Annotated in this window: 56 protein-coding genes and 1 pseudogene (1 of these 57 only partly in view); 38 read left to right on the top strand and 19 right to left on the bottom strand. The window is 67.3% G+C overall.

What is annotated here, in order from left to right; all coding sequences use genetic code 11:
* From J4H91_RS12835 to J4H91_RS12780, 12 genes and pseudogenes are all read left to right on the top strand, one after another.
* A protein-coding gene (locus J4H91_RS12835) for a 3-hydroxyacyl-CoA dehydrogenase (protein WP_208046652.1) crosses the window boundary here: on the top strand, positions 1–671 show its 3' portion. Its footprint begins 178 nt before the window's first position; only the last 671 of its 849 coding nucleotides appear in the window; its start codon lies off the left edge, out of view; its stop codon occupies positions 669–671.
* A 112-nt stretch (positions 672–783) separates the two neighbouring features.
* Positions 784–2346, top strand: coding sequence for a signal recognition particle protein (ffh, locus tag J4H91_RS12830; protein WP_208046651.1), 1563 nt, complete (start codon positions 784–786; stop codon positions 2344–2346).
* Positions 2347–2395: 49 nt separating this feature from the next.
* Entirely contained in the window at positions 2396–3220 is an 825-nt protein-coding gene (locus J4H91_RS12825) for an isocitrate lyase/PEP mutase family protein (RefSeq protein WP_208046650.1), read from the top strand.
* Positions 3220–4398, top strand: coding sequence for a hypothetical protein (locus J4H91_RS12820; protein ID WP_208046649.1), 1179 nt, complete (start codon positions 3220–3222; stop codon positions 4396–4398). The genes J4H91_RS12825 and J4H91_RS12820 overlap by 1 nt, the downstream gene beginning before the upstream one ends.
* A 76-nt stretch (positions 4399–4474) precedes the next feature.
* Positions 4475–5941 (top strand): annotated as a pseudogene (locus J4H91_RS12815) (lipase maturation factor family protein).
* A gap of 196 nt (positions 5942–6137) precedes the next feature.
* A complete protein-coding gene (rpsP, locus tag J4H91_RS12810; protein ID WP_208046647.1) occupies positions 6138–6542 on the top strand; it encodes a 30S ribosomal protein S16 in 405 nt (134 codons plus the stop codon).
* Between the two features lie 5 nt (positions 6543–6547).
* A complete protein-coding gene (locus tag J4H91_RS12805; protein ID WP_208046646.1) occupies positions 6548–6868 on the top strand; it encodes an RNA-binding protein in 321 nt (106 codons plus the stop codon).
* Positions 6868–7545: a ribosome maturation factor RimM gene (gene rimM / locus J4H91_RS12800; protein WP_208046645.1), complete on the top strand. Its 678-nt coding sequence runs from the start codon at positions 6868–6870 to the stop codon at positions 7543–7545. Before J4H91_RS12805 ends, rimM begins: the two co-directional genes overlap by 1 nt.
* A complete protein-coding gene (trmD, locus tag J4H91_RS12795) occupies positions 7542–8276 on the top strand; it encodes a tRNA (guanosine(37)-N1)-methyltransferase TrmD (protein ID WP_208046644.1) in 735 nt (244 codons plus the stop codon). Before rimM ends, trmD begins: the two co-directional genes overlap by 4 nt.
* A gap of 26 nt (positions 8277–8302) precedes the next feature.
* Positions 8303–9667, top strand: coding sequence for a Mur ligase family protein (locus J4H91_RS12790; RefSeq protein ID WP_208046643.1), 1365 nt, complete (start codon positions 8303–8305; stop codon positions 9665–9667).
* Entirely contained in the window at positions 9664–10419 is a 756-nt protein-coding gene (locus tag J4H91_RS12785) for a type 1 glutamine amidotransferase (protein ID WP_341783546.1), read from the top strand. Before J4H91_RS12790 ends, J4H91_RS12785 begins: the two co-directional genes overlap by 4 nt.
* Positions 10420–10526: 107 nt before the next feature.
* The gene (locus J4H91_RS12780) at positions 10527–11090 is read left to right on the top strand and encodes a YceI family protein (protein ID WP_208046642.1); all 564 of its coding nucleotides are present in this window, start codon (positions 10527–10529) and stop codon (positions 11088–11090) included.
* A gap of 167 nt (positions 11091–11257) precedes the next feature.
* Here the strand turns inward: J4H91_RS12780 and J4H91_RS12775 are convergent, their stop codons facing one another.
* From J4H91_RS12775 to J4H91_RS12765, 3 genes are read right to left on the bottom strand one after another with little or no spacing between them, the layout of a single operon-like run.
* Complete coding sequence (locus J4H91_RS12775) at positions 11258–12331, bottom strand: FUSC family protein (RefSeq protein WP_341783545.1); 1074 nt, start codon at positions 12329–12331, stop codon at positions 11258–11260.
* 10 nt (positions 12332–12341) lie between these two features.
* On the bottom strand, positions 12342–13391 hold the full coding sequence (locus J4H91_RS12770; RefSeq protein WP_341783544.1) for an App1 family protein: 1050 nt from the start codon (positions 13389–13391) through the stop codon (positions 12342–12344).
* A 9-nt stretch (positions 13392–13400) separates the two neighbouring features.
* Positions 13401–14078 (bottom strand): DedA family protein, encoded by a 678-nt coding sequence (locus J4H91_RS12765; RefSeq protein WP_341783543.1) that lies wholly within the window; start codon positions 14076–14078, stop codon positions 13401–13403.
* 312 nt (positions 14079–14390) lie between these two features.
* Between J4H91_RS12765 and J4H91_RS12760 the strand changes: the two genes are divergently transcribed.
* From J4H91_RS12760 to cydC, 4 genes are all read left to right on the top strand, one after another.
* Positions 14391–15860, top strand: a complete 1470-nt coding sequence (locus J4H91_RS12760; RefSeq protein WP_208046641.1) for a cytochrome ubiquinol oxidase subunit I — start codon at positions 14391–14393, stop codon at positions 15858–15860.
* A 12-nt stretch (positions 15861–15872) separates the two neighbouring features.
* Positions 15873–16901 carry a cytochrome d ubiquinol oxidase subunit II gene (cydB, locus tag J4H91_RS12755; protein ID WP_208046640.1) on the top strand — a complete coding sequence of 343 codons (1029 nt, stop codon included), beginning with the start codon at positions 15873–15875 and terminating at the stop codon, positions 16899–16901.
* A gap of 118 nt (positions 16902–17019) precedes the next feature.
* Positions 17020–18741 carry a thiol reductant ABC exporter subunit CydD gene (gene cydD / locus J4H91_RS12750; RefSeq protein ID WP_208046639.1) on the top strand — a complete coding sequence of 574 codons (1722 nt, stop codon included), beginning with the start codon at positions 17020–17022 and terminating at the stop codon, positions 18739–18741.
* Positions 18738–20459 carry a thiol reductant ABC exporter subunit CydC gene (gene cydC / locus J4H91_RS12745; protein ID WP_208046638.1) on the top strand — a complete coding sequence of 574 codons (1722 nt, stop codon included), beginning with the start codon at positions 18738–18740 and terminating at the stop codon, positions 20457–20459. The genes cydD and cydC overlap by 4 nt, the downstream gene beginning before the upstream one ends.
* A gap of 32 nt (positions 20460–20491) precedes the next feature.
* On the opposite strand, the gene J4H91_RS12740 is transcribed toward cydC, so the two are convergent.
* The gene (locus tag J4H91_RS12740; protein WP_208046637.1) at positions 20492–21265 is read right to left on the bottom strand and encodes an aminotransferase class IV; all 774 of its coding nucleotides are present in this window, start codon (positions 21263–21265) and stop codon (positions 20492–20494) included.
* A 19-nt stretch (positions 21266–21284) separates the two neighbouring features.
* Between J4H91_RS12740 and J4H91_RS12735 the strand changes: the two genes are divergently transcribed.
* The 7 genes from J4H91_RS12735 to J4H91_RS12705 all read left to right on the top strand — a co-directional run bounded on the left by J4H91_RS12735 (position 21285) and on the right by J4H91_RS12705 (position 30261).
* Entirely contained in the window at positions 21285–22730 is a 1446-nt protein-coding gene (locus tag J4H91_RS12735) for an anthranilate synthase component I family protein (RefSeq protein WP_208046636.1), read from the top strand.
* Positions 22731–22782: 52 nt separating this feature from the next.
* Entirely contained in the window at positions 22783–25320 is a 2538-nt protein-coding gene (gene leuS / locus J4H91_RS12730; protein WP_208046635.1) for a leucine--tRNA ligase, read from the top strand.
* 381 nt (positions 25321–25701) lie between these two features.
* Positions 25702–26364 carry a ComEA family DNA-binding protein gene (locus J4H91_RS12725; protein ID WP_208046660.1) on the top strand — a complete coding sequence of 221 codons (663 nt, stop codon included), beginning with the start codon at positions 25702–25704 and terminating at the stop codon, positions 26362–26364.
* A complete protein-coding gene (locus tag J4H91_RS12720; protein ID WP_208046634.1) occupies positions 26364–27215 on the top strand; it encodes a hypothetical protein in 852 nt (283 codons plus the stop codon). The genes J4H91_RS12725 and J4H91_RS12720 overlap by 1 nt, the downstream gene beginning before the upstream one ends.
* A 96-nt stretch (positions 27216–27311) precedes the next feature.
* Positions 27312–28748, top strand: coding sequence for a hypothetical protein (locus J4H91_RS12715; RefSeq protein WP_208046633.1), 1437 nt, complete (start codon positions 27312–27314; stop codon positions 28746–28748).
* Between the two features lie 61 nt (positions 28749–28809).
* Positions 28810–29343 carry a hypothetical protein gene (locus tag J4H91_RS12710; RefSeq protein ID WP_208046632.1) on the top strand — a complete coding sequence of 178 codons (534 nt, stop codon included), beginning with the start codon at positions 28810–28812 and terminating at the stop codon, positions 29341–29343.
* Between the two features lie 93 nt (positions 29344–29436).
* Positions 29437–30261, top strand: coding sequence for an abortive infection family protein (locus tag J4H91_RS12705; RefSeq protein WP_208046631.1), 825 nt, complete (start codon positions 29437–29439; stop codon positions 30259–30261).
* 301 nt (positions 30262–30562) lie between these two features.
* Here J4H91_RS12705 and J4H91_RS12700 read toward each other — a convergent pair whose 3' ends face one another.
* Positions 30563–30775 (bottom strand): hypothetical protein, encoded by a 213-nt coding sequence (locus J4H91_RS12700; protein ID WP_208046630.1) that lies wholly within the window; start codon positions 30773–30775, stop codon positions 30563–30565.
* A gap of 233 nt (positions 30776–31008) precedes the next feature.
* Between J4H91_RS12700 and J4H91_RS12695 the strand changes: the two genes are divergently transcribed.
* Genes J4H91_RS12695 through J4H91_RS12670 form a run of 6 tightly spaced genes read left to right on the top strand, consistent with a single transcriptional unit; the run spans position 31009 to position 33862 of the window.
* The gene (locus J4H91_RS12695; RefSeq protein ID WP_208046629.1) at positions 31009–31407 is read left to right on the top strand and encodes a single-stranded DNA-binding protein; all 399 of its coding nucleotides are present in this window, start codon (positions 31009–31011) and stop codon (positions 31405–31407) included.
* Positions 31404–31775: a hypothetical protein gene (locus J4H91_RS12690; RefSeq protein ID WP_208046628.1), complete on the top strand. Its 372-nt coding sequence runs from the start codon at positions 31404–31406 to the stop codon at positions 31773–31775. Before J4H91_RS12695 ends, J4H91_RS12690 begins: the two co-directional genes overlap by 4 nt.
* The gene (locus J4H91_RS12685) at positions 31772–32359 is read left to right on the top strand and encodes a DUF4192 family protein (protein ID WP_208046627.1); all 588 of its coding nucleotides are present in this window, start codon (positions 31772–31774) and stop codon (positions 32357–32359) included. Before J4H91_RS12690 ends, J4H91_RS12685 begins: the two co-directional genes overlap by 4 nt.
* On the top strand, positions 32356–33306 hold the full coding sequence (gene dprA / locus J4H91_RS12680) for a DNA-processing protein DprA (protein WP_208046626.1): 951 nt from the start codon (positions 32356–32358) through the stop codon (positions 33304–33306). Before J4H91_RS12685 ends, dprA begins: the two co-directional genes overlap by 4 nt.
* Positions 33303–33548, top strand: a complete 246-nt coding sequence (locus tag J4H91_RS12675; RefSeq protein WP_141886156.1) for a hypothetical protein — start codon at positions 33303–33305, stop codon at positions 33546–33548. The genes dprA and J4H91_RS12675 overlap by 4 nt, the downstream gene beginning before the upstream one ends.
* Entirely contained in the window at positions 33545–33862 is a 318-nt protein-coding gene (locus J4H91_RS12670) for a hypothetical protein (protein WP_141886155.1), read from the top strand. Before J4H91_RS12675 ends, J4H91_RS12670 begins: the two co-directional genes overlap by 4 nt.
* A 69-nt stretch (positions 33863–33931) precedes the next feature.
* On the opposite strand, the gene J4H91_RS12665 is transcribed toward J4H91_RS12670, so the two are convergent.
* Together J4H91_RS12665 and J4H91_RS12660 are read right to left on the bottom strand one after the other, a co-directional pair.
* A complete protein-coding gene (locus J4H91_RS12665; RefSeq protein ID WP_208046625.1) occupies positions 33932–34252 on the bottom strand; it encodes a hypothetical protein in 321 nt (106 codons plus the stop codon).
* Between the two features lie 72 nt (positions 34253–34324).
* Positions 34325–34504 (bottom strand): hypothetical protein, encoded by a 180-nt coding sequence (locus J4H91_RS12660; protein ID WP_208046624.1) that lies wholly within the window; start codon positions 34502–34504, stop codon positions 34325–34327.
* An 86-nt stretch (positions 34505–34590) separates the two neighbouring features.
* Between J4H91_RS12660 and J4H91_RS12655 the strand changes: the two genes are divergently transcribed.
* Positions 34591–35505, top strand: coding sequence for a hypothetical protein (locus J4H91_RS12655; protein WP_208046623.1), 915 nt, complete (start codon positions 34591–34593; stop codon positions 35503–35505).
* Positions 35506–35573: 68 nt separating this feature from the next.
* On the opposite strand, the gene J4H91_RS12650 is transcribed toward J4H91_RS12655, so the two are convergent.
* The 3 genes from J4H91_RS12650 to J4H91_RS12640 are packed head-to-tail and all read right to left on the bottom strand — an operon-like array spanning position 35574 to position 37443.
* The gene (locus tag J4H91_RS12650; protein WP_208046622.1) at positions 35574–36317 is read right to left on the bottom strand and encodes a DUF6508 domain-containing protein; all 744 of its coding nucleotides are present in this window, start codon (positions 36315–36317) and stop codon (positions 35574–35576) included.
* Positions 36314–36850 (bottom strand): DUF1643 domain-containing protein, encoded by a 537-nt coding sequence (locus J4H91_RS12645; protein WP_208046621.1) that lies wholly within the window; start codon positions 36848–36850, stop codon positions 36314–36316. Before J4H91_RS12645 ends, J4H91_RS12650 begins: the two co-directional genes overlap by 4 nt.
* Positions 36847–37443 (bottom strand): recombinase family protein, encoded by a 597-nt coding sequence (locus J4H91_RS12640; protein ID WP_208046620.1) that lies wholly within the window; start codon positions 37441–37443, stop codon positions 36847–36849. Before J4H91_RS12640 ends, J4H91_RS12645 begins: the two co-directional genes overlap by 4 nt.
* A 232-nt stretch (positions 37444–37675) precedes the next feature.
* Between J4H91_RS12640 and J4H91_RS12635 the strand changes: the two genes are divergently transcribed.
* From J4H91_RS12635 to J4H91_RS12625, 3 genes are all read left to right on the top strand, one after another.
* Entirely contained in the window at positions 37676–37819 is a 144-nt protein-coding gene (locus J4H91_RS12635) for a hypothetical protein (RefSeq protein ID WP_208046619.1), read from the top strand.
* A 119-nt stretch (positions 37820–37938) separates the two neighbouring features.
* Entirely contained in the window at positions 37939–38127 is a 189-nt protein-coding gene (locus J4H91_RS12630) for a hypothetical protein (protein WP_208046618.1), read from the top strand.
* Positions 38128–38321: 194 nt separating this feature from the next.
* Positions 38322–39239 carry a restriction endonuclease gene (locus tag J4H91_RS12625; protein ID WP_208046617.1) on the top strand — a complete coding sequence of 306 codons (918 nt, stop codon included), beginning with the start codon at positions 38322–38324 and terminating at the stop codon, positions 39237–39239.
* Positions 39240–39790: 551 nt separating this feature from the next.
* On the opposite strand, the gene J4H91_RS12620 is transcribed toward J4H91_RS12625, so the two are convergent.
* Entirely contained in the window at positions 39791–40330 is a 540-nt protein-coding gene (locus J4H91_RS12620) for a nitroreductase family protein (RefSeq protein ID WP_042542697.1), read from the bottom strand.
* Positions 40331–40461: 131 nt separating this feature from the next.
* Here J4H91_RS12620 and J4H91_RS12615 point away from each other — a divergent pair, with 131 nt between their 5' ends.
* The gene (locus J4H91_RS12615; protein WP_042542561.1) at positions 40462–40872 is read left to right on the top strand and encodes a cupin domain-containing protein; all 411 of its coding nucleotides are present in this window, start codon (positions 40462–40464) and stop codon (positions 40870–40872) included.
* A gap of 35 nt (positions 40873–40907) precedes the next feature.
* Entirely contained in the window at positions 40908–42266 is a 1359-nt protein-coding gene (locus J4H91_RS12610; protein WP_341783542.1) for an MFS transporter, read from the top strand.
* Between the two features lie 280 nt (positions 42267–42546).
* On the opposite strand, the gene J4H91_RS12605 is transcribed toward J4H91_RS12610, so the two are convergent.
* The 6 genes from J4H91_RS12605 to J4H91_RS12580 form a co-directional block, all read right to left on the bottom strand.
* The gene (locus tag J4H91_RS12605; RefSeq protein ID WP_042542559.1) at positions 42547–43134 is read right to left on the bottom strand and encodes a hypothetical protein; all 588 of its coding nucleotides are present in this window, start codon (positions 43132–43134) and stop codon (positions 42547–42549) included.
* Between the two features lie 65 nt (positions 43135–43199).
* Positions 43200–46355 carry a type I restriction endonuclease subunit R gene (locus J4H91_RS12600; protein WP_208046616.1) on the bottom strand — a complete coding sequence of 1052 codons (3156 nt, stop codon included), beginning with the start codon at positions 46353–46355 and terminating at the stop codon, positions 43200–43202.
* Positions 46355–47539 carry a restriction endonuclease subunit S gene (locus J4H91_RS12595; RefSeq protein ID WP_208046615.1) on the bottom strand — a complete coding sequence of 395 codons (1185 nt, stop codon included), beginning with the start codon at positions 47537–47539 and terminating at the stop codon, positions 46355–46357. Before J4H91_RS12595 ends, J4H91_RS12600 begins: the two co-directional genes overlap by 1 nt.
* Positions 47540–47544: 5 nt before the next feature.
* Positions 47545–49116 (bottom strand): class I SAM-dependent DNA methyltransferase, encoded by a 1572-nt coding sequence (locus J4H91_RS12590; protein WP_208046614.1) that lies wholly within the window; start codon positions 49114–49116, stop codon positions 47545–47547.
* Positions 49117–49332: 216 nt separating this feature from the next.
* Positions 49333–50043, bottom strand: a complete 711-nt coding sequence (locus J4H91_RS12585; protein ID WP_208046613.1) for a hypothetical protein — start codon at positions 50041–50043, stop codon at positions 49333–49335.
* Between the two features lie 127 nt (positions 50044–50170).
* Positions 50171–50527 carry a hypothetical protein gene (locus J4H91_RS12580; RefSeq protein ID WP_208046612.1) on the bottom strand — a complete coding sequence of 119 codons (357 nt, stop codon included), beginning with the start codon at positions 50525–50527 and terminating at the stop codon, positions 50171–50173.
* A gap of 840 nt (positions 50528–51367) precedes the next feature.
* Between J4H91_RS12580 and J4H91_RS12575 the strand changes: the two genes are divergently transcribed.
* From J4H91_RS12575 to J4H91_RS12565, 3 genes are read left to right on the top strand one after another with little or no spacing between them, the layout of a single operon-like run.
* The gene (locus tag J4H91_RS12575) at positions 51368–51964 is read left to right on the top strand and encodes an antirestriction protein ArdA (protein WP_279544078.1); all 597 of its coding nucleotides are present in this window, start codon (positions 51368–51370) and stop codon (positions 51962–51964) included.
* 3 nt (positions 51965–51967) lie between these two features.
* On the top strand, positions 51968–52156 hold the full coding sequence (locus J4H91_RS12570; RefSeq protein WP_208046610.1) for a hypothetical protein: 189 nt from the start codon (positions 51968–51970) through the stop codon (positions 52154–52156).
* A complete protein-coding gene (locus J4H91_RS12565; protein ID WP_208046609.1) occupies positions 52153–52437 on the top strand; it encodes a hypothetical protein in 285 nt (94 codons plus the stop codon). The genes J4H91_RS12570 and J4H91_RS12565 overlap by 4 nt, the downstream gene beginning before the upstream one ends.
* A gap of 59 nt (positions 52438–52496) precedes the next feature.
* On the opposite strand, the gene J4H91_RS12560 is transcribed toward J4H91_RS12565, so the two are convergent.
* A complete protein-coding gene (locus J4H91_RS12560; protein ID WP_208046608.1) occupies positions 52497–53951 on the bottom strand; it encodes a M23 family metallopeptidase in 1455 nt (484 codons plus the stop codon).
* Between the two features lie 147 nt (positions 53952–54098).
* Positions 54099–55805 carry an Ig-like domain-containing protein gene (locus J4H91_RS12555; protein ID WP_208046607.1) on the bottom strand — a complete coding sequence of 569 codons (1707 nt, stop codon included), beginning with the start codon at positions 55803–55805 and terminating at the stop codon, positions 54099–54101.
* Positions 55806–55956 lie beyond the last annotated feature (151 nt).

Here is a 55956-nt window from a genome sequence, read left to right as displayed (position 1 = left end):
CCGAGAAGCTCGACGCCGCCGTCGCCCGCATCCGCACCTCCTCCGATCTCGCCGACGCCGTGAAGGACGCCGACATCATCATCGAGGCGGTTCCCGAGCGCCTCGACATCAAGCAGCAGACCTGGGAGAAGGTCGCGGCGGTCGCACCCGAGCAGACGATCTTCTGCACCAACTCCTCGACGCTCCTGCCGAGCGACATCGCACCGTTCACCGGGCGCCCCGAGAAGTTCCTCGCCCTCCATTTCGCGAACGAGGTGTGGGCGAAGAACACGGGCGAGGTCATGGGTCACCCGGGCACCGACCCCGAGGTCTTCGAGAAGGTCGCGCAGTTCGCCGAGGAGATCGGCATGGTGCCGATCCGCATCCACAAGGAGCAGCCGGGCTACGTGCTGAACTCGCTGCTCGTGCCGTTCCTGAACGCGGCGTCGGCGCTGTTCGTGAAGGGCGTCGCGAGCCCCGAGGACATCGACCGCACCTGGAAGATCGCGACGGGATCCCCGACGGGCCCCTTCGAGATCTACGACGTCGTCGGCATGATGACCCCGTACAACCTCGGCAAGGACAGTGCGGACCCGGTGCAGCGCGAGTTCGCCGAGATCCTGAAGCGGGACTACATCGACAAGGGCTACCTCGGCAAGGGATCCGGGCGGGGCTTCTACACCTACGAGTAGACGGGCGGGCACGGGGCGCTCGTCGGTCGGGAGAGGGATCCACGCGGTCGCGCGGATCCCTCTCCCTGTCAATGAGGGCAGCGATCGGATTACGCCCTAGAATCGAAGCACTATGGCAACTTTCGGAAACCTCTCCGCTCGGCTCACCGACACCTTCAAGAACCTTCGCTCGAAGGGCAAGCTGTCTGCGGCCGACGTCGACGGCACGGTTCGCGAGATCCGCCGTGCCCTGCTCGAGGCCGACGTCGCGCTCGAGGTGGTCAAGGAGTTCACCGCGAAGGTGCGCGAGCGCGCCCTCGGTGACGAGGTCAATCAGGCGCTCAACCCCGCCCAGCAGGTCGTGCAGATCGTCAACGAGGAGCTCGTGGGCATCCTCGGCGGCGAGCAGCGCCGGCTGCAGTTCGCGAAGAACCCGCCGACGGTCATCATGCTCGCCGGCCTGCAGGGCGCGGGTAAGACGACGCTCGCGGGCAAGCTCGCGAAGTGGCTGAAGGGGCAGGGGCACACCCCGCTGCTCGTGGCCTGCGACCTGCAGCGTCCCAACGCCGTCACCCAGCTGGGCGTCGTCGCCGAGCAGGCCGGGGTCGCGATCTACGCCCCTGAGCCGGGCAACGGAGTCGGCGATCCAGTGAAGGTCGCGAAGAACGGCGTCGCGGAGGCGCGCTCGAAGCAGTACGACTTCGTGATCATCGACACCGCGGGCCGCCTCGGCGTCGACCAGGAGCTCATGCAGCAGGCTGCGAACATCCGCAAGGCCGTCGACCCCGACGAGGTGCTCTTCGTCATCGACGCCCTGATCGGCCAGGACGCGGTTGCGACCGCCAAGGCCTTCCAGGAGGGCGTCGACTTCACCGGTGTCGTGCTCACGAAGCTCGACGGCGACCAGCGCGGCGGCGCCGCGCTCTCCGTGCGCGGAACGACGGGCAAGCCGATCCTCTTCGCCTCGACGGGCGAGGGCCTCGGCGACTTCGAGCCGTTCCACCCCGACCGCATGGCGAGCCGCATCCTCGACCTCGGCGACATCCTCACCCTCATCGAGCAGGCTCAGCAGGCCTTCGACGAGGAGGAGGCTCGCAAGGTCGCCGAGAAGATCGCGAAGGACGCGTTCACGCTCGATGACTTCCTCGGCCAGATGCAGCAGCTGCGCAAGGCCGGATCCCTGAAGAAGATGATGGGGATGCTGCCCGGCATGGGCAAGATGAAGGACCAGCTCGAGAACTTCGACGAGCGCGAGATCGTGCGCACCGAGGCGATCATCCAGTCGATGACGCGTGAGGAGCGGGAGAATCCGAAGATCCTCAACGGCTCGCGGCGCCTGCGCATCGCGAAGGGATCCGGTGCGACCGTCACCGACGTCAACCAGCTCGTGCAGCGCTTCGAGCAGGCCGCCAAGATGATGAAGACCGTCGCCCGCGGCGGCGTGCCGCAGATCCCGGGTATGGGGCCGATGCCCGGCATGGGCCACGGCGGCAAGAAGAAGCAGCAGGCCAAGGGCAAGGGGCGCAAACAGTCGGGCAATCCGGCGAAGCGCGCGCAGGAGGCCGCCGGCCTCGCCGCCAAGCAGTCCGCAGCCCCGAGCGGATCGGGCTTCGGCCTCGGCCAGGGCGGGGCCGCCGCGCCTTCCGAGGAGGACATGGCGAAGCTGCAGCAGATGCTCGGCAAGGGCCTGCGCTAGGGTCCGAGCTCCGCTTCCCGTCGGTTCCCGCTGCTGCTAGCCTGCGAGCATGTCCGATTCGCAGCGGGAGAAGTTCGAGCGTTTCCGTGCGATGCACTTCGACGAGCGACCGCTGCTCGTCGGCAACGCCTGGGACGCGGGTACGGCTCGGCTGCTCGCGAGCGCGGGATTCCCTGCGCTCGCGACGACCAGCGCCGGTTACGCGTTCGCCCACGGTCGCCTGGACTCGGCGGGCGCTCTCACCCGCGACGAGGTGATCGCGAACGCCGCTGAGATTGCAGACGCGACGCCGTTGCCGGTGACCGCGGACCTCGAGAACGGGTTCGGGCACTCGCCCGAAGCCTGCGCCGAGACGGTGCGGGCCGCGTGCGAGGCCGGGCTCGTGGGAGGTTCCATCGAGGACGCGACCGGTGACGCGAGGGATCCCGTCTACGACCTCGACGTGGCGACGGATCGGATCGCGGCCTCGGCCGAGGCGATTCGCGGACGGGGCTTCCTGCTGACGGCGCGGGCCGAGAACTACCTCTGCGACCGACCCTCGCTCGACGATACGATCAGGAGGCTGCAGGCCTACTCGGCGGCGGGTGCGGACGTGCTCTACGCCCCGGGGCTTCCCGACCTCGACGCGGTGCGGCAGGTCTGCGCGTCGCTCGACAAGCCCGTGAACGTCGTGCTGGGGATCGGAGCCGTGCGTTTCACCGTCAGCGCGCTCGCCGAGGCGGGTGTCGCCAGGGTGAGCGTCGGCGGATCCCTCGCCAGAGCCGCATACGGCGCCGTGCGTCGTGCGGCGGAGGAGCTGTTGGGCCCGGGCACGGCGGACTACCTGAGCGAGGCGATGCCGGGCTCCGAGATCGCCGCTCTGATGGAGCGGTGATGTCGGAGGTCTCCGGGCCGGCCGGTCGGGACGGAGAGGTCGGTACCGAGACGCGCCCCTCCGGTCCCGGGGCGCGCCTCGCGCTGTTCCGGTCCGAGTGGCCGCATCGAGTGAGCTGGCGAGAGGTGCGGGACGAGGACCCGTCGGCGTTCCGCTCCGCCGCCAGGGGTGCCCTCCTGGTGGTGGCGGCCGTGCCCGTCGTCCTGCTCTGCTCCAGCCTCACGGTGGAGAAGCCGGTGGCGGTCCCGCTGCCCGACTGGCTCGACTGGGGGCGCGGGCTGTTCATGATGGTGCTGCTCTGGTTCGCGATCGGGCTCTGGATCTGGGGCGCCGTGCTGCTCTCCATGCCGGCCGACACGCGGCGCGCGATCGCGTTTCAGCGGTTCGCACGGCAGCGCGGGCTGCAGTACCGGCGGTACGGTATTCTGCCGCGCCGCTGGGGTATCTTCTTCGGCGAGGGGCGGGCGGGTGCACCGCCCCGCATGCCCGCGCGGCTCGCCCACCGGGAGGATCCTGCCCGGGCACCGCTCTACCAATCCCAGTTCGCACTCGCCGAGGAGGGCGCCGATCACGGCGAGCTGATGGATCCGCCGCTGCAGATCGCCGTCGCCACCTACACCGGCGGGAAGAGCGATCCCAAGGGGCCGTTCCCGGCGTTCCGCTACCTGTCGATGAAACTGCCGCGCGCGCTGCCGCACCTCATGATCGACGCGCGCCGCAACGGCAGCCTGCGCGCCGTGCTGCCCGGCTCGCAGCGGCTCTCGCTGGAGGGCGACTTCGACCGCCACTTCACCGCGTACGCACCGGCCGGATACCAGCGCGACGCGCTCGAACTGCTCACCCCCGACGTGATGGTCTGCCTCATCGACCACGGCCGGCGCTGGGACATCGAGGTGATCGAGGATCGGCTCGTCGTGGCCTCGCGCCGCTTCCGCGCGGGCTCGGATCGCTCGGAGGTCACCGCGATGCTGCTCTTCTCGGAACTCGTCGCGCAGGAGCTCGGGCACCAGGCCCGTCACTACACCGACCCGCGGGCCGCCCGGCCGCGCTCGCAGGTGGCCGACGCTGGGAGGCGGCTCCGCCTGCGCTCGGCGGCCTGGGCGACGGCCGCCTTCGTGCTCGCGGTGGGCGCGATGCTCGCCTTCCCCCACGTGCTCGGATGGTTCCTCGACCGGTGAGCATGCCGAGGCGCGGTCGTGCCGGGGCGATGGCCCCACCGTGCACGCGCAGGGCACCCGGCGTACCCTGGGACGCATGGACGGGTTCGCCGCTGTCGACTTCTTCTTCGCGCGCGAGGTGCTCCAGCGGGGGATCGCGGCGCTCTATCTCGTCGCGTTCGTCTCGACGCTGGCCCAGTTCCCGGCGCTGCTCGGGGAGCGCGGGCTGCTGCCGGCTCCGCGGCTACTCGCCTGGGCGGCGGAGTCGCCGTCGCGGGCGAAGCTGCTGCGCCCGACGCTCTTCCGCCGGGTCCGCTACACCGATCGACGCCTGCGGGCGCTCTGCTGGGCGGCCATCGCGGTCGCGGCGCTGCTGGTCGCCGGGGTGCCGCAGCTCGCACCCCCGTGGGTGCCGATGCTGTGCTTCCTCGCCCTCTGGCTGGCGTACATGTCGGTCTCCAGCATCGGGCAGACCTTCTACGGTTTCGGATGGGAGATGCTGCTGCTCGAGGCGGGCTTCCTCGCCGCGTTTCTCGGGTCGAGGGATCAGCCGCCGCCGGTGGCGGTGATCGTGCTGTTCTGGTGGCTCGTGTTCCGCCTCGAGTTCGGCGCCGGGATGATCAAGATCCGCGGCGGTCGCGAGTGGCGCGACCTCACCGCGCTCATGTATCACCACGAGACGCAGCCCATGCCGGGGCCGCTCAGCAGGCAGGCGCATCTGCTGCCGCGGTGGTTCCACCGGCTCGAGGTGCTCGGCAATCACTTCGCCCAGCTGGTGGTGCCCTTCTTCGTCTTCGCGCCGATCATCGGGCTCTGGGTGTCCGGGCCCGTACCTGCGATCGTCGGGGCGGTCGCCGCGGGCGTCGTCGTCGCGACTCAGCTGTGGCTCGTGCTCACTGGCAACTTCGCCTGGCTGAACTGGGCGACGATCGTGCTGGCCTTCTCGGCGGTCTCGGCGCCGTCGCCCGTCGACGCCAGCCCGCCGAGCGGGGGAGGGATCGACGGGCTGCCCTGGTACTGGTTCGCGATCACCTCGGCCGTCGCGCTCCTGTACGTCGCCCTCAGCCTGCCCGCCCTCCGCAACCTGTTCGCGCGCCGCCAGCTGATGAACGCGAGCTTCAACCGCTGGCAGCTCGCGAACGCCTACGGCGCCTTCGGCACGGTCACGAAGGAGCGCACCGAATACGTCGTGGAGGGCACGAGCGAAGAGGATCCGGACGCCGCCGATTGGTGCGAGTACGAGTTCAGGGGCAAGCCCGGCGACGTGCGGCGCGTGCCGCGCCAGTTCGCCCCCTATCACCTGCGGCTCGACTGGCTGATGTGGTTCCTGCCGCTCGGCCGATCCCTCGACGACTGGTTCACGACGTTGCTGGTGCGCCTGCTGGAGGCCGATGCGCCGACGCTGGCGCTGCTGCGGAGGGACCCCTTCGCGGGGGAGCGGCCCCGATGACTGCGCGTGGTGTCGTACCGCTACCGCTTCGCGACGCGCGAGGAGAAGCGGGCCGAGGACGTGGTCTGGGTCAGGGACCGCCGCCGAGTGCTCGTGGGCCCGGTGGGGTTGTGACGACGACCGTGCGGCGAGTGCGTGGCAGGCGAGCGAACCCCGATAGGACCCCCGCTCTCGATAAAACCCCTGGTCCTGACAAAAATTGATTTTCGGGCGTGGATGTGGAAGGATTGACGGGTTCGCGCGATCACGCGCGCCCAGGCTTCCGCACTGGCTTTCGGTGCGGCATTCGTTCAGATTCAAGGAGTCACCCATGGCTGTCAAGATTCGCCTCAAGCGCCTCGGCAAGATCCGCGCGCCCTACTACCGCATCGTCGTCGCCGACTCGCGCACCAAGCGCGACGGCCGCGTCATCGAGGAGATCGGCAAGTACCACCCGACCGAGCACCCCTCCTTCATCGAGGTCGACAGCGACCGCGCGCAGTACTGGCTGAGCGTCGGCGCGCAGCCGACCGAGCAGGTCGCGGCCATCCTCAAGCTGAGCGGCGACTGGGCCAAGTTCAAGGGCGAGGGCGACACCGAGTCGAAGATCCTCGCTCCCGAGCCGAAGGCCGTCTTCGAGGCCGACGCCTCGAAGAAGACCGTGCTGCGCCCGAAGGCCGAGAAGCCCGCCGAGGCTCCGGCCGAAGAGGCCGCCGAGGCCGAGAGCGCCGAGTAACCCTCTTGGCTGATCAGGCTCTGGCAGCAGCGCTCGACCACCTCGTCAGGGGGATCGTCGACCACCCCGGCCGGGTGCGCGTCGAGCTGCGCGAGACCTCGCGAGGCGGGGTGCTCGAGGTGCGCGTGCACCCGAGCGACCTCGGCCGCGTGATCGGTCGCGGCGGGCGTACCGCCCAGTCGCTGCGTACGGTCGTCGCCTCGCTCGCCCGGGGCGAGCGCATCCGAGTGGACGTCGTCGACACCGACGAGATCGATGACGTCGAGGTCGATGACACCGACGGCGCAGAGCCCGAATCCGACGAGCGCCTGGAGGGGGTCGCCTGATGGGCGAGCCCTCAGGGCGTGCGCGTGCTCCCCGTCCCGCTTGCGGGGCGGGGAGTTTGCGCGTCGGTCGCCTCACGAAGCCGCACGGGCTGAAGGGCGGCATCAAGCTCGAGCTCTACACCGACAACCCCGAGCTGCGCTTCGTGCCCGATGCGGTGTTCCACCTGCAGGTCCCCGAGGATTCGCAGTGGTTCGGGCGCACGATCACCATGCGCGAGCTGCGCTGGTTCAACGGCTCGCCCGTGGGCTTCTTCGACGAGGTCCCCGATCGCACCGCCGCCGAGAGCATCGTGCGCGCGATCCTGTGGATCGACGAGGAGGCCGTCGCCGCGGGCGAGGAGGAGGACGCCTGGTACGATCACCAGCTCGTCGGCCTCGACGTCGTTCGCGAGTCCGAGGACGGCGCGGTCGTGAAACTCGGAACGGTCGCCGAGGTGCAGCACTTCCCGGCCCAGGATCTGCTGGCGGTGTCGACCGAAAGCGGCACGGTGCTCGTGCCATTCGTCGAGGCGATCGTGCCCGCGGTCGACCTCGAGGCCGGCGTGGTGCGCGTGACACCGCCGACCGGGCTCTTCGAGGAAGGGCCGGACGAGGGGTCCGGAGACGGCGCCGAGGGCCCCGACGGCATCGACTACACGGACGAAGCCCAGGGCTCCGAGGGCGGCCCGCGCGAATGAGGATCGACGTCGTCACGATCTTCCCGGGCTACTTCGATGCGCTCGAGCTCTCTCTGCTCGGCAAGGCGAAGCAGCGGGGCCTGATCGACGTACGCGTGCACGACCTGCGCGACGCGACCCACGACCGGCACCGCACCGTCGATGACACCCCCGCGGGCGGCGGCGCGGGCATGGTGATGAAGCCCGAGCCGTGGGGCGAGGCTCTCGACGGCATCCTCGATGAGGGCGAGGGATCCGATCCGCTCATCATCTTCCCGTCTCCCGCGGGCGAGGTGTTCACCCAGGGGATGGCTCGCGAGCTGGCGCACGAGGAGCATCTCGTCTTCGGCTGCGGCCGCTACGAGGGCATCGACCAGCGCGTCTTCGACGAGTACGCCGAGCGGGGCCGCGTGCGGCTCGTCAGCATCGGCGACTACGTGCTGAACGGGGGAGAGGTCGCGACGATCGCCATGATCGAGGCGATCGGGCGCCTGCTGCCCGGTGTCGTGGGCAACCCCGAGAGTCTGGTCGAGGAGTCGCACGAGGAGGACGGGCTGCTCGAGTACCCGAGCTACACGAAGCCCTCGGAGTGGCGCGGACGCCCCGTGCCGCCCGTGCTGCTGAGCGGCAACCACGCCGCGGTCGAGGCTTGGAGGCGCGAGCAGCGCATCGAGCGCACCCGCCGCGTGCGCCCCGAACTGCTGCCGCGCGAGCTGCGCGGCGAGTCCCGCGGCCGGCACGCGGCGGACTGACGGGCGCACGGCGCTAGTCTTGATCCATGCGCGATTTTCTCTCCGCGGTCACCGGTAAGACGGTGCGTCAGCTCGCCAAGCTCCGCGGCGGTGGCGGATCCGCACTCCCCGGCCTCGTCGTCGAGAAGCTCGACCCCGGCTTCATGGGCCGGGTGCTCGGGCGTCTGCCCTATGGTGTGGTCGCGGTGAGCGGCACGAACGGCAAGACCACCACGACCAAGATGGTCGTCGAGATGCTCGAGGCCCAGGGGCTTCGGGTATTCACGAACCGCACCGGATCTAACTTCTCGCGCGGCGTCGTGGCCGCCGCGATCCAGGAGTGCTCGCTCACCGGCCGGCTCGACGCCGACATCGCCGTGCTCGAGCTCGACGAGGCCCACGCGATGTACTTCATCGATCGGGTGCAGCCGCGGTTCACCCTGCTGCTCAACGTGCTGCGCGATCAGCTCGATCGCTTCGGCGAGATCGACACGACCGCGAAGCTGCTGCAGCGCATCGCGGATGCGACGACCGACGGCCTCGTCGTGAACCGCGAGGACCGGCTGGTCGCGGCGATCGGCGAGGCGACGAGGGCGCGCGGCGGCGAGGGATCGGGGGCCGCGCGCGGCCCCGAGGTGCGCGAGTTCGGGCTCTCGGACTCGCTGCTGTCGACGTTCCCGAGCGACGATGACTTCCACGCCTCGGCTCCTGCGGGGGAGGCGACGGCGAAGCGTCCGGCCGACGTCGTGCTCGTCGGCCTCGGCGACCACGAGGCCGAGTTCGAGATCGACGGAACCGTGCACCGCACGGGGCTGAAGCTCGAGGGGCTGTACAACACCTTCAACGCCGCAGCGGCGCTCGCGACGGTGCGCATGATCCTGCAGGCGGGGCCGCGCACGGGAACCGCGGCGCGGAGGGAGGGCGACGCCTCGACGCCGGCGATCCTCGCCTCGCTCGCCGAGGTGCGGCCCGCCTTCGGCCGCGGTGAGCAGCTCGAACTCGACGGCCGGCCACTCGAGCTCGTGCTCGTCAAGAACCCCGCCGGATTCAGGCTCGGCCTCGCGTCCTTCGACGCGGCGGGGGTCGCCGCGATGATCGCGATCAACGATCAGTACGCCGACGGCCGCGACATGTCGTGGCTATGGGACGTCGACTTCGGATCCCTCGCCGAGAGCGGCGTCGACACCGTCTCGGGCACCCGGGCCTGGGACATGGCGCTGCGCCTCGAGCACGACGACGTGCCAGTCGGCCACGTCGAGGAGGATCTGCGCCGCGCCCTCGCCGGGTTCCGCGAGCGCACCATGTCCGCGGACGGGGAGGCCCGCCCGCGACGCATCTACTGCACCTATACGGCCATGCTCGAGCTGCGCCGCGCGCTCGCGGAGGTCACGGACGTGGAGGACATCTGGTGAGCGACAACGACACCCGGATCGATCAGGGCGGCGCCGCGCGGGAGCTCGTCATCGTATCGCTGTACCCGCGCGACATGAACATCTACGGCGACCGCGGCAACGTGCTCTCGCTCACGCGTCGCGCCCGCGCACACGGCTTCGCGCCGCGCGTCGTGGAGGTGAACCCCGGCGATCCGCTGCCGGATCGGGTCGATATCGTCATCGGCGGGGGAGGGCAGGACTCCGGTCAGGGGCGAGTGGCGCTCGACCTCGCACTGCGCGCCGATGAGATGCGATCCCTCGCGGATTCGGGCACCCCGATGCTCATGATCTGCGGCCTCTACCAGCTCTTCGGCCACCGCTTCGTAACGCACGACGGGGAGGAGCTGACCGGCATCGGCGTGCTCGACGTCGAGACGCACGGCGGCTCGAAACGCATGATCGGCAACGTCGTGCTCGACACCGAGGACTTCGGCGAGGTCATCGGCTACGAGAACCACAGCGGCAACACGCGCCTCGGCGAGGGATCCCGGCCGTTCGGCCGCGTGGTGCAGGGGGCGGGCAACAACCCGGATGACGGCCTCGAGGGCGCGCGCACCGGCAACGTGATCGGCAGCTACCTGCACGGTTCGCTGCTGCCGAAGAACCCGGCGGTCAGCGATTTCCTGATCGGCGAGGCGGCGCGCAGGCGCTACGGCTCCTTCGAACCGGTCGCGGGCGTCGATGAGACAGTGCTGCGAGCCCGTGAGAGCGCCAAGCGGCGCCCCCGCTGAGGGATCCCTCTTCCGGCACCTGCAAAAAATTTTCAGAACCCGGGAATATGCACGTGCATGTATCGGTTGTGCTCTCCAGGCCCAACAAACCAACGAAAGGCACACACATGAGCATCACCGCTGATCAGATCCCCGGTTACCGCGTCGGCACCTGGACGGTCGACCCCACGCACTCCGAGGTCGGCTTCTCCGTTCGCCACCTCGCCATCAGCAAGGTCAAGGGCAAGTTCGAGCAGTTCGACGCCACCTTCGTCACCGCCGAGAACCCGCTCGACTCGAGTGTCGAGGCCACCGCCGAGGTCGCCTCCATCAACACCAACGAGAAGAACCGCGACGGCCACCTGCGCACCGGCGACTTCTTCGCAGCCGAGGAGTACCCGCAGCTCACCTTCGTCTCGACCGGCGTGCGCGAGGAGAACGGCGAGTTCAAGGTCGACGGCGATCTCACGATGCGCGGTGTGACGAAGCCCGTCACCTTCGACTTCGAGTTCGGCGGCTTCGGCGAGGACGCCTACGGCAACTACAAGGCGGGCTTCACGGCCACCACCGTCGTCAAGCGCGAGGACTTCGGCCTCACCTGGAACGCGCCCCTCGAGAAGGGCGGTCTGCTGCTCGGCTCCGACGTCACGATCACCCTGGACATCCAGGCAGCTCTGCAGTCGGGCGAGTAAGCCCCGCTCGCGCCGCTGGTTGAGCGAGCGAAGCGAGTCGAAACCTGAGACGCATCGGTGATTTCGACTCGGCTTCGCTCGCTCAATCAGCGGATAGAGTTCGCCTCGCTCAATCAGCGGGGAGGGCCGCTCGCGCGGGCACCGGGCGAAGCTCGACCGGCGCCTGTCTATTCCAGTTCGCCGGTGATGCGGCCGCGAACGCGGCGCAGATCTTCCATGAGCGAGCCGATGAGCACCCAGTGCTCCGGGTGCGGGCGAGGGATCGTGTAGGGGGCTGTGAGCGCGGGTGGTTCCGTCGGGATCTCCCGCTCCCCGCCATCGTGCACGAGCAGCTCGAGATCGTGGGCGGCGCGCCTGATCTCCTCGACCATGCCCACGACCTGCGGATCGGTCACGAGGTCGGGCTCGTAGAGGTCGTAGACGGCGCGCGACATGCCGCCGATCTGGGTGATGATCGGCTGCAGCCGATCGAAGAGCGCGTCGTCGGCCGCGAGCCCGCGGCGGTGGCGCCGGCTGCGCGGGTTCAGCCGCAGGCTGTCGCGGGCCTGGCGCAGCAGGGCATGCACGCGCGTGCGCTGCACCTGCAGCGTGCGCGCGTCCTCGTGCATCTGCTCGAGCCAGTCGTCGTCTCGCGGGCGGTCGAGCGCGTCGGCGATGCGGCGCAGCGCCGCGGCCGCGTTCTCGGTCAGCGACACGAGGGCCTCGTGCACCGGCACCGTGCGCACGGGCGCCGCGACGAGCGCATTGATGCCGACGCCGATGAGCGCGCCGATGAGGGTCTCGACGAGGCGTTCGATGCCGTAGTCGAGGCTGAGGCCCCCGAGCGCGATCATGAGCAGTGCGCTCACCACGATCTGGTTCGCAGCGCTCGGCGTCATCCTGAGCGCCCAGCCGAGTGCGAGACCGGCGACGAGCGCGGCGATGAAGAGCCAGGAGTGCTGGCCGAGGAACGTGCCGGTGGCGAGCGCGACGGAGACGCCGAGCAGCACGCCGATGACGCGCTCCATCCCCTTGCTCAGAGATTGGTCGACGTTGTCCTGCACCACGAGCAGGGCGGCGATCGCGCCGAAGATCGGAAGCTGCTCGGGGAAGATCAGCAGGCAGGTGAACCACGCCAGGATCATCGCCGCGAGCGTCTTGGCCACCTGGATCAACGGCACCCGCTTCTCCGCGGTGACCCGCGAGGTCAGCGAGTGCGGTGCACGGCGCAACCGCGAGAGGCGCGAACCGTCGGCGGTCACGGCGAGTCCCTCACAGCAGGCCCAGCTTGCGGAGCTCTTCCCGCAGAGTTGCGCCATCGGGGCCGTAGACCCACGGTACGCCGCTCGTCGTGCGGTGCAGGCGGGCCTTGGAGCGGCCGCCCGCGAGCACGGCCTCGCCGACGGAGAGCTGTCTGATGGCGACGGCGGCGACGCGGTCGGGGTGGGCGGTGGCGAACTCGTGGTAGAGCGCCTCGTCGTGCTGGCCGTCGTCGCCGAAGAGCACCCAGCGGATGCGGGGGAACTCCTCGGCGAGTCGCTTCAGCTCGCGGCGCTTGTGCTCTTGGCCGCTGCGGAACCAGCGGTCGTGCGTGGGACCCCAATCGGTCAGCAGCAGCGGGCCCATGGGGTAGAGGTTGCGCGCGAGGAAGCGGCTGAGCGCGGGCGCCGCGTTCCAGGCTCCCGTGGAGAGGTAGATCACGGGTGAGCCGGGGTGCTCGGAGACGAGGTGGTCGAGCATCACGGCCATGCCGGGCGTCGCTGCGCGCGCGTGCTCGTCGAGCACGAAGCTGTTCCAGGCGGCGACGAAGGGCTTCGGGAGTGCGGTGATGAGGATCGTGTCGTCGACGTCGGAGATGATGCCGAGTTCGGCGTCGGGTTCGGCGATCGAGACGGGAGCCTCGGTGGCCTCGCCGTCGCCGGCCTGGAGTGCGACCGTGTGCCAGCCCGGGGTGAGCGCGGCAGGCACGAGCGCGTCGATCACGCCGCCGCGGTCGGCGATGACCTCTCCGACCGGTTCGCCGTCGACGAGCACGCGCACCGGCTGGTGGGGCACGTAGACGCTCGTGAAGGTGCGCCACCCGCGCACGCGGGAGACCGCGGCGACGTCGGGACGCAGCCGGGTGTGCTCACGCGTGGAGGGCTTGAGATAGAGCACTCGGCCGAGCACCCGGAACCGCTCGGTCGTGCCGTAGCCGATGTAGGGGATGACGACCGGGGTCTTGCCCCGAGCGACCGCCCGCTTCGCCCTGCGGGAGTGCATCCAGTCCTCGAGCCGCGCCGCGATCCGTGGACGGGAGTCGAACTGGTCAGCTGAGGTCACTCAGCCAGTCTAGGGCTTCGCGCCCGGCGCCGACTCGGATCCGTCGCCCTCGAGCCGCATGTGGGCCTGCTCGCGCTTCAGGAAGGCGCGCTTGACCAACCAGAGCGCGAGCACGGCGAGCACGGCTGCGCCGACGAAGACGTAGCCCGCGCCCTTCACTCGGCCCGCGAGCTGTTCGTAGCCGGTCGCCGCTCCGGCCCCGATGCCGACGACGAGCACCGCCCACACGACGCTGGCCGACGCTGTCCAGGCGAGGAAACGGCCGTAGCGCATACCCGCCATGCCCGCCGTGAGCGGGATGAGGGAGTGGAGCACTGGGAGGAAGCGGGAGAGGAACACGGCGAATCCGCCGCGCTCGCCCAGGTAGTGCTCGGCGACGCGCCAGTTGCGCTCTCCGAGCCGGCGGCCGGCGCGGCTCGCCCGCAGCCGCGGGCCCGCCCATCTGCCGAGTGCGAAGCCGATGCTCTCGCCCGAGACGGCTCCGAGAACGAGGGCCACGACGAGCCAGGCGAACTGCGCGGGGCCCACCACGCCGACCGAGGCGACGAGGGCGATCGTGTCGCCGGGCACGACCAGGCCGACGAAGACGGAGGTCTCGAGCAGCATGCCGAAGCCCGCGATCAGCGTGCGGAGCACGGGGTCGAGATCCCTGATCGCGTCGATGAGATTCTGGAGCAGCTCGGTCACGCCCCGAGTGTAGACGAGGGGGCTGCGGATCCCTGTCCTCGGTATCGGGAGGAGGTCGCCGCTGCCCCGGGGGTCCGTTTGTCTCGGCCTCGAGAGATCGCTCTTTCGGCGTCGAGAGAAACTTGTCTCGACGTCGAGATGAATGTCTCTCGACGTCGAGAGGAACTTGCAGGAAACTCACAGAAAAGGTAAAATCGAAGCAGCCGATCGCCGATCGGCGACTCGGGCGGAGGCTCGGCCCCCGCCCCGGATCTCACTACGGGAGTGCGGTTCCCGAGTGGTTCCGCGCTGCCTGTCGTCCTGGAGACTCAGGTGAACGAAATCCTCTCTCCGGCGTCGATCGACGCCCTGACCCTGGCCCGCTGGCAGTTCGGGCTGACCACGCTCTACCACTTCATCTTCGTGCCGCTCACGATCGGCATGGCGCTGCTCGTCGCCATCCTGCAGACGGCGTGGGTGCGCACCGGCAAACTGAAGTACCTGCGGCTCACGAAGCTGTTCGGCAAGATCTTCCTCATCAACTTCGCGATGGGCGTCGTCACCGGCATCGTGCAGGAGTTCCAGTTCGGCATGAACTGGTCGGACTACTCCCGATTCGTCGGCGACATCTTCGGCGCTCCTCTCGCCATGGAGGGTCTGTTCGCCTTCTTCTTCGAGGCGACCTTCATCGGCCTGTGGATCTTCGGCTGGGACAAGCTGCCGAAGAAGGTGCACGTGCTCACGATCTGGTTCGTCTGGATCGGCACGGTGCTGTCGGCCTACTTCATCCTCGCCGCCAACGCGTTCATGCAGAACCCGGTGGGCTTCGAGATCAACGAGGAGCGCGGCCGCGCCGAGCTCACCGACATCGGCGCCGTGCTGCTCAACCCCGTCGCGGTGACGCAGTTCCCGCACACGATCTTCGCCGCGGTGATGTTCGCGGGCGTCGTGATGGTGGCCGTCGCCGCGTGGCATCTGCAGCGCAATCAGTTCGTGGACGAGATGCGCACCGCGCTCCGCTTCGGCGCGTGGACGAACATCATCGCCTTCCTCGGCGTCGGCCTCACCGGCCACTCGCTCGGCATGGTCATGACCGAGACCCAGCCGATGAAGATGGCGGCGGCGGAGGCGCTCTACAACAACGCGAGCGGTGCCGACGCGTCGTTCTCGATCTTCAGCTGGGGCACCCCCGACGGCGCCCACGAGATCTTCTCGATCCGCATCCCCTACCTGCTGTCCTTCCTGTCGAACGGCACCTTCGACGGCAGCGTCGAGGGCATCCGCGACCTGCAGGCCGAGTACGAGGCGCTCTACTGCGGGGCGGACTCCGCGCTCACCTGTCCGAGCAGCGGCAGCTTCGTGCCGATCGTCTGGGTCACGTACTGGGCGTTCCGCTGGATGATCGGGCTCGGGGCCCTCGCCGCGCTGGTCTCCGCAGTGGGGCTGTGGATCACGCGCAAGAACGCCGAGCTGCCGAAGTGGGTGTGGAAGGTCGCGATCTGGTCCGCACCGCTCCCGATGCTCGCCTCGCTCGTGGGCTGGGTCTTCACCGAGATGGGCCGCCAGCCTTGGATCGTCTTCGGCGTGATGACGACCGAGCAGGGCGTGTCGCCCGGCGTGCCGGGCTGGGCGGTGCTCGTCTCCCTGATCGTCTTCACCCTGGTCTACGGGGCGCTGGCCGTCGTCGAGTTCAGGCTCATCACGAAGGCCGCCAAAGACGGGCCTCCCGAGATCGAGCAGCCGGAGGGCGCCGACGGAACCCCGGGCGAACCCGATCAGCAGCAACTCGCGACGGTCTACTAGGAGGGCGCGCACATGGAACTCACCACCATCTGGTTCTTGATCGTCGGGGTCATGCTCATCGGCTACTTCGTGCTCGACGGCTTCGACTTCGGCGTGGGCATCTCGCTGCCGATCCTGGGCAGGGATGACACGGATCGCCGTGTCATCATCAACACGATCGGCCCGGTCTGGGATCTCAACGAGACCTGGCTCATCGTCGCGGGCGCCTCCCTCTTCGCGGCGTTCCCCGAGTGGTACGCGACGATGTTCTCCGGTTTCTATCTCGCCCTGCTGCTGATCCTCGTCGCCCTGATCCTGCGAGGCGTCTCCTTCGAGTACCGCCATCTCGGCAGGGGTCGGGAGTGGACGCGCTGGTTCGATCAGTTCATCTTCTGGGGCTCGGTGCTGCCCCCGCTGCTCTGGGGCGTCGCGTTCGCGAATCTCGCGCAGGGATTGCCCATCAGGCCGATGGAGGGCGGCGGCTGGATCTACGAGGGCACCCTGCTGACGCTGCTCAACCCGTACGCTCTGCTCGGCGGCGTGACGATGCTGCTGATCGTGTGGGTGCACGGTCTGGTGTTCATCTCGCTCAAGACGGTGGGGGAGATGAGGGATCGCGCTCGATCCCTCGCGAAGAAGGTCGGCACCGCGGCGATCGCGGCCGGAGCGGCCTTTCTGCTCTGGACCGTTCTGCAGCACCTCGACAGCGAAGCGCTGTGGGTGATCGTGCTGTGCGCCGTCATGGCCGCGCTCGGGCTCATCGGTGCCTGGGCTGCGAACGCGGTCGGCCGGGAGGGCTGGGCGTTCACCGGGAACGCGGCCGCGATCGTCTTCGCGCTGCTGGCCGTGTTCATGTCGATGTTCCCGAACCTGATGCACTCCAGCATCGACCCGAGCTATTCGATGTCGATCGCGGGCGCGGCGAGTTCGCAGAAGACGCTCGAACTCATGACCTGGGTCGCCGTCTTCATGATGCCGCTCGTCATCGCCTATCAGGCGTGGACCTACTGGGTCTTCCGCAAACGGCTGAGCCGGGATCTGATCCCTGCCGCGGCGCACTAGCGGATGCGGGCCGGTCGAGCCCCTGAATCGGGGCTCGGCCGACCCGCCTCGCGGGCGCCGCCCGGCGATCCCGCCCGCCCCGCCGTCCGTTCCACCGCCGCACCCTAGGATTGTTCCGATGAAACCACTCGACCCGCGTCTGCTGCGCCATGCCCGCGCGGCGCGAGGGATCCTGATCCTGGGCGCCGGTCTCGGCCTCGCGCGGACGCTCGCGATCATCGCCTGGTGCTGGTGCCTCTCGCAGGCACTCACGAGCGCCGTGCTGCCCGTGCTCGGGGGTGCGGGCGCGGGGCGCGTCGCCGAGGCCTCTGCCCCGTACGGGTCGCTGCCGTGGTACGCGCTCGGTGGCCTCGTCGCGGTCGTGGTGCGCTCGGCAGCGACCTGGGGCATGGACGCGGTGGCCGCGCGGGGCGCTGTTCGGGTGAAGACCCAGCTGCGTGAGGCGGCGCTCGACGCGCTCGACGGGCGGTCGCCGCTCCGCGAGGACGGTCGTTCCGAGGCCGAGCTCGTCACCGCTCTGGGGCGCGGCCTCGACGCGCTCGACGGTTACTTCTCCGGCTATGTGCCGCAGCTCATCCTGACGGCCGTCGCCACACCGCTGCTGATCCTCTCGGTGCTGCTCGCCGATCCGCTGAGCGGGATCATCGTGCTGGTGGTATTCCCGATCATCCCGATCTTCATGATCCTCATCGGCCTGGCCACGCAGGCGGTGCAGGATCGGCAGTGGGCGCAGTTGCAGCGCCTCTCGACGTCGTTCATGGACGCCGTATCGGGCCTCGCGACGCTCAAGATCTTCGGCCGCGAGGGCAGGCAGTCCGCGCGCATCGCCCGCGAGACCGAGGAGTACCGCACGCGCACCATGAAGGTGCTGCGGATCACCTTCCTGTCGGGCTTCGTGCTCGATCTGGCCGGCACGTTCTCGATCGCGCTCGTCGCGGTCACCGTCGGCACGCGGCTGGTCGACGGCGCCTTCCCGCTGGCACTCGGGCTGTTCGTGCTGCTGCTGCTGCCCGAGGTGTTCATCCCCATCCGCCAGGTCGGCGCGGCGTTCCACGCATCGACCGAGGGGCTTTCCGCGTCTGCCGAGGTGTTCGACATCATCGACGGCGTGCCCGTCGTCGGTGGCGTCCCGGCGCCGGCTCCCTCCCGTCGGGAGCCGGCTCCCTTCCGTCGAGGAGGGGGCGCGAACGGGGGTTTCGAGGGGAAGATAAGCCCCATTCGCGACCCCTTGAAGCACGTTATCGAGCTCGAGCGGGTGCGCATCGAGCGGAGCGGGCGCACCGTCGGGGGGCCGGTCTCCTTCTCGGTCGCCCCCGGGGAGGTTGTCGCGCTGGCCGGCCCCTCCGGATCCGGTAAGTCATCCCTCATCGCCGCGCTGCTCGGATTCCTCGAGCCCGTCTCGGGGCGCATCGAGCTGCCTGGCGAGCTCGCGTGGGTGGGGCAGCGGCCGGGGCTGCTGCAGGGCAGCGTGCGCGAGAACGTCGCGCTCGGCGACGATGAGGCCGACAGCTCGCTCGTGCGCCGTGCGCTCGACGCCGCGGGCCTCGCCGATTTCTCGCCCGACATGCGCCTGGGCGCCTCCGGCGCGGGCGTCTCGGGCGGCCAGGCGCAGCGGATCGCGATCGCCAGGGGGCTGTACCGCGCCTGGCGCCACGACGTCGCAGCGCTGCTGCTCGACGAGCCGAGCTCTGCGCTCGATGCCGCGAACGAGGAGCTCGTGTGCCGGGCGATGCGCGCGGAGGCCGAGAGCGGTCGCGCGGTGCTCGTCGTCAGCCACCGCCCGGCGGTTCTCGCGGCCGCCGACCGGGTCGTGCGCATCGGCGCGGAGGTGCCCGCATGAGCGCGGCAGCCCAGGGACGGGCCGCCGTGATCGCCCGCGCCATGCCGCCGCGCTCGCGCCGGGCGCCGGGCCTGCTGCTCGGCGTGCTCGCCGACCTCTGCGTCGTCGGACTGCTCGGACTCAGCATGTGGCTCATCGTGCGCGCGGGCGAGCAACCCCCGATCCTTCACCTGACCTTCGCGATCGTAGGGGTGCGGGCGTTCGCCGTCGGGCGCGCAGGCTTCCGTTACGCCGAACGCCTCTTCAGCCACGACGCGGCGCTCGCGCAGCTGTCGGCGCTGCGCGCGGGCACCTTCGACGCGCTCGTGCCGCGCGTGCCCGGCGCCATCGAATCGCATCGCCGGGGGGAGGTGCTCTCCGCGTTCGTCGACGACGTCGATCAACTGCAGGACGAACCGCTGCGCGTGCGCCAGCCGCTGCTCGTCAGCGCGATAGTGGTCGTGCTGAGTCTCGCGGTCGTCGCCCTTATCTCTCCGATCGCAGCTGCTGTCATCTCGACGGTGCTCCTGGTGAGCGGAGGGGCCGCGATCCTGCTCGCCAGGCGCATGTCGGGGTCCTACGACCGCGAGCTGAGCGAGGCACGCGGAGCGCTCGTCGACGCGCTGCTCGAGCGCGTCGCCGCGGCCGAGGTGCTGAGCGCCTTCGGGGCTCTGCCGCAGCAGCGCGCACGACTCGCCGCCGTCGAGGCCCACCTGTCGGAGGTGCAGCTGCGGCGAGCACGCTCGGCCGGGCTGACGGGTGCGCTGCTCGTGCTCGGCTCGGGAGCAGCGTCGCTGCTCGCGCTGGTCCTGCTGCTGCCGGGGTTGGGGGTGCAGCTCTCGGCTCCGCTCTTCGCTGCGGTCGTCGTGGTACCCGCCGCAGTGTTCGAGGTGTTCGCGCAGGTTCCGGCCGCAATCGTTGCGCGCCGGGGCGTCGAGGCGAGCGCCGACCGCGTCGCCGCCCTCACCGAGACGGAGCTGCCGCCGGAGGTCGTCGTGGAACGTAGCGGGGACGGGGCGGGCGGCCCGGAGCTCCGCGGCTCGGAGCTCGGCGCCCCTGCGTCCGCGGACTCGGTCGGGGGCGAGGGATCCCTCGCCCCCCTCATCGAGGTCGCCGACCTCGCTGTGCGCTACCCGGGTGGTGCCGCCGACGCGGTCTCGGGCGTGAGCTTCGCGCTGCGAGCGGGAGAGACCCTCGTCGTCTCGGGCGAGAGCGGCGCGGGCAAGAGCACGCTCGCGCTCGCGCTCGCGCGATTCCTCGAGTATCGCGGATCGTATCGGCTGCGCGGGCTGGAGACCGGGGCGCTGCCCGTCTCCGAGGTGCGCCGCACGGTCGGCCTGTGCGAGCAGCAGCCCCACCTCTTCGACGCCGACCTGCGTCAGAACCTCAAGTTCGCGCGCGATACGGCAGGCGATGACGAGCTGATGGCGGCGCTCGACCGGGTGGGCCTCGGCGAGTGGGCGCGCGATCGCGGCGGCCTCGACTCGCCGGTCGGCGAGCACGGCGCGCTCGTGTCGGGCGGGCAGGCGCAGCGCATCGCGCTCGCGCGCGTGCTGCTCGCCGATTTCCCCGTCGTGGTGCTCGACGAGCCCACCGCGGGCGTCGATCGGGAGCTCGCGGACCGCCTGCTCGCGGAGTTGCTGGGCGCAGTTCCGGCCGACCGCGCGGTCGTTCTGATCACTCACACGGAGCTGCCGGCCTCGCTCCCCGTCGCGGGGCGGTTGCACCTGGGCGCATAGCGGGCCCGCTGGTCGAGCGAGCGGGAAGATCCCTATTCCGGAAGCGTCTGCCAGGTCCCGTCGAGCGCTTCGCGGAACCGACGCAGTCGATGCTCGTCCGGCGTGGGCGGGGAGACGCCGTCGACGTTCGTGACGACGCGGATCCCGTGGAGCGCGTTCACCGCCCACACCTCGTGCAGCGCGAGCTCGGCGGGCTCGATCGCCGCCTCCCGCACCTCGACGCCCGAGCGCTCTGCGAGCTCGCGCAGCAGCGCCTCGCAGACCGAAGGAACCCGCTCGCGCGAGGCGGCACGGCGCAGCGCATCGCCCGTCCACCACACGATCGCCGTCGTCGCCCCCTCGAGCACCGAGCCGTCGCCGTCGAGCAGCAGCGCCTCGGCTCCGAGCTCGCGGTTCAGCTCGGCGAGCCGTGCGATGTTCGGGCCCTTGCGATCGGCGTGCGGCAGGGCGAGGGATCCCGCCGTGCGCAGCTCGAGTGCTTCGCCGAGCGCGGGCGATGGTCGCAGCGCGAGGTCGAACCGTGGGCCTCGATCCCTCGCGGATCCCCCCCGCAGCTCGAGCCGCGGGAAGCCCGCGCCGTACGCCGCGATGCGGGGCAGCGCGTCTGCGAGGAACGCGTCGACGCACCGCTCGGAATCATCGTCGTCTGTATTCTCCGCCAGGGCGGAATGCGCGGCGTCGGCGAATCGTGCGAGGTGCAGCTCGAGTCCGCGCACCTGCGCCGCGCCCGTCGCCTCATCGACGCGCACCCGGAACGAGTCGGCGACGAGGAGTGCCCCGCTCTGCCGCTCGTCCGTCGTCGTCACGACCCTCACCCTATACGCTATGACGGTGGTGAGAACCGAGCAGCGCGGGGCCGTGAGGCTGCCGTTCCGCGTCGACGCGATCGCCGCCGCGCGATCCCTCGCGGCCGGCGGTCGGCCGTGGTTGTGGTTCGACGGCGCCGCCGCCCCGGCGGGCGAGCCCCGCGTCAGCTACCTCGCTGCGGGCGACGAGGTGCGCGTGTGCGAGCCCGGGGGAGAACGCGAGTTCCTCGCGGGGCTCGGCGGAGAGGCCGCGGCGGGTACCGCCGATGCCACCGGCCTGGAGCGGAACGGCGGCTTCCGCGGTGGCTGGGCCGTCGCGCTCGGCTACGAGTTCGGCGTCGCACTGCTCGGGCTCGAACCCGCGAGCGATCCCGGCGCGGCCCCGGCGTTCGCGATCCGGGCCGAGGCGGTGCTCGCGATTGACCACGACACGGGCGTCGCGGAGGTGCGCGGGCCGCTCGGCGCGGTCGCGGCATGGCTCGCGGAGCACGGCGAGGTGCTGCGACCGGCGCACCCTCACTCGGATCAGGACGCTCATTCGGACGGAGACGGGCCGAAGCATCCGAACGAGCGTCAGAATCCGCGCGAAGAAGAGAGTTTCCCGACGCAGACCCCGCGCTGGCGGCGCGACGACGAGCGCTACGCCTCCGACGTCGAGGCCTGCCGCGAGGCCATCCGGGACGGCGACGCCTACGTGCTCTGCCTGACCGACACCGCCGAGGCCCGAGGCGACTTCGACCCGCTCGAGATCTACCTGCGCCTGCGGAAGGCCGGCCCCGCGGTGCGCGGCGGCGTCATCGCGACGGGGGAGCGGGCGCTCATCAGCGCGAGCCCCGAGCGCTTCCTCAGCCTCCACGGCCGTCGCATCGCGACGCACCCGATCAAGGGCACCCGCCCGCGCGGGCGCACCGAGGCCGATGACCGGACCCTCGCGGAGGAGCTCGGAGCCGATCCCAAGGAGCGCGCCGAGAACCTCATGATCGTCGACCTCATGCGCAACGACCTCAGCCGCGTGTGCGTGCCGGGCACGGTCGCAGTCGACGGCTTCCTGCGCGTCGAGACCCACGCTCACGTGCATCAACTCGTCAGCACTGTCACAGGAGAGCTCCGCGAGGGATCGGGCGTCGCCGACGCGGTCGTCGCCTGCTTCCCGGGCGGGTCGATGACCGGGGCGCCCAAGCGGAGGGCGGTCGAGATCCTGCACGGGCTCGAGCGGCAGCCCCGCGGGCTGTACTCCGGCTGCTTCGGCTGGATCGACGACGGGGGCGACACCGAGCTCGCCATGACCATCCGCGGCATCGAGCTGCGGGAACGCGTCGGAGAGCGCTCAGGCGGGCCGCGCGGGGGGTTCCTGAGGGCGCTGCTCGGTGCGGGCGGCGGGGTGACGGCGGATTCGGATCCCTCGCGGGAAGTGGAGGAGAAGCACCTGAAGGCGAACTCCCTCATCGCGGCGCTGTATCCTTGAACGATGTGTGCGTTCGCGGTCGCGAACGCGGTTCCGACGTGTCGAGGTGTGTATGAGTGAGCCGCAGGCGAACGGCCGGCAGGGCCGTGCCGAGCAGCAGGGTGAGGGTTACGACTTCCGGGCGATCCAGGAGCGCTGGCTCCCGGTCTGGGACGAACTGAAGCCGTTCGAGGCCGACGACGCCTCGCAGAAGCCGCGCAAGTACGTGCTCGACATGTTCCCCTACCCCTCGGGCGACCTGCACATGGGGCACGCCGAGGCGTTCTGCTTCGGCGACGTGCTCGCCCGCTACTGGCGCGGGCGCGGCTACGACGTGCTGCACCCGATCGGCTGGGATTCCTTCGGTCTGCCCGCCGAGAACGCGGCCATCAAGCGCGGCGTCGACCCCCGCGAGTGGACCTACGCGAACATCGACCAGCAGAAGGCATCGTTCCGCACCTACGCGCCGTCGTTCGACTGGAGTCGCGTGCTGCACACGAGCGACCCCGAGTACTACAGATGGAACCAGTGGCTGTTCCTCAAGATGTACGAGAAGGGGCTCGCCTACCGCAAGGCGAGCTGGGTCAACTGGGATCCGGTGGATCAGACCGTGCTCGCCAACGAGCAGGTGCTCGCCGACGGCACCTCCGAGCGCTCGGGCGCCGTGGTCGTCAAGAAGAAGCTCACGCAGTGGTACTTCCGCATCACCGACTATGCGGACCGCCTGCTCGACGACCTCGATCAACTCGAGGGCAAGTGGCCGACCAAGGTGCTCAACATGCAGCGCAACTGGATCGGCCGTTCGCGCGGCGCGGAGGTCGAGTTCGAGATCGAGGGGCGTGCCGAGAAGGTGCCGGTGTTCACCACCCGCCCCGACACGCTGCACGGCGCGACCTTCATGGTGGTCGCTCCCGACTCCGATCTCGCGGCGGAACTCGCAGCGGGTGCGTCGCCCGAGGCGCGGATGCAGTTCCAGGCATATCTCGAGCAGACCCAGAAGCAGACAGAGATCGAGCGCCAGAACGCCGACCGCGAGAAGACCGGTGTCTTCCTCGACCACTTCGCCGTGAACCCCGTGAACGGCGAGCGTATTCCCGTCTGGGCATCCGACTACGTGCTGGCCGACTACGGTCACGGCGCGATTATGGCCGTGCCCGCCCACGACCAGCGCGACCTCGACTTCGCGCTGAAGTTCGAGTTGCCCGTACGCGTCGTCGTCGACGTGAAGGGCGAGGACGGGGAGTCCCTGCCCGACCCGGCATCGAGCGGTGTGGCCACCGCGGGCGACGGAGTCCTCATCAACTCGGCGGAGCTCGACGGGCTGGGGAAGGCCGACGCCATCGCCAAGGCCATCGAGGTGCTCGAGGCCCGCGGTACGGGCCGCGCGGCGACCACCTACCGCCTGCGCGACTGGCTGATCTCCCGTCAGCGCTATTGGGGCACGCCCATCCCGATCCTGCACGGCGCCGACGGCGAGATGAGGCCGGTCGCGGTCGATGCTCTGCCGGTGGAGCTGCCGGCCTCCGAGGGGCTCGACCTCAAACCGAAGGGATCCTCGCCGCTCGGCGCCGCGACCGAGTGGGCCTCCGTGGTCGACCCCGAGACGGGGGAGACCTGGACCCGCGATCCCGACACGATGGACACCTTCGTCGACAGCTCGTGGTACTACCTGCGCTTCCTCTCGGCGAACGATGACACGCAGGCGTTCGACCCCGAGCTCGCTCGCAAATGGGGCCCGATCGACCAGTACGCGGGCGGCGTGGAGCACGCGATCCTGCACCTGCTCTACTCGCGCTTCATCACGAAAGTGCTGCACGATCTCGGCTACCTCGACTTCGAGGAGCCCTTCACCGCGCTCCTCAACCAGGGCATGGTGCTGCTCGACGGCGCGAAGATGTCGAAGTCGAAGGGCAACCTGGTCGAGTTCGCGAGCGAGCTGCGCGATCACGGCGCCGACGCGCTGCGCGTGACCCTCGCCTTCGCCGGCCCGCCGGAGGACGACATCGACTGGGCCGATGTGTCGGTGCAGGGATCCGCGAAGTTCCTGGCGCGCGCCTGGCGCGTCGCCGACGACGTGGAGCGAGCCGGCGCCGCAGTCGGGACTTCCTTCGCGGGCGGCGACAAGGCGCTGCGCAAGCACACCCATCAGCTGCTCGCCGACGCTCCCGGGCTCGTCGAGGCGTACAAGTTCAACGTGGTGGTCGCGCGCCTCATGGACCAGGTCAACGTGACCCGCAAGGCGATCGATTCGGGTTGCGGCGCGGCAGACCCCGCGGTGCGCGAGTCGGCGGAGGCGATCGCGGTGATCCTCTCGCTCTTCGCCCCCTACGCAGCAGAGGACATGTGGGCGAAGCTCGGGCACGAGCCGACCGTGGCGCTCGCCGAGTGGCCGTCGGCCGATACGTCGCTGCTCGTCGAGGACGAGGTGACGATGGTCGTGCAGGTCGACGGCAAGGTGAGGGATCGCCTGACGCTGCCGGCCTCGGTGACGGCCGAGGAGGCGGAAGCCGCCGCACGAGCCTCCGCGGGCGTGCAGCGCGCGATCGGGGAGCGCGAGATCGTGAACGTCGTGGTGCGCGTGCCGAAGATCGTGAGCATCGCGACCCGCTGAGCGAGGCGTCCTCCGCCGCTCGAGGTTCTCCCTCCACAGGCTTCGAATCCGCCGGTTTGCGGGGGAGTTGTTCGAGCGAGGCCCCGAGGCGGTGCGGGCAGCCTGCGCGCCGCCTAGCGTGGCGGCATGCCTCGCACTCCATCGCACTCAGCAGCCTCGTACCAGAGCCCGCCGTGGGCGGATGACGCCGCGTCCGCGGACGACTCCGCCCCGGTGCTGTCGCACCCGCGATGGACTTCCGAGGCGGTGTTGAGACAGCGGGTATCGGAGCAGTCGAGCCCACCGACGGGAGCGCCTCCTCGTGCGATCGCTCGTCCACCGCTCGAGCGGGATGACGCCCCGGGGCCGCGCTGCCGCCTGTTCCGGGCAGTGTCCGTGCCGATGCTCGCCGGCGCCGCAGTCTTCGTGGCGGCGGTCGTGATCGCGATCCTCGTGACGGCCCTGCAGGCCGCGCCCGCGAGCGAGGCGGCCACGCGCGCCGCACAGCTGTCGGCGGCGCAGGCCGAACCGGACGGGCAGCCCTCTGCAGCAGCGACAGGCGCACCCGGCGCCGGGGCCGAAGCGCAGACCGGCACGATCTACGTCCACGTGATCGGAGAGGTTGTGCGGCCGGGCGTCGTCGAAGTGAAGACGGGCACGCGCGTTGAGTCGATCATCCACGCGGCGGGAGGCGCGACCGATGCCGCCGTGCTGGCCTCGCTCAACCTCGCGCGCGAGGCGGTCGACGGCGAGCAGATCCTCGTACCGAACGCGGAGCAGGCCGCGGCTGCGGGCGGTGCGCTGTCCGGCGCGTCGGGCGGTCCGGTACCGGATGCATCGGCGGACGGAGTCGCGGGTGGCACCGGGCAGGGCGGGCTCGTCAACCTCAACACCGCCGACGCCGCGCTGCTCGAGACGCTGCCCCGAGTCGGGCCGGCCCTGGCTCAGCGCATCATCGATTGGCGCGAGAGCAACGGTCCGTTCGCCTCGGTGGATCAACTGCTCGACGTCGCGGGGATCGGTGCGAAGACGCTCGACGGGTTCCGTGAGCGGGTGACGATCTGATGGTCGCGTGGCGCGAGGCGCGACCGCGGTCCCCTCCCGGCACCTGGAGGCTTCTCGCGCCCGCGCTGCTCGGATGGGCGTGCGCCGCCGTCGCGGTGCTCGCCCCGGGGCGGGGCTCCGCGCTCGCGGTGACCGCGGCCGTCGTCGGCACGTGCGCGTTCGCGCTCGGCGGCCTGAAGTCGTCGCTGCGAGGGTTCGCGCGCATGATCGCCGTGAGCTGCGCGGTACTCGTGCTGCTGGGTGTCGTCGTGGAGGCAGGTCACCGCGTGCGGAGCGACGCCGTCTTCGCCGCGGCAGCCGAGTCGGGTGAGCCGGTCGCGTTCGAGACGACGCTCGATGCCTTTCCCGAGTCGGAGGCGCCGGGCCCATTGGCCTCGTCTTCGTGGTCGGACCTCTCGCGGCCTTCGCCCGGCACCGTGGGACGCGGCTGGGCGAGCGCGGTCGTCCACGTCGAGAACGGCGCGCTGCCAGTGGTGCTCTGGTTCGACGGAGAGCGGAGCACGCCCGATGCGGCGTGGGCACCGGGAGCGTCGCTCGCCGTCGCAGGCACCGCCGTGCGCCTCGAGGCGGGTTCTTCCGCGGCATACGGCGTGCGCGTCGAGAACGTCGACCGAACGGCGCCGCGGGGCGTGCTCGGCCGCGCGACCGCGGAGTTCGGCTACGCGGCGTCCGAGTTGCGCTCGGGCCTCCGATCCGCGGCGGAGCGCGTGCCCGGAGCCGAACTCGTCCCGGGCTTCGCCGTGGGAGACACCGCGCTCGTCGACGAGCGGCTCGAACTGCAGCTGCGCGACAGCTCGCTGCTCCACCTTCTGGCCGTCTCCGGAGATATAGCGAGTTTCAGGGGTGAGTGAACCATTTTGATCAGTTTGATACAAGCTGATCGAGTTGATAACCCATTGAAGCAGAAGCATGCAGAGCCTTCCGCGTCCACAAAGGAGAATGGCAGCATGCCACGCCTCCCTCTCAACGCCGCGCAACTCGAAGTCCTGACCTGGGTGCGGGACGGCGCGCCGGACGGCGTGTACGACGGCTACGATCACCGCATCATCGCCCGCGCGCTGCACAATCGCGGGCTGGTCGAGGTCAAGGGCCACGGCAAGCAGTGGCAGGTGTCCATGACCGAGGATGGCGCCTACTACGTAGAGCACGGCGAGTACCCCAGCGAGGAGAAAAGCCCGCCTCCGGCAGTGTCCGTGCCTGCGGCTGCGCCTGCGGAGCCGCAGGGCCCTGCGCCGAAGAGGCCGGCGACGAAGCCCCGCAGGCCTGCGACACGAAAGCCCGGCCCCACCGACGCGATGATGGCGGCGCTGCTCGCGGCGGCGGACAACCGGATCGAGATCGAGTACGACGAGCGCCGCCGATATGAGCAGCTCGCGAAGACCGCCGAGCGCTTCAACAAGATCCCTGAGGGCATGCAGGTCACTGTCGAGAGCCACTGGCGCGAGAAGACCGCTCACGTGCGGCTGCATCCGCTGCCCGAGTGGCGCATGCGCGTGCTCGACCCGGTGCCTGTGCCGGCGTCGCTTCGCGGAGCCTCCGACGTGGTCAAGGAGCTCCGTGACCGCGAGGACTTCGAAATCAGATCCGGCGAGAAGAACCGTGCGCTCCGCCTCGTGCAGGCCCTCGTAGCCGAGGCCGAGCTGCGAGGCCACAAGGCGAAGTTCATCGAGCCCCCGCCGAAGGACCGCTGGGGCTACGTGCAGAAGCACGACCGGAACCAGGGGCACCTCATGCTCGTGCTCGGCCCCGACGAGTACCGGCTGAGCATCATCCAGATCTCCAAGAACGTGGAGCACGTCCTCTCGAAGACCGAGGCCAAGCGAGCGGAGCAGGGTCTCTGGGTGCAGAAGTGGGACGTCGTGCCCACCGAGCGGCTCAGCATCCGAATCGAGACCCACGGGGTGAAGTTCTGGGGCTCGGAGTGGAAGGACACCGCCGACCGCTCCCTCGAAGACTCCCTCGCGCAGATCCTGCAGGAACTGGAGCTCCGGCACGAGGCCGAAGAGCGCAGCAGGGAGGCTGCGGAGCGCGCCCGCATCGAGCGCCAGCGTAGGTGGGAGATCGCCCGCGAGCAGGCCGTGCTCGCCCTCGCCGACAGCCATCGGGCCGAGCTCCTCGCCCAGCAGGCCAAGGTGTGGAAGAAGGCGGCCGAGATCCGCGAGTACGCTGCCACAGTCGAGGATCGAGCCTCCTCCGATCAGGATGAGGACGCGCGCCGGGACGCGCTCGAATGGGCGCAGTGGGCCCGCGACTACGCGGACCGCATAGATCCTCTCCGGCAGCGGCTGAGCCTGCCGGAGCCGCCCGAAGCCACCGAGAAGGCGCTGCAGCCGTTCATGGGCAGGTGGAGCGCGTACGGGCCGGAGTCGACCTATAGGGGTTGAGGAGCATGGCGGCACACGGCCCTACCCGCAGGCGGTACCGCCTTGGCATAATGAGTCGCATATGTGCAAGAACTTGTTTATCGAATGGGACAGAGACCGGGAGGCCTTCCGAGCGCTTGCGACACAACTCACGCGCCCGCCTCATCCCTCCGCCAGTACTTGGTGGACAACCACCTCTAAAGATAAATCACGCGATGCTGAAGCGCAGGTCACACATCTCGGAGACCGTAGATCCGCCGAGTTTCGCGCGACAGCAAACGAGGCATTCGGGGCGCACCTTGCTGGACTGTTTGAGCTGCGCCTCCCGGCTTCGCTCTGCGTTCTGGACGAGATATACGTGGAGAACCACGGGGAGCGCGCCATGCGGGCATTCGAGCAGAAGCTACTGGACTCCGATGCCGATGCCGCTTTCTACTGGAACGCAAAAGAATCCAGTGAAGGCGCCTGGTCGCTCCTCGTGCGTCGCAGGTATCTGGGAGAGCTTCCAAGCGGGATCGCCGCAGGCATTGAGCTTCGTTCCCACCTCTCTCCAGGCGAGATTACCCCGCAGCAAAACACAACTCTGCCGAAGATCGAGTGGGTTGGCCGTTCGTGAGCCCGTTCTGTCGCCCATTCCCATCGGACTCTCCTTGCTCGATCCGGCAGTGCGAGCACTTGCTTCTCCCCGGCTGCGGCAGAATGGTGAGGCATGAGCAGCAACCCCATTAACAGTGAGACTGGCGCCGCTCTGGCGCAGTTCTTCTTCGGCGGCAAGGGTCCGTCTCATGCCAAGATCTCAGGTGCCATTGGGTCGGCGGGCCTCGGCTCCTTCGACGACTACAAGTACGAGCCGGGCAAGCAGGGTCCCAACAAGCAGCAGCGCGTGATCGAGATTTGCCGGGTCGCGGAGAAGAGACCCGATAACGCGAAGAAGCTCGCGGACGCGCTTCTCAACGCGCTTCGTCTGGACGGGGCCTTCAGGGACGATGACAACGTCAATGAGATCACGAACCTACGGTCGGCTTTCGCTCACGTCGGCTGGTCGCTCACCGAGGAGGGCCGACTGGAGCGGCTCGGCGCGATCGACCTGGAGACTGGCGGTCGCGCCGCACTCGACGAGCAGCTCGCACGGCTGCGCAGGAACATCGACGATCCTGCCGCGGCGCTCGGCTTCGCCAAGGAACTCCTCGAAGCGGTTATGAAGTTCGTGATCGAGGGCAGCGGGATGCCGCTGCCCAAGAACCCCAAGTGGCCGATGCTCATCCACCTGTCGTTCGACCGCCTCAACTTCGAGTTCAAGGTTGTCGACGACTCGGTCCCCGGAGCGACGGCCGTGAGGGCGATCTACCAGTCGGCCAAGACGGTCATCGAGTCCGTGAACGAGCTCCGCAACGACCACGGCACCGGCCACGGAAGGACGCTGCCGACCGCGCTGCGCGAGGAGACGGCGATCTACGTCGTCCGGGAGGCCGTCCACGTCGCCGAGCTCATGCTGAGCACGTACGACCGCCAGATGAGCGGCGGACGGGTCTGAACAAGTCATGATGCGCCTGACCTCCGTCAGGCGCTGGGGCGCGGCACAGCCGCGCCCGGGTGGTGATGTGACAGGAGTTCCCTCCTGCAAAGTCGTGACTCGGTGCTCTGAGTCGCCCTAAGGGACGCGAGGTTCGATTCCTCGCCGTGAGCGCGTGCGCCCACGAGGACGAGTGGACAGTCTGCAGGCGAGGCCGGTTGGATTCCGGCTGAGGCACGACAATAGCGGCTCTGCCACGAGCAGAGACCGCATCTGGAGCCGTCACGGGCGACCGTGGCGGCTCTTGCTTTTCATGTCCCCGTTAACGCAAGTGCTCGAACGGGTCAACCACAGCGTGCACGCCGTGCTCAGGGCACGAGAACGCCACCCTAATGCCGTCGCCCGTGCCGGCGTCGAAGGGCTCCGGCACGCAGTCGCGGCCGCACTCCTGGCACGTGCGGTACTGCTCGTTACCCGTGCCGTCACCGACACGGATCTCCAGGTCGTCGGGGACTTCAACACCGTCGTCGCTCATCCTGCGACTCTACGCGCACTGAGCTATCTGCTGTCAATGGCGGACACTGCGTGAAAAGCAAGAACCCCGAGGCGTGATGCCTCGGGGTTCTTGCGTCTATTCCGCTCGCCTGGGCGAGCAAGGAAGTGAATGTTGGGGCCGGGCATAGCCCGTCCCGGGAAGAACTTTGAGAGGTGCAGCCCTGCGGGCTGTGGCTCTGTTGGCATCACGGAACAACAGAAATGAGCACAGCCATGTCTGAGCAGAAGCAAGCGCAGCAGCGGATCACCGTGTCCGGCGTCGTCGGGGACACGGTCAAGTACAGCACCACGAAGCTGGGCCAGCCCTACGTCTCATTCGAGATGGCGGTCCAGGAGGGGCCACGTCGCGGCGCGAAGCGCACCGTGTACTACACAGTGAACGCGTTCCGGCAGCTCGCCGTGAACGCATCGCAGAGCATCAAGCCGGGCGACCGGCTGCTCGTGACCGGCACGATCAAGGAGGTGCTCCTCAAACGGCCGGACCACCTCGTCACCAAGCACGCCATCACCGCCGGGCACATGGGCCACGACCTGTTCTGGGGCACCAGCGAGTTCACGCGCACAGAGACTGCAGCAAGTGCAGCAGACCAGACTTCAGGAGCTCAATCATGACCTCGTCACTCACTCCGTACGACACCGGCGACCGCCTGGAACCCCAGCCTTGGCGCCTCACGGACAACGACCACTACGGCTATGTCGACTTCGACGACGACGAGAGCGCCACTGTGTTCACGATCGTCGGCAAGCGCCCTGACCACAACACAGCCGACGGCTCGCCGGGATACCTGCTGAGCGTCAGCACCTACGGCGACGATTCAGCCGTCGAGATCGACGGAGACAGAGTCCTCGTTCTCGACGAGGACACCCTTGCGGGCCTCAACACTCTCGTCGAGCTCGCCGAGCAGGGTACTGCCGTCGACGCCGACGCCTGGTACCTCGTTCAAGGAACCATCAAGAAGATTCAAGGAGCACGACCATGAACGCACAGCCCACCGTCCTCAAAGCCACGAGCAGCGCCGACTTCCTGGCGGCCCTGCCGCGACTCACTGGCATGCGTGCCCCTGAGAGCCTGTTCCTCGTGCTGTTCGAGGGCTCGCGCACGCTCGGCGCAGCCCGCATCGACCTGCCGCCGCTGGAACAGCTAGAGCGCCCCGGTGACGAGATCGAGCACTGGCTCCTGCAGATCACCCAGATCGCCCTCAAGGGTGACGCGGTGGCCGTCGTGGTGCAGACAGACCATCTGCTCTCCAAGCAGCCCGTGTCGAGCCCTCACGGCACGCTCACAGGCGTGCTGGCTGACGTGCTGCATGCGGCTGGCGCCTCAGTGCACGACGCCCTCGTCGTCGCCTCGGACGGCTGGGCGAGCTTCGTCGGCACGAACTTCCCAGAGCTACATAGCCTCGACGAGATCCAGCAGAGCCCGCTCTACGACCCTGACCACGTGCTGCTCGGTGTCGACGAGTGGCGCGCCCAGCACCCCGGCCGGACGGCCGAGGACCCCAACGAGATCACAAATATGGCGGCACAGATGTGCGCCTCCGGCAGTCAGGAGAACAGATCATGAGCACCAGAGACGAAGACCTGCTGGCCCGTGTCGCGTGGTCCCGGATGATCGAGCCCGGCGACCGCGCAGCCGCTGCGCTGATCAACGCCTTCGGCGCGGCAGAGGCACTGCAGCGACTCGCCGCGATCGACGAGCAGATCAGGAACCGCGTCGTGAACGCGTCCTACGCGCCGCTCGCTGAGAAGTGGCTCGCCCGCCACGACATGTCGCAGGCCCAGCGCGAGCTGGAGCAGGCACTGGCCGCAGGTCTCACGGCTCTGCTGCCCGGCGACGAGCTCTGGCCTGCGCGCCTCAGCGACCAAGAAAGCGCAGACCCGCTCGCACCGGCTCAGCCCCTCATGCTCTGGGCTCGCGGCGACGTTGCGTTGCTCCAGAAGCCGAGCCTTGCGATCACCGGCGCCCGCGCCTGCACCGGCTACGGCGAGCACGTGACCCGCGAGATCGCAGATCACGCAGCGCAGCGCAGCGTCACCGTGCTGGCTGGCGCCTCCTACGGCGTCGACGGCGCGGCTCACCGTGCGGCACTGGCGGCCGCCGGCAAGACCGTCGCGGTGCTCGCGAGCGGAGTGGACAGAGCCTATCCCGCAGGCCACCGGGATCTGATCGACCGCATCGCTGAGCAGGGCTTGGTCGTCAGCGAGATACCTCCTGGCACCGCGCCAACGCGGCACAGGTTCCAGATGCGCGGTCGGATCATCGCAGAGCTGGCGGGCGCAGTGGTCATTCCCGAGGCGGGCCTGCGCTCTGGCGCGCTGCGGGTGGCACAGCAGGCGCATGGCATCGGCAGGCCCGTCGGCGCTGTGCCGGGTCCCGTCACCAGCGCAGCGAGTGCGGGCTGCCACATGCTCCTGCAGCAGGGCACAGCGCAGCTGGTTGCAGACGGCGAGGAAGCGCTCGCCTTCATCATGCGGAGCAACGGTTGCAACGAAGAAGGAGTACCAGCATGAGCACCACCACGTTCGAGCTCACTCAAGGAGAGGCAGCCTGCGGCGTCGACCTGGAAGACGTCCATGCCCTGCGCGCGAGGGCGCTCGTCATCGACGGCGGTGCTGCCGTGGTGCTGCCCGCCGACCTTGCTCCGGCACTGACCGGGGCCGCGGCGAGGCTTGCGCTCGGCGGAGCAGTGGTATTCAGCGGGTTCAACCAGTTCGGCCAGCCTGTCTACCGACGCGAGGAGACAGCGCGATGACATGGAAGCTCATGCGCGAGGCTCTGAGGCTGCGATTCGGCGAGACCGAGCTGCAAGGCTCGCTTCATTACGACCCAGCCCAGCACGCACTGGAGATGCTGTTCCCCGACAGCGACAGCGAGATGCTCACGGTAGATCTGCTCGCGTCCGGCTACGTCGCGTACCCGGGCGAGGTGTTCGTCCGCGACTACAGCGAGCACAGCGGCCTGCCGGCGGCCCTTGTCGCAGCAGGTGTCTGCGGGGAGGTGGAAAAGCTCAGCGTCGGTCCCTTCAGCTCCAGCGTGAGCCGGATGCGTGTGATCGCTGCTGGTTGAGACGCGAAGAGACCCCGGGGCCCGACGGCCTCGGGGTCTCTGTGTAGTTCAGAGTGATCTATTAGAAGATCATTCGACACCGTAGTGCGCGTTCATCTGTCGAGTACCCTGAATGATGAGCAGCTTCTTCAGATCAGTCCCCTTTGCCACATCATCGGTGAGCTTCCCGCCCCACTTCTGGATCTCCTCCTGAACCCAGAGACTCGCAAAATCAGGGGCGAGTTTGCCAGTACTGCGGATCTCCTTCGCGGTGTCAGTGCTCTCATACTGATCGAGGCTCTTCTTGATGAAGTCGAAGAAGCTCCGCAGTCGCTCATTCCCCTGCTTGGACAACTCACCAACCTCGACGAGCTTCACTCTCAGATCGTCGTCGGTGTTCTGCTCGCTCATTTCTCTCCTCTTTTCAGCGCCTGTTCCGGCGATCTCAAGCCTACGGGTCAGGCTTCTACGGCGAGCACGGCCCTACCTCATCCCCTCGAACGGGTCCGTGACGCTGTGCAGGCCATGCTCAGGGCACGAGAACGCTACCCTGATCGCGGCTTCCTCGCCGCCGTCGAATATCTCGGGCTCGCAGTCGCAGCCGCACTCGGAGCAGGTTCGGTAGTCTTCGTCGCCCGAGCCGTCTCCGATCCTGATATGCACGCGTTGATGATACGCGGGACGCCACCCTTCTCGCGGAACTCGGTGTTGTCGTGAGCGATCCCGCCTCACGAACATAGAATCGTTCCATGACCAACAAGCTCGGAGGCAATGAAGAACAGGTGCGCCGCTTCATCGACGCGGCGCAGAGTCTGAGTAGCTCTGACATCGAGCCGGTCGTCACAGCGACGCGCAGACAGGAAGTTCGCGATGCGGGGTCTCGGATCTTGGACGTTCCTCGGTCTGCATCGCACTACGCGGCCATAGAGTCTGCAGTTCGCGGTCTCGAAAAGGATGTTCGGGCGAAGCTGCCACAGTCCACCACGACTGCCGAGCGAATGACCATGGGGAGCTTCACTTCGCTCCTGGGTTTGGCAGTGTTCGCTCTCGCATCGCGCACGCAGCTCGATGACAACACAGTGGCGCTAGTAGTGGACCCATTCGCAAGGCGACTCGGGTTCGAGTGGCGGTCCTGGGGTGTGCCCAACGCAACAAGAAACCTCTGGAGCGGCGAGCCCAACGACGACGATGCAGCTCGGGAGCCTATAACAGTCGCGGTGAGCGGCGAGCCCGACGACGACGTAGCTCCTGCGCCGAGGTTCGACCGCGACGAGCCGGCTTGGGCGGCGCGCATAGTGGTCGGGGTGAGCGAAGAGCTCGGCGACAGGGAACGACAGCAGCTCGCCCACTTCCTCGACCCCGACTACTCGGCGAGGATCGAGGACGACGAGCCGGAGACGAAGTTCGAGGACATCTACGTCTCGCAGGAGCACCGCTTCTCGCTGGGCGCGGAGCTCATCTTCGGCATCGGCTACCTGTCGATTCCGGTGTCGACGGGCCTCGTCGACTACGAGGAGTACTACGCCCTCAACCGCGACGAGTTCGAGCAGTTCCGCAAGGACCCCGAGCTGGCTCTCCCGCTTGTTGAACAGTGCCGCAGGCGCGAGCAGGACGGCCGCCTCATGCAACAGCTGCCGGTCACGAATCGTGGCGTACCCGTCTAGCGGGCGAGCGTCCGCTTGCTCTCAGGGGAGCCGAGGCGTCGCGTGCCTCGCCCCGCTGCGAACGGGGTTTACGCGACGTAGAAGAACGTGAAGAACACCGCGAACCCGACGAATACCGCGAGCGGCAGGCCCAGAGACATCACCAACGTGGCGATAGCGGCGCCCCTACGCTCTCGCCTGACGAGGGAGATGATCGAGAACACGACGCCCCCGCCCATCGCGACGAGCAGCCCGATCGCCCACCCGGCTCCTGGGAGGACGTTTGACGCCGTGCCGACATAGGTGAGCAGCAGGGAGCCCAGGAACACGAGCAGCGCCGCGCGACCCCAGACCGGCTTTGCTCGGCTCCCTGCAGGCTCGCCTCGTTCGTCGGGCTCGCTTCGGCGCGCTCCAAGACTCGGTGCACGCTCGAAGCCCTGTTCCGTGCAGCCCTCTAGCTCAGCAGCCCGGCGGAGCGCCTGCAGCACCCTGCCGTCCTTCACGAAGCCGTCGATGAAACCGTCGCAGAACCTCTCGCCGCGCTGCACCCACGTGAGGAACGTGGACAGCTGCGACTGGGTCATCTCCGGGACGCTCAGCTCTCGCACCTCGTCGACGCGCTCTGTGTAACCGTAGTCGGTGCCAACCAGCTCTGAAGCGCCCCACAACGCTTCCATGAGCCGCTTGTCGTAGTTCGGATAGGACATCGTGCGCGCCCCGGACTCCGTCACTCGCGACGATGTCCACTCGACGGTGTAGCCGGCCTCAAGCAGCTCGATGCCGGTGTTGATTCGTTGCAAGGCTTCCATCTGGGCGCCTGTCACCTCCGTCACGCGAGGTACCTCTTCGGCCCGAGCATCGGCAACGGCCGGCCCGGCGGGTGCGGGTGAGCCGGGTTCCCCGTCTTCAGCAGTGCGTCGAGCGTGTACGCTCTCACGCTCATCCGGTCGAGCAGGGCCTGCACATCGGGCAGTGCTCGCCTCAGCGTCGCGGAGCCGCCCATGTTGCCCCAGGCTCCGAGCACCTCGGTCGCGCCCACCAGGTCGAGCACGTGCTGGATAGCGTCGCAGTTCGCAGCGGAGAGCCCCGCATCATACGGCCTGAGCGCCTTCGGCTTGGGAGACCGCTCCGGGTAGAGATTTAGCATGAGCCATCCCGAGTGCTCGCGAGTCGACACGTCGATGACGTGGTTCACAGTTCTGTCAGACTCGGTCTCGCGGGCATGGGACGGGTTCATGCCGATCACGACGAGCGGCGGCGACTCCGGCGCGCACTCGTCGATCCTGCCCAGGGCGAAGCGATGCGTGGCGCTGGCGGGGTTCGGCTGCCAGAAGTCCGGCTCCTGGCCGGAAGGATACGCGATCACGCTGGCGCGCTTTCCTTGACCCGCGGGCTCACCCCTGCCCGCTCCACGGCCCTGTACACGGTCGACCGAGCCACGCCGAACTCCTGCGCCAGCTCTGCCGAGGTGTGCTCGCCCGCCTGCCACAGCTCCACGAGGTGCTTTTCTTGCGTGGGAGAGAGCTTTGGCTTTTTGCCTCGGAGCTTTCCTTTCGCTTTGGCGACGGCCATGCCCTCTCTGGTCCGAGCCCGAATGAGGTCCGCCTCGAACTCCGCGAACGTGGCGAGCATGTTGAACATCATCTTGCCCATCGGGTCCGTCGGGTCGTAGGCGCTGTTCCCGAGCCGGAGCGTCACTCCCTGATCGGCCAGCTCGTCTGCGATGTCACGAGCGTCCCGGATGGAGCGGGCCAGCCGGTCGAGCTTCGTCACCACCAGCTCGTCGCCCTCGCGCACAGCGGCGAGGGCCTTCTCCAGCCCCGGTCGCGCGCGACTCGTGCCGGTGAGCCCGTGGTCGACGTGGACGTTCTTCTCTTCGACCCCGAGTGCGCGCAGCGCGTCGAGCTGGGCCGTGAGGTCCTGCTTCGCGGTGCTGACCCGCGCGTATCCGATCTTCATACTTCAAGCGTACCGTTTGACGTTCCTTCAGCGGGCTTTATTTAGGGCGAGTCTTACGGGACAACTTGCGTCACGAGATCGTTCGCCCCTCAGCACGCACTGAGGGTGTCCCGCATACCGACCGGCTTACGGGCACTGTGCGACGAGCGCCAGTGCCAAGAATGTCGGAGGTCCCGGGTAGCGTGCGAACCGCACGAGCAACACCGCGCGTGCGTGATCAGATGGAGGCCCCATGGCCAAGAACACGAAGCAGACTAGCGCGAAGGCCGCGACCGCGGCGTCGAAGGTGCTGCGCGACGGCCGCACATCGGCTGCGTCGAAGACCGCTGCCGCGAGCGCTCTATCGCAAAAGGGGAAGAGCGGTAAGAAGAAGTAGATGCTCCACCGCCCAAGCGAGAGGGCCGCTTCAGCCCGACGATGCCCTCTCGCTTGCGCTTGACGAGAGGAACCACGATCACATGACCGACGACGACATCCACGTCCGCGACTTCACCCGTGCTCGCGAAACTTGAGCCGCACCTACCGATCTCGGACCGGCACGAGCTCGACGTGCCCCAGAAGCGGGGCGTCTGGTGGTCGAGTCAGCAGCAACACATGGTGCACTGGTTCTCCGACGCGGTCACCCGTGGCTCCGGTGCGTTCACGCGCGCTGAGCCGAATACGAGCGCCCACACCACCTTATAATCGGCCGCTCGCGCCTGCCGGGTTCGTCTGGATGGCTGAGGCGCTCGGTAGTAAGGCACGCGCCGTCGTGCAGGCTGCTGTGATGCCGCAAGGGCTGAGTCTAATTCGCGCAGGCGCCCTGGGCTGCTCCGCCGTCACCTGCCTTGGCGCCGAGTCTTTGAGTTGACGCAGCAGCGCCTGAGATAATGATCCCCATGCCCGAAGAAGCCTCACTCGTCTCGATCTGGCCCGAGTACGTCATCCCCACGCTGCAAGTCCTCTCAGACGGACAAAGTCGCCAGCGCCGCGAAGTCTTCGACGCCGTAGCCGACCGCGCAGGCGTCAGTGACGACGCACGTGCTGAGACCCTCAAATCTGGCGGTACCCGCTACGAGCAGCGCATGGGCTGGGTGCTGAGCCACCTCGGAAAGGCGAAGTGGGTCGACCGGCCCGAGCGCGGTCATTACGTCATCAATGACGCCGGCAGAGCTGCTCTTGCGAAATACCCCCAGGGTTTCGACTACGCGCTCGCACGCGAGGTCTTCGCCCCATTTTGGCCGGAGAAGGCTAAGACCGCTGCGCCAGCGTCGACGCCTGTGCAACCATCCGATGAGATCTCCGACCCGATCGAGGTCATCGAGGACGCAGTCTCCCGTATCGAGGCGAGCGTCGGTGAGGATCTGCTCGACCGGCTTCGCAATAGCCACCCCGACTTCTTCGAGCAGGCGGTCGTCGACCTGCTCCTCAAGATGGGCTACGGCGGCGCAGCACAGCGAGGCCGACGCATCGGTGGTTCCAACGACGAGGGCATCGACGGGCTTATCGACCAAGACGCCCTCGGCCTCGACCAGGTCTACATCCAGGCCAAGCGCTACAAGGAAGGCAACAACGTCGGCCGCGAGCCGATCCAGGCTTTCGTCGGGGCACTGCACGGCTTCGGAGCCTCGCGCGGCGTGTTCCTTACGACCAGTGCGTTCACCTCAGGCGCGATCGACTACGCCAAGAAGGTGCAGTCGCGCATCATCCTCATCGACGGCGCAAAGCTCGTCGACCTGATGGTTGCTTACCGCGTCGGCGTGCAGGAGAAGCAGCGGTTCAGCGCTGTCGAGGTCGACGAGGACTACTTCGAGTAACCGTTAGTGGTGACGCCGCTTCATGGTGGCCTGCGCTAAGACCATCCGACAGTTGTGTCCATTGAGATGCGGTCTGCGTCCGTTGGACGCACGGAGACCCGTGCTTTGCGACGTCCACTTGGGTAGGCTCTGATGGACACGAAAAAGCCAGCGCCCGAGCGATGGGGCTTTGTGAGATGACAGCGAAGATGGCACTTTTTCGCTAGTTGGCATCCCAGTGATTATGCGGAATTTCTCCGTAATCACGTTTGGTTTAGTCGGTGTTTTGCCAACGAAGTTGGCATTGTTTCTGGATGTGCTGCTTCGCTCGCTAGGGCCACACCCAGCCCCTCCTCCCTCGGGCTTGCGATGCGCTCCGAAGGTCAATGGCCCTGCGGCTGCGCCTTGTTCGCGAAACCGCTTCAAAGTACAGGCGAGTTTTTCTCGGGAAACGGCCCAGGTTTCAACGTGAGGTGCGAGAGCAGTCATGCTCTGAAGTAGCATTTGTGAACAAAAAATATGTACATCTTTATGCTCATGTTCACCTAACTCGAGGAGGGTGACCTCTGAGGTTAGGGGAGCATTCCGAGAAACTGATGCGGGTCGAGTGCCGGCCGATTCGATGCCTCCAGGCGCTCTCGGAATGACGGGTCAATGTCACCCACATACAACCACCCCATGAGGTGCTCGTGTTCTTCGAGCCCGTGCATGGCTCGCACTGGGTCGCTGTTCGCGAGCACTCCGGTGCGCCACATCACGCCCCACCCGGCTCGCCACAGTGCGAGTTCGAGCAGGTGCCCGGCGCCAGCCGCAGTCGCGTGTTGCTCCCACTCTGGCACGAGCGGGTGCTCGGTGGAGCTGGCGATGACCGCGATGAGGAGTTCTGCCCGGTATGGCTTGGAATTGCGTTCTCCCGGTTCACGGGTGGTCCCTGCGGCCGCGTCGAGCGCATCGGCTAGACGGCCCCGATCCTCGCCCCGCAACACGATGAGTCGCCACGGGCGCAACGCCTTATGGTCGGCAACCGGGGTGACCGCGGCGAGGAGCTCGCGGAGTTCGTCGTCGGTGGGGGTGTGTGGCCCCACTTTCGACACTGAACGCCTGGTCGCCATGGCCTCGAGTACCTCGTCGTCAAAGAATTTGCCCTGTGTCATCCCTGAACCTCTCCAATCTGAATGTTTGCCGAGCAAGGCCAGCCTATCCTCGCTTGATTACTGCTCGGCCAGGTCATTAGGCTTAAGCAATGACACAAACACCAGATCATGGCCCAAACCCATATACCGTTAACATCGAAGCATCGACCCGTGCAAACACCAATTTCCGCACGACAGTATGGACGGGGGAGCTCATGCAGCTCACCCTCATGTCGATTCCTGTCGGAGGCGATATCGGTCTCGAAGTGCACGACGATACCGATCAGTTCTTGCGACTTGAACAGGGTCGCGGTCGGGTACAAATGGGACCTTCGCCCGAAGAGCTCTCGTTTGATGAAGAGGTCGCCGACGACTGGGCCGTGCTTGTGCCCAAGGGCATGTGGCACAACATCACCAACATCGGCGACGTTCCGATGAAGGTCTACAGCATCTATGCTCCACCGCATCACGCGCCGGGCACCGTGCATGAAACACAGGCGGATCAGGATCACGACCACTGATCGCGGCAAGTGAACACGGGGGCGAGTCTGCCCCCGTGACCGCCAGCGAGTGGTGGTATTCGAAACTCATCCGTCGTTCCCGAGACGCCGAGCAGCGCATGCCCAAAGGGCTGCGCGACAAGGTGGCGTCAAATGGTCTGCGCCAAATCACGGCGGGTGCCCTGCAATCGTCTGGCGATCAGGCGGTCAACGCATCGACGGTGCTGCCCTGGGTGCTCGCGTCACTCGGGGCCCCGGCTGCGTTGACGGGACTTCTCGTGCCGATCCGCGAGTCTCTCTCGATGTTGCCGCAAGCGCTACTTACCCCACTCGTTGTGCGGGTGAAGCATCGCAAATGGATCTTCGTAGTTGGCGCGCTCGTGCAGGCGGGGGCGGTCGCGGTGATGGCGTTCATCGCAGCGCTCGGCTCAGGGCTTGCAGCGGGCGTCGGCATTCTCGTCGCGCTCGCGATCTTTGCGCTCGGTCGATGCCTCTGCTCGATCGCGTCAAAAGATGTGCAGGGACGCACGATTCCGAAGGGCGAACGGGGGCAGCTCAATGGTATTTCAACCACCGTTGCAGGCATTGTTGCGATCACCCTGGGCCTTGCGATCAGAGCGTTTGTGGGAGCGGAACTCGCAGCTGCTCGCCTCGCCTGGTTGCTCGCCGCGGGTGCAGCGCTCTGGGTGGGGGTCGCGGTGATCTATGCCGGAGTGCGTGAACCTGCGAGTGAGGAAGCCCCAGAGGCGCAGAGCACCGAGGTCGCTCCAGCCAAACCGTTTCATGGGCTCTCTCAGGCGGTGCAATTGTTGCGTGAAGACGCGCGTTTCAGGCAGTTTGTCGGGGTCCGCGGGTTGCTTCTCGTTTCGTCGCTGAGCCCTCCGTTTATCGTGACGCTGTCGATCCAGTCTGGCGCGTCGAGTCTCGCGGGGCTTGGCGGGTTCATTATCGCTTCTGGGCTTGCTGCGCTCATCGGCGGAAGGCTGTTTGGCAGGCTCGCAGATCGCTCGAGTCGCAAGGTCATGAGTATCGGGGCAGGGGTTGCTTCGGCGATCATTCTCTCGGCCGTGATCGTCGCTACGCTTGCCGAGGCTGGCAGTGCGTCGGCATTCCAATCAGACGCGAGCTGGTGGGTAAACCTGTTCTACATCACGGTGTATTTTGCACTCACGCTCATGCACACGGGCGTGCGCATCGGCCGCAAAACGTATGTGGTCGACATGGCAGAGGGCGATACTCGCACCACCTATGTTGCAGTCTCAAACACCGCAATGGGCATCATTCTTCTCGTCGTGGGTGGGGTGAGCGCGCTGCTCGCGACCGTGCACGTCTCGTGGGCGCTGCTGTTGCTCGCGGCGATGGGCCTCGTCGGCGTCTTTGCAGGCGCAAAACTGCCCGATGTCTCACGCAGTTGAAGTGAAGCCCGTATTGTTCTCAATAATACGGGCTTTACCATGAATTAGGTGAAAGCGCCAGGATGGTTGATCCTTGCCAGCTGATGACAACTAAGCGGATACGTTTACTGTTCCGCTGACGTTATTGATATTGGTGAGCTGTGTAGCTTCTAGCCGCTAACCCAAAGCTACCTCGCGGCTGTTGCCAAGTACTGTGTCAAAATAACGGTTATTGCCAACTTGATTGAGTTATTGCCAACTTCACTGTCACTATTGCCAACTTCGCTGTCAATTCACAGGCTTAGCTCTTCTTCATACGTGCGGCGATTTCGATCGGATCAACTCCGGCACGGATTCCCTCGGCGATAGCCTGCGCATACACGCGGGATTCGCGATGCGCGTTCTCGTAGTGCGGCAGCAGAGCGCGGTTCTCGTCGTCAACGAAGTACAGAATCTCAAGGCCTTCGTGGCGGAACTGCCACTCACCCGACTCCGGCTCCGTGCTTCGCACTCGGATCAAGATGCTGGGCGCATCGACTCCCACATTCCCCAGCTGCCGCATGTTGGGATCGAGCAGAAGCTTGTGCTCGTCAGAGGTCACAACGAGGTGACCCGTGTCGCGCCCGCCTGGTCGGTGGTTCTCCATACCGGCAATCTGCTCGGGACTGAACTTCTTTGTCGCTTTCGGTCCCATCGCAAGCAACGTATTGGACTTCGTCTCCCTGATGATCGCAGCCACGGGACGCGGCCGAAGAGCGTGCCCAAGTTCATCGCCGATCGCAACAAGCAGCCCCGCGGCAGCCGCGCAGTCGGCCTCTATGCCGAAGAGCTCGCCTACGACGCTGGTGGCGGCGCTCAGTTCTTCCTCAGGCGTCCCCCTCTGGCCCACAGACACAAGTCTCCCTTTTCTGTCCGCAGCCCGTTCAGCCTTCAGTCGGCTCGCTTTACCCATACTCAGACTGCTCCGTTGTTGGGCTCCGCACCGACACCGTCGGCGAACACCTCCGCCTGCTTCAGCACGAGCTCCACAGCCTGCTCCTCCGCGTCCGGCGGGTAGTCGTAGCGGGCCAGGATCCTGCGCACCTTCGAGCGCATCGTCGCGAGCACCGACTCCTTGAGGTTCCAGTCGATCGTCGCTGACTGCTGCACAGACTTCACGAGGTCCCGAGCGATTGCTTTCAGTGTCTCGTCGCCGAGCTCCAGCACGGCGGAGTCGTTCTGCACGACAGCGTCGTAGAACGCGACTTCATCCTCGCGAAGGTCCAGCTGCTCGAAGCGATTCTGGTCGTCGCGGACCTGCTTCGCGAGCTTCACGAGCTCCGCGATGATCTCAGCAGTGGACAGAGACCGGTTCGTGTAGCGCTTCACTGCCTCGTCGAGCATCTCCGAGAACTTCCGCCCCTGCACGATGTTCTTTCGCTGCACCGTGCGGATCTGGTCGTTCAGGATCTTGCGCAGGAGCCCCATCTGGAGATTTGGCTTGTCCTTGCCCGCGAGCGAGTCCAGGAACTCGTCGCTCAGGATCGAGATCTCAGGTGTCTCGACGCCCGCCAGCTTGTAGACGTCGACGACGTCCTCGGCGGCGACCGCCTCGTTGAGTAGCTGCCCGAGCGCGGTGTCGATCTCCACCGCGCCGGAGCCGCCCTTGCCGGAGTCGGGGTTCAGGATCTTCAGGATCGCCGCGCGCACGTCCGTGAACAGCCGCACATCGTCGCGGATCGCCGCTGCCTCGTCGCGGGCACCCGCCAGCGCGAACGCCTTCGCCAGTGCGAGCACTTCGTCGTTGAACCGCTTCGTGCGGTCGGGGTCAGCCATCACGAAGTCGAGCACCTTCGCGTACTCGGCCAGACGCTGAGACGACGACAGCCCGGGGGAGGCGTCGTACGAGACGCCGTGCAGGATGCCGCACACGATGTCGTGCTTCTCCAGCATCGCGTTCACGATCTCCTCGATCGGCACGCCCGCCTGGTCACGGTCCGAGGGCGAGTACTCCTGCAGCGCTTCCTGGAGGTTGGCGAACAGCCCGATGTAGTCGACGATCAGCCCGCCGGGCTTGTCGCGGAACGTGCGGTTCACGCGTGCGATCGCCTGCATCAGCCCAGCGCCCTGCATCGTCTTGTCGACGTACATCGTGTGCATCGACGGCGCGTCGAAGCCGGTGAGCCACATGTCGCGCACGATCACGAGCTCCAGCGGATCGTCAGCGTTCTTCGCCCGGAGCTTCAGGTCCTTGCGCACGTCCTTCGAGTGGATGTGCGGCTGGAACTCGGCGGGGTCAGCAGCCGATCCGGTCATGACGACCTTGATCTTGCCCTTCTCAGGGTCATCTGAGTGCCAGTCTGGCCTGAGCGCAACGATCTTCTCGTAGAGGCGCACAGCGATCCTGCGGCTCATCGCGACGATCATGCCCTTGCCAAGCATCGCCTCGCGTCGCTTCTCCCAGTGCTCGACGATGTCCTGCGCCACGAGGTCGAGACGCGACTCTGCGCCGACGATCGCCTCCAGCCGCGACCAGCGCGACTTCGCCGCCGTCGCGGTGTCTTCCTCCACGGTCTCGGTGATCTCGTCGGCGAGCTCGTCCAGCGCTGCGAGATCAGCGTCCGAAAGCTCGACGCGGGCGAGCCTTGACTCGTAGAAGATCTTCACCGTGGCGCCGTCGTCCACGGCGCGTGTGAGGTCGTAGACGTCGATGTAGTCGCCGAACACGGCACGGGTCGATTTGTCGTTCGACTCGATCGGAGTGCCCGTGAAACCGAGATAGGTCGCCCCGGGCAGCGCATCGCGCATGTGCTTCGCGAGGCCCGCCTTCAGTCTGCCATGGCGGTCGAGCGTCTCGCCGAAGCCGTACTGGCTGCGGTGCGCCTCGTCGGCGATCACGACCACGTTCCTGCGGTCGGTGAGGACCGGATTAGTATCCCCGTCCTCGCCAGGGGCGAACTTCTGGAGCGTCGTGAACACGATGCCGCCTGACACGCGCCTGAGCTTCTCGCGCAGGTCTGTGCGCGTCGATGCCTGCACCGGTGTCTCTGGCAAGATGCGCGCCGGTGCGAAGGTCTCCCCGAACAGCTGGTCGTCGAGGTCGTTGCGGTCGGTGATGAACACGAGCGTCGGGTTCGCCATGCGCGGGTCCCGCATGATCTTTGCCGCGTAGAACACCATCTCGAAGCTCTTGCCCGAGCCCTGCGTGTGCCAGACCACGCCGCCTCGCCGATCGCCGTCAGGGCGCGAGGCGGACACCGTGGACTCGACCGCGGCATTGACCGCCCAGTACTGGTGGTACTTCGCCACCCGCTTCACGAGCGTGCGCGTCGGCTGGCCGGTGCTCTTGTCCGTCACCGTCTCGTCGCTGAACACGACGAAGTTCTTCAGAATGTCCAGGAACCGCACCGGCTCGAATACGCCCTTGACGAGCACCTCAAGCGCGGGGCGGTCGGTGACGACGTCGCGCCCCTCGATCGTCTTCCACGGCGCATAGTGCTCGAACGCGCCTGAGTAGCTGCTCATCGCGGCCGACATGCCGTCAGAGATCACCGTCACCGCGTTCGGCACGAACACCGACGGGATGTCCTGGCGGTACGTCTGCACCTGGTTCCACGCTGATTTGAGCGTCGCATTCTCCGCCGCCGGGTTCTTCAGCTCCAGCAGCGACACAGGCAGGCCGTTCAGCATTACGAGCACGTCGGGGCGGCGGTTCTTGCCGTTCTCGATGATCGTGAACTGGTTGATCGCGACCCAGTCGTTGTTGCTCGGCTCGTCGAAGTCGACGAGCTGGAGTCGCGTCGTGCGCAGCGTGCCCTCGGCGTCGCGATGCTCGACCGGCACGCCCTCGACGATCAGCCTGTGAACGCGCGCGTTCTCGTCGATCGCGCTCTGCGACTCGGCGCGCCGCAGCGTCTTGACCGCCTCAGAGATCAGCGCAGGGCTCGTGTCAGGGTTGATCCGACGAATCGCTTCCCGAAGTCGACCCCAGAGGATCACGTCCTCGTGGGACTCTCGCTCGGAGGACGGCTCGCCCGGTGCGATGTCCGGTCCGTGCAGCACTGCGTAGCCGAGTTCCGCGAAGTACTCCAGCGCGGCCTGCTCGACGACGTTCTCGTTGAAGGAGGTCATCAGGGAACCTCCACGTCTGCAACTCGGATGCGGCCTGAGAGGAGTTCGGGCAAGAGAGCGTCGCGGAGCTCAGTTAGTCGCTGGTTCTCGGACGAGAACGAATCAACGCGCGCAAGGAGCCCACGGGCAACAGACGAGAAGGCCTCCTGCTCCGCAGCTGATACAACAGGCGCCATCCAAGTTGGCATCGCATCTTTTGCAAGATGGAGCACCGTAGTTCCCGTGACGTGATTGCGGCAGTGCTGCCGGAACGATTCGCTGCTTAGAAGTCCGAGGAGATACTCGACAGGCATTGTGTCTTTCGGGCGGAGAATAGCGAGATCGAGCGAAGCGACGAGCGTGTTGTGCGCCTCGCTAATTGGGACACGCACCCCGCGACCTACCACCTCTGCTCCTTGGGTTAGGTCGGTTTGCGCCACGACGATCTCACCAGGAGCTACCACCTGCTCGGTCTTGTACGGACCAACGTAGGGCTTCAGGCCATCCTGTTTATACCCGCCGTTGCGGTCGATGCTCTTGAGCGTCACGAGCGCAACAGGTGACTCTGATAGCTCCGCACTCTTATAGGAGCGACCTCTTGTGATCGTCGCGACGTCACTCAACGGCAGATTAGAAATGGATCGTGAAGACTCCAAGAGGCGAGAAAACTGCGCACTGAAGAGCCTATCCAGGAGTGAAATCGCCCGCCGGTTCGACTCAATCTTGTCGTCGAGTGCGCCGAGCGTCGCCGCGATCGCGCGCTGCTCTTTGAGCTCAGGAAGGTCGATCTCGAACGAGCTCAGAGAATCGAGCTGCACTCTTTGTCTGCCTGAACTTCCATTCATCGAACTAATCGCATGGTCTCGGATCTCAGGTGAGGTAAAAAGATAGTACGCAAAGTCGGTACTGGAGATTCCCTCTTTCCCACGAATCACAATGAACTCCGTAGACCCGAAAGCCGGGGTACCTTGCCGGTCGACGGCCGCACGATAAATCGACGTTTTCCCGTTCTCCAGCGACGGAGTGATTCGCGCCATCAGAACATCACCGTCACAGAACTTCATGCCGCCGCCGTACGGTTTATCCTGTGTCGCTGACACGTCCCTGGTGAACGGGACAAGACTCGCCATATCGACGAAAGGAGCACTCATGCCCTTGGTGAGCTTCACAGTCGGGTTGAGGTCAAATGCTTCACCGAGGGTCATGCTAGTCACTGAAGACCACCCAGCCGCAGTCGGACCTCGTTCTCAAGCTCGCGTCCACGCTCGAACTCGGCGAAGAGCTCGCTCGTCAAGCGCTCGATCTTCTCGTCGATCGGCTCGTCATCGACCTCGGCCTCCTCAGCGCCGACGTAGCGGCCAGGAGTGAGCACGAAGCCGTGCTCCGCGATCTCCTCGATCGTCGCTGACTTGGCGAATCCGGGCACGTCCTCGTACTCGCCGTCATGATTGCGCCACTCGTGATAGGTGTCTGCAATCTGCGCGATATGTTCATCCGACAGCACGCGCAGCTTGCGAGTCTCCATGTCGCCAAGCTTGCGGGCGTCGATGAACAGCACCTCGCCCTTACGAGCACGGTGACCGTTGCCATCTCGCCCCTTAGAGACGAACCACAGCGCCACTGGAATGCCCGTGTTGAAGAACAACTTGTCGGGCATCGCAACAATGCAGTCGACGAGTCCCGCCTCGACGAGCTTCTGGCGGATCTCACCGTTCCCTCCTTCTTTGGAGCTGAGGGAGCCGTTCGCGAGGACGAAGCCTGCGGTTCCGTTCGGTGCCAGGTGATAGATGAAATGCTGGGCCCAAGCGAAGTTGCTCCCTACCTTGCCCGGTGCGGGCGTGCCGTACTTCCAGCGAGGGTCGTCCGCGAGGCTCGCGTCCCACCACTCCTTCTGGTTGAACGGCGGGTTCGCGATCACGAAGTCCGCGCGCAGATCAGGATGCAGGTTCTCGGTGAACGAGTCAGCCGAGCGCACGCCCATGTCAGCCTCGATGCCGCGCAGCGCGAGGTTCATCTTCGCGAGCTTCCACGTCGTGTCGGTGAACTCCTGGCCGTAGACGGAGATGTCCGTGCGCTTGCCGCCGTGTGCCTTCACGAACTCAGCCGACTGCACGAACATGCCGCCCGAGCCTGCCGCGGGGTCGTACACGCGACCCTTGTACGGCTCCAGCATCTCGACCAGCGTCTTGACGACCGAGCGAGGCGTGTAGAACGCGCCGGCGTCCTTGCCGGTCTCCTTGCCTGCGAACTGGCCCAGGAAGTACTCGTACACGCGGCCCAGCACGTCGTCTGCGCCATGGTCATCGGTCTTCATGAAGCCGATCGAGCCGATGAGGTCGACGAGCTCGCCGAGGCGTTTCTTGTCGAGGCCGTCGCGGCCGTAGTTGCGCGGCAGTACGCCCTTGAGCGTCGGGTTCTCCTTCTCGATGAGATCCATTGAGGTGTCGATGAGTTCACCGATCTCAGGCTGCTTCGCCGAGTCCTGGATCGTGCCCCAGCGGGCTGCTGCTGGCACCCAGAAGACGTTCTGGCTCGCATACTCGTCGCGGTCCTCCAGGAAGCCGTCGATGCGCTCGGGCTTGATGCCCTCCGCCGCGAGCTCGTCCTTGAGCTGCGCGCGGCGCTCCTCGAAGCGGTCGGAGATGTACTTCAGGAACACGAGACCGAGCACGACGTGCTTGTACTCGCTCGGCTCCTGGTTCCCGCGGAGCTTGTCCGCGGCGTCCCACAGGGTCTGCTCAAGGGTTCGTTGCGGCTTGGCCGAGGCCGACTTTCTCGCCATATTTTTTTAGCTCCTTCGCGCGCGATCGCGCTTCCAGATGAAGTATCAGGTGTTAGGAGCGATCCTATCGAGGGCCTACGACACTGCTAAACGAAGCGCCCGAACTGCGCTGGCGATGACCCGGGTCGTGGGTCTCAGATCATCCGAGAGTCAACGCAGCGGGCAGGGAGCGACTTGCTCCCTGCCCGCTGTCTCTCAGACCACTGCCGGCGTCTCTCAGACCACTGCCGACGGCTGCTGCATCCGCTGCTGGTAGCTGTGGATCGCGTGCCACTCAGGGATCATCAACCCGTGCTTCGCGAGCAAACCCCAGTAGCCCAGCGGGTCCTCTCCGCCCGCTCCAAGCTTCGCTGCGCGCTCCATGGTGAGCTCCACGAACCGACGCTCGTCGCGGGCGAGGCGTGCCTCGTACTCGACGCGAGTCTCGTCGTCCAGCTCGTCGGGCTCACGAATGCAGTCCTCACACTCGCATCCCTCCTCGTCATCGAAGAGCCCCAGCATGTCCCGGAGCAGCTCGATCGTTCCCTCCAGGTATTCCAGCTCTTCATCGATCTCCGTGACCAGCTCGTAGGCTGCCCCCATAGCATCGCTCGCAGCAGCGATCTCCGAGACCTCGGCCGCCAGCACCGTTGCGCCGCGGTTCTCAGGGTCCCACGGGATCAGCGCGGTCGCGAGCGCGTCGATCTCGTCCAGAGCTGCGTACCTCGCCACATCAGCGGGCGAGCCGTCCTCGAAGTCGGACGGGGTCCGCATCCAGGCCCGGTCCGCCTCCGCACAGGCCTGCAGCGCTGCGCGCACTGCCTGCTCGTCGCCAGCGCGCATCGCCGCCTCGAACTCGTGGTGCTTGTCGCTCATCGTCTGGATTGCTCGCAGTACTGCATCGAGTTGCGCCTGCTCAGCCTGTGTCATCGCTGCTGTCTTCATCATGGTCTTGCTCCGTTCTGATTCTTTGCGCTCCTGCGCGAGGGCCTCGGCGACTGTCGCCGAGGCTGTGTTCTCTCGTCGGAGGCGGCGTCCTGTGCCGCCCCCGGTTGTCTTTGCTCTCTGGCGCGTGCTACTTCACCGCGATCATCGAGCGGCCCTTCAGCTTCTTGCCATGCTTCAGCAGCACTCCGGCGAAGGAGAGCTCGATCGCCAGCCACATCTCCAGCATCTCGGAGGCAGCGCTCATCGCTTCGTCGATCTCGTGGGCGTCGCCACCGGCCTCGGCTGCCGCCAGCTCGGCGAAGTGATCCTCCACGCCGAGGCGCATGGCCTTCGCCCCGCCCTCCGCGATCGTGATCGTTCCGGGAGTGTCCATCGGGATCGCGTCACGAGGCACCACAACGATCAGCGGCATCTTGCCCGTCGGATCCTTGCGAATCTTCATGTTGTCGAATGCGAGGTTCAGCTGCTTGTTCGTAATAGTCATGTTCATTTCCTCTTCTCGATTTGCTGCGCGCAGCGCTCATCGCAGCGCGCTCGTCTGGACGAGTGCGTCTCACCCGTCTCACATGCTTTTCCGGGCGCGGCGTCATGCCGCGCCAAGCTCTGCTGCTCGCTGTGCTCGTCACAGCGCTCGCTTCGCAGGCTCCGCCAGGGGCGCAGGGCTCGCAGAGGCAGGCGCTTCTCACCTGTCTCACCAGCTTCTCGGGGCGGCAGTGTTGCCGCCCTGTGCTCTCTGTGTTGCTACCTGGCTGCGATCACCGCAGCCAGGGGCCTGTCGCACGCGTGTGCGCGTGCTGTACTTCCCGCGCGGCGTCCGTGCCGCGCTCTGTGCCTCTCGCGCGGCTTCCGGGCCGCGCTTCTCGCGCTCGCACATGCTGCGCGGCGACTCGTCCACCCGATCCGACGCTTGCGGCGTCGGGGTAGGGCTTCAGCTGGCCGCTTCCGGCGACCACCTATGACAGCTTCTGAAGGAACTAGACTTTAGCTCCTCTGCCTCAGCGGGATTCCCTTCTCAGGTTTTCCCCCGGGCAGTGCTCTGCACTGCCACACACGAGCCGGAGTAACCTCTGCAAAAACAGCTCGTGAATCGTCATGATGCCCGTCCCGGGTATCGAGTAGTGAAGCTAAAGTCTAGTAAGCAAAAATGTGACAGAGATGTGAACACTCCGTCACTAGTCTCTATCGTTACTGGATTGTTACCACGTTTGTTTCTCTGCGATACAGCACACCACGCGGAGCCGCCCCGCTCACGCGGGGCCGGGAGCCTCCCTGATGAGCACGGCACGTCCGCCGCTGCTCGCGCACGAGACCGGAGGACGCTCCCATGGTTACTACTGTTTCTTCTACTTCTACCTCTGCTGCTACACCCGGCAACACAGCGCAGACGCCCACCGTCTGGCTCGGCTGCATGTTTCATTTCAATGCCGGCTATCTGGTCGGCGACTGGTACGACGCCGCAGAAGCAAGCACAGTCACCGTCGCTGAGCTGCACAGAGGCACGGGCCTAAACCCTGCCGGCTGCGAGGAGCTCTGGTGCTACGACACTGAGTACATGCTCGTCGACCGCGAGATGAGCCCTCACGAGGCCCAGCAGCAGGCCGAGGCTCTGCTCGCCGTGGAAGAGCACCTGCGCCCGGCCCTGCGGGCCTGGGTCGCGAGCGGCGACTACGTCGCCGAGGGTGACGGCAGGAGCGACGTGCCTGCCCTCGGCGATTTCCACGACCGCTACTGTGGGAACTGGGACTCCTTCGAAGAGTACGCGGCTGATCTCGTCGACAGCACGGGGATGCTGAACGGCGTTCCCGAGGAGGTCGCGCAGCACTTCGACTGGAAGAGCCACGCCCGCGAGCTGGCGCACGACTACGCTGTGCTGGACGCTCAGGCTCCGGCCTCCGGCGTGTACGTGTTCAGGAGCTGCTGAGCCATGTCTGCCAATGAGATCGCCGATGAGAAGTGGCAGCGCTTCTGCCTCGACTGCGACCCGCCCCGGCTCTGCACGAGGGAACTGCTGTTCTTCCCGGACCTCGGCGCGTACAGGGTGAGGGTCTGCCCCGAGCACGGCGCCTGCGCCATGGAGACCGTGGTCAGCACCGCAGAGGCAGCGCAACGATGACCGCGCTGCTTGAGCGCGAGCTCATCGTGCAGGAGGAGTGCGCCTCCCTCAGGCAGTACGAGCTCCAGGAGCTCCTCTCCGCGGCCGAGAGGGCAGCTCTGCTGTCTGTGTCCGTCGAGGACCTGCTGCGCCTCCTGGCGGTCGTCCAGGCCCAGGTGCACGCCTGCAGGAAGGCGGTGGTTCGCGAGGCCCGCGCGACAGGGCATAGCAATAGGGAGGTAGCAGCGATGCTGCGACTGCATGTCAACGACTTCGTGTCGCGGTTCCCAGAGCAAAGCTGAAAGATACCCCCGAGGCGCACTGCCTCGGGGGTATCTGCTTTCAGGAGACCAGCGTTTCGCTACGCCTCGATCCGGCGACGGATCAGGGCCGCGGCTGCGGCCCCTGCTCCCGCCAGCAGCAGCGCGCCGAGGCCGAGCAGGCCTGCGTTCGAGCCGCTCAGCGGATCACCGGTCACGGCGCCCTTCTTCACGTCGGTGACGACGGGCTGCTCGGGCTCGACGGGAGCCGGGGGCTCCTCAGGGGTCACAGGCCCATTCGAGTCGGTCGGCTCCTCGGGATCGGTCGGCTCCTCGGGATCGGTGGGCTCGTCGGGGTCGGTGGGCTCGTCGGGGTCGGTGGGCTGCTCGGGGTCGGTGGGCTGCTCGGGGTCGGTGGGCTGCTCGGGGTCGGTGGGCTGCTCGGGGTCGGTGGGTTCGTCCTCGATGGCGGTCATGGTGATGTTGCTGACGAGCCAGCCAATGACACCATTGATCGTGAACTCCTCCCACCCTCCGGGGAAGGTGCGGCCCGTCGCGACGAGGGTGTGGCCGCTGTCTGCCAGGACGAGGACGTCATTCTCTCCGGGCACGTACGACGGGAGGTCGCGCAGGTACCTGGTCGCACCATCCGGCATGCGCCACTGGGTGCCGGCCGTCCGCTCGCTCGCTCCTACCTGGGCCTCGTCGACCGTCGGCGGCGTGTCCAGCGCGTAGTAGTCGCTGCCGATGTTGCCGATCCACGCCCAGCCGGTGGCGCCGTCCGCCAGGACGACCTCGGCGAAGCCGTTCGTGCCGGGTCCAGTCCGCACGGAGTACGAGCTGTTCGGCGCGAGGACCGTGACGAGGTCGGAGGCGAAGTCGGCGGATGCTCGCACCGCCAGGCGCCCATGCGAGTGCATGCTCGTTGCGAGCTCCGGGGCGGCGGTGTGCGGGCGCACGTAGCTCGCGCCGCCGAGCACGTCGAGCCCGAGGGCTTCGAGCACCGGGAGCGGGTCGACGTCCACGCCGTCGAGCATGACCTTCAGGTGCAGATGCGGCCCGTTGGCGATGCCTGAGGCGCCCACCTCGGCAATCTGCTGGCCGGCGACGACCCGGTCTCCGACGGTGACGTGCTTCGACGGCTCCCACATGTGCGCGTAGAGCGCCTCCAGGACCTTCCCGTCGTGGGTTCCGTGCTCGACGACGATGATGCCAGCGCCGGTGGCACCGGAGGGCTCGACGACCCTCGACACCACCCCGTCGGCGATCGCGTAGATGGAAACGCCGTCGTCCGCGGCGAGGTCGATGGCGTCGTGGAAGGTTCCCGAGCCGAGCGAGGAGGGCACGCGCGGACCGAAGTAGGAGCTGACCCAGTAGTCGCCTGCCGCGATCGGAAGCGAAGCCGTCGATGCGGGCTGTTCCGCGGCAACGGTCGGCTCGACCGTGGGCTGCGATTCCGTGAAGGGGGCGGGGGCCGCGTGGGCGGCCGTGGGGGCCAGGAGCCCGAGAGAGATCATGCACGTCGCGGACGCGAGTGCGAGCTTGGTGGTCTTCATGGTGGTATTCCTTCGCTGGAGAGAGCGAGTCTGCTGAAGGGGGGCTCAGCCGCATGGCTGCTCCCTTGGGATGAGACGCGGGTGCGGCGGCGCCCCGCACGCGATCCTTCGCATGCGGGGCGCTACCGAGGTCCGCCCCTCGGGGCGCTACGAGGCGCTCAGCGCGTCCTCAGCGCCCGCCTTCGAGCGGGACTTGAGCCTGACCGCTGCGGCCGCGGCGCCTGCCGCGAGGAGCAGCAGCGCGATGCCGCCTGCGAGCAGCGGGGCGGAGGCGCCGGTAGCGGCGAGCGGGTCGCCGGTCACAGCGCCCTTCTTCACATCCAGCACAGGCTCTGCAGGAGCGGGCGGGGCGGGGCACGCTTCGGCGCTCACGTCGAAGGTCCACTCGGCCGTGGCGTCCTTCGCGAAGACGTAGCCTTCTGCGGGAGCGGCGGTCACGGTCACGATGTTCCCGTCACGCGACTGCGAGTAGACGACACCCTCGACCTCGGGGATCACGACGGTGCCCTCGACGCCGCACTCCTCGCTCTCGTCGAGCGTGGGGGCGACCGGGTTGGCGAACGGCGGGCACGCCTCGGCGCTGACGTCGAAGGTCCACTCGGCCGTGGCCTCCTTCGCGAAGACGTAGCCCTCGGCAGGCGCTGCGGTCACGGTCACGATGTTTCCGTCGCGCGACTGCGAGTAGACGACACCCTCGACCTCGGGGATCACGACGGTGCCCTCGACGCCGCACTCCTCGCTCTCGTCGAGCGTGGGGGCGACCGGGGTCACCGTGCTCTTGCCCGAGCCCTCAAGATCTTCGAGCGTGCGTGACACGAGGGTATTCCAGATCGAGTAGCCGGTGTAGCCAGCGCTCGTAGAGTAGCCCTCGACGCCTGCGTTGAAGTTCAGGAGCGTGTCAGTGTCGTTCGGGGCGGCCTTCATGGTCGCTCCGTAGAACACGCCGTCGGGGGCGACGGCGAACTCGACGGTGATCTCGTCGGTGCCGCAGCCGGTGACGGTGTACTCGCTCGCGGGCAGCGGAGCACGAACGGCCTCGAAGCCGGCCCAGTCCTGGATGTGCTCATCGGCGGTGTACTGGTAGAACTCGATCGAGTCGCAGTTCAGTGCGGACGCCGCGGGGTCTCCGGTCGCGAAGATGTTCCCGTCGTCGTCGATATCGAGGTTGCGCTGGTGGAATGTGAGCTCGTGGGTCGACCCGTTCCCGATCGGGGCCTCGAAGCGCCACTCGATGGCGTCCTCGGGGATCACGGTGCCCTTGTCCTCATCCACCCAGCGGCCGGTCGCGTACACGTAGTCCTTGTCCGTGGGGGTGCTGGGAATCGTGATGATCGAGTCCCGGAACTCTCGCCCGGCGTCGACGAAGACGAGGTCACGCGAGGAGCCGTCGGCGTCGGGGTCATTGATCGCCGACGTGAACCATCCGCTGAACGAGACCTCGGTGTGGGTGCCCACGTAGTCGCCGTAGGTCACCACCAGCTGGGTCCCGTCAGCAGAGGCGACCGCCTGGCCGATCTCCGTGCCGTCGGGCGACTTGATCGGGAAGGTGCCGGAGGCGACCCGCAGGTACTCGGGCATCTGCAGGACAGTCGTGTCGCCGGGGGAAGCGCCGGAGGGCACCTGGCCCTCGACGTCCACCCTCACGCTGCTGCCGACGTAGCCCTCCTCCTCCACGACGCTCACCGAGGTGAACGCGGGCTCGGTAAGGGCCGAGGCGCTGGCTGCGGACGCGCCTGCCACCAGGCCTGACACGGCGACGCCGAGCGCGAGCACGCTGGCACCGATCTTGCGAAGCCACCTGGGCTTCGACTTGCTGAGTCCGTCCTCCTGGACGGGGATGGGTCGGGTATTCATAAAGCAACCGCCTTACGCTTATTCGGCTCATCGGAATTGAGGGTGTAGGAGCGGTCTGAATCCGCCGGCTTCGAGCAACGACCGCGCAATGTAGTGGGTCAGGTTCCGGAACCCCAGCGCGGAGCCACGGAGGTGTTCGAGCCGACCATTG

Source organism: Leucobacter ruminantium, assembly GCF_017565705.1.
In the GTDB taxonomy this organism is placed as follows: domain Bacteria; phylum Actinomycetota; class Actinomycetes; order Actinomycetales; family Microbacteriaceae; genus Leucobacter; species Leucobacter ruminantium.
Note: the sequence above shows the minus strand (reverse complement) of the source record. Positions and strands in the feature narration are given on the sequence as shown.

Excerpts from the sequence above, each read along its gene's own strand:
- ffh (WP_208046651.1), top strand. The coding sequence starts at position 784 with ATGGCAACTTTCGGAAACCTCTCCGCTCGGCTCACCGACACCTTCAAG.
- J4H91_RS12825 (WP_208046650.1), top strand. The coding sequence starts at position 2,396 with ATGTCCGATTCGCAGCGGGAGAAGTTCGAGCGTTTCCGTGCGATGCAC.
- J4H91_RS12820 (WP_208046649.1), top strand. The coding sequence starts at position 3,220 with ATGTCGGAGGTCTCCGGGCCGGCCGGTCGGGACGGAGAGGTCGGTACC.
- rpsP (WP_208046647.1), top strand. The coding sequence starts at position 6,138 with ATGGCTGTCAAGATTCGCCTCAAGCGCCTCGGCAAGATCCGCGCGCCC.
- rimM (WP_208046645.1), top strand. The coding sequence starts at position 6,868 with ATGGGCGAGCCCTCAGGGCGTGCGCGTGCTCCCCGTCCCGCTTGCGGG.
- trmD (WP_208046644.1), top strand. The coding sequence starts at position 7,542 with ATGAGGATCGACGTCGTCACGATCTTCCCGGGCTACTTCGATGCGCTC.
- J4H91_RS12790 (WP_208046643.1), top strand. The coding sequence starts at position 8,303 with ATGCGCGATTTTCTCTCCGCGGTCACCGGTAAGACGGTGCGTCAGCTC.
- J4H91_RS12780 (WP_208046642.1), top strand. The coding sequence starts at position 10,527 with ATGAGCATCACCGCTGATCAGATCCCCGGTTACCGCGTCGGCACCTGG.
- cydB (WP_208046640.1), top strand. The coding sequence starts at position 15,873 with ATGGAACTCACCACCATCTGGTTCTTGATCGTCGGGGTCATGCTCATC.
- cydD (WP_208046639.1), top strand. The coding sequence starts at position 17,020 with ATGAAACCACTCGACCCGCGTCTGCTGCGCCATGCCCGCGCGGCGCGA.
- cydC (WP_208046638.1), top strand. The coding sequence starts at position 18,738 with ATGAGCGCGGCAGCCCAGGGACGGGCCGCCGTGATCGCCCGCGCCATG.
- J4H91_RS12735 (WP_208046636.1), top strand. The coding sequence starts at position 21,285 with ATGACGGTGGTGAGAACCGAGCAGCGCGGGGCCGTGAGGCTGCCGTTC.
- leuS (WP_208046635.1), top strand. The coding sequence starts at position 22,783 with ATGAGTGAGCCGCAGGCGAACGGCCGGCAGGGCCGTGCCGAGCAGCAG.
- J4H91_RS12725 (WP_208046660.1), top strand. The coding sequence starts at position 25,702 with ATGCTCGCCGGCGCCGCAGTCTTCGTGGCGGCGGTCGTGATCGCGATC.
- J4H91_RS12720 (WP_208046634.1), top strand. The coding sequence starts at position 26,364 with ATGGTCGCGTGGCGCGAGGCGCGACCGCGGTCCCCTCCCGGCACCTGG.
- J4H91_RS12715 (WP_208046633.1), top strand. The coding sequence starts at position 27,312 with ATGCCACGCCTCCCTCTCAACGCCGCGCAACTCGAAGTCCTGACCTGG.
- J4H91_RS12710 (WP_208046632.1), top strand. The coding sequence starts at position 28,810 with ATGTGCAAGAACTTGTTTATCGAATGGGACAGAGACCGGGAGGCCTTC.
- J4H91_RS12705 (WP_208046631.1), top strand. The coding sequence starts at position 29,437 with ATGAGCAGCAACCCCATTAACAGTGAGACTGGCGCCGCTCTGGCGCAG.
- J4H91_RS12700 (WP_208046630.1), bottom strand. The coding sequence starts at position 30,775 with ATGAGCGACGACGGTGTTGAAGTCCCCGACGACCTGGAGATCCGTGTC.
- J4H91_RS12695 (WP_208046629.1), top strand. The coding sequence starts at position 31,009 with ATGTCTGAGCAGAAGCAAGCGCAGCAGCGGATCACCGTGTCCGGCGTC.
- J4H91_RS12690 (WP_208046628.1), top strand. The coding sequence starts at position 31,404 with ATGACCTCGTCACTCACTCCGTACGACACCGGCGACCGCCTGGAACCC.
- J4H91_RS12685 (WP_208046627.1), top strand. The coding sequence starts at position 31,772 with ATGAACGCACAGCCCACCGTCCTCAAAGCCACGAGCAGCGCCGACTTC.
- dprA (WP_208046626.1), top strand. The coding sequence starts at position 32,356 with ATGAGCACCAGAGACGAAGACCTGCTGGCCCGTGTCGCGTGGTCCCGG.
- J4H91_RS12675 (WP_141886156.1), top strand. The coding sequence starts at position 33,303 with ATGAGCACCACCACGTTCGAGCTCACTCAAGGAGAGGCAGCCTGCGGC.
- J4H91_RS12670 (WP_141886155.1), top strand. The coding sequence starts at position 33,545 with ATGACATGGAAGCTCATGCGCGAGGCTCTGAGGCTGCGATTCGGCGAG.
- J4H91_RS12665 (WP_208046625.1), bottom strand. The coding sequence starts at position 34,252 with ATGAGCGAGCAGAACACCGACGACGATCTGAGAGTGAAGCTCGTCGAG.
- J4H91_RS12655 (WP_208046623.1), top strand. The coding sequence starts at position 34,591 with ATGACCAACAAGCTCGGAGGCAATGAAGAACAGGTGCGCCGCTTCATC.
- J4H91_RS12640 (WP_208046620.1), bottom strand. The coding sequence starts at position 37,443 with ATGAAGATCGGATACGCGCGGGTCAGCACCGCGAAGCAGGACCTCACG.
- J4H91_RS12635 (WP_208046619.1), top strand. The coding sequence starts at position 37,676 with ATGGCCAAGAACACGAAGCAGACTAGCGCGAAGGCCGCGACCGCGGCG.
- J4H91_RS12625 (WP_208046617.1), top strand. The coding sequence starts at position 38,322 with ATGCCCGAAGAAGCCTCACTCGTCTCGATCTGGCCCGAGTACGTCATC.
- J4H91_RS12620 (WP_042542697.1), bottom strand. The coding sequence starts at position 40,330 with ATGGCGACCAGGCGTTCAGTGTCGAAAGTGGGGCCACACACCCCCACC.
- J4H91_RS12615 (WP_042542561.1), top strand. The coding sequence starts at position 40,462 with ATGACACAAACACCAGATCATGGCCCAAACCCATATACCGTTAACATC.
- J4H91_RS12600 (WP_208046616.1), bottom strand. The coding sequence starts at position 46,355 with ATGACCTCCTTCAACGAGAACGTCGTCGAGCAGGCCGCGCTGGAGTAC.
- J4H91_RS12595 (WP_208046615.1), bottom strand. The coding sequence starts at position 47,539 with ATGACCCTCGGTGAAGCATTTGACCTCAACCCGACTGTGAAGCTCACC.
- J4H91_RS12590 (WP_208046614.1), bottom strand. The coding sequence starts at position 49,116 with ATGGCGAGAAAGTCGGCCTCGGCCAAGCCGCAACGAACCCTTGAGCAG.
- J4H91_RS12585 (WP_208046613.1), bottom strand. The coding sequence starts at position 50,043 with ATGATGAAGACAGCAGCGATGACACAGGCTGAGCAGGCGCAACTCGAT.
- J4H91_RS12580 (WP_208046612.1), bottom strand. The coding sequence starts at position 50,527 with ATGACTATTACGAACAAGCAGCTGAACCTCGCATTCGACAACATGAAG.
- J4H91_RS12575 (WP_279544078.1), top strand. The coding sequence starts at position 51,368 with ATGGTTACTACTGTTTCTTCTACTTCTACCTCTGCTGCTACACCCGGC.
- J4H91_RS12570 (WP_208046610.1), top strand. The coding sequence starts at position 51,968 with ATGTCTGCCAATGAGATCGCCGATGAGAAGTGGCAGCGCTTCTGCCTC.
- J4H91_RS12565 (WP_208046609.1), top strand. The coding sequence starts at position 52,153 with ATGACCGCGCTGCTTGAGCGCGAGCTCATCGTGCAGGAGGAGTGCGCC.
- J4H91_RS12560 (WP_208046608.1), bottom strand. The coding sequence starts at position 53,951 with ATGAAGACCACCAAGCTCGCACTCGCGTCCGCGACGTGCATGATCTCT.
- J4H91_RS12555 (WP_208046607.1), bottom strand. The coding sequence starts at position 55,805 with ATGAATACCCGACCCATCCCCGTCCAGGAGGACGGACTCAGCAAGTCG.